Origin of the sequence: Kribbella sp. NBC_01484, assembly GCF_036227145.1 — a bacterium.
GTDB lineage: Bacteria > Actinomycetota > Actinomycetes > Propionibacteriales > Kribbellaceae > Kribbella.
Genome location: NZ_CP109437.1, coordinates 5,710,593 through 5,768,263, shown reverse-complemented (window position 1 = coordinate 5,768,263; position 57,671 = coordinate 5,710,593). Strand labels below are relative to the sequence as shown.

Annotated in this window: 52 protein-coding genes (2 of these 52 cut by a window edge); 20 read left to right on the top strand and 32 right to left on the bottom strand. The window is 68.9% G+C overall.

The genetic code is table 11. From position 1 onward, the window contains the following. The 4 genes from OG555_RS28290 to OG555_RS28275 form a co-directional block, all read right to left on the bottom strand. Positions 1–2,120, bottom strand: the 5' portion of a protein-coding gene (locus OG555_RS28290) for an MMPL family transporter (protein WP_329475581.1). 34 nt of this gene lie to the left of the window's left edge; the window shows 2,120 of its 2,154 coding nt (coding positions 1–2,120); it begins with the start codon at positions 2,118–2,120; its stop codon lies off the left edge, out of view. 473 nt (positions 2,121–2,593) lie between these two features. Next, complete coding sequence (locus tag OG555_RS28285; protein WP_329475580.1) at positions 2,594–4,183, bottom strand: DUF6297 family protein; 1,590 nt, start codon at positions 4,181–4,183, stop codon at positions 2,594–2,596. Further along, positions 4,180–4,833 carry an ABC transporter ATP-binding protein gene (locus OG555_RS28280; RefSeq protein WP_405065666.1) on the bottom strand — a complete coding sequence of 218 codons (654 nt, stop codon included), beginning with the start codon at positions 4,831–4,833 and terminating at the stop codon, positions 4,180–4,182. Before OG555_RS28280 ends, OG555_RS28285 begins: the two co-directional genes overlap by 4 nt. Continuing rightward, positions 4,830–5,447 (bottom strand): O-methyltransferase, encoded by a 618-nt coding sequence (locus tag OG555_RS28275; RefSeq protein ID WP_329475578.1) that lies wholly within the window; start codon positions 5,445–5,447, stop codon positions 4,830–4,832. The genes OG555_RS28280 and OG555_RS28275 overlap by 4 nt, the downstream gene beginning before the upstream one ends. 111 nt (positions 5,448–5,558) lie before the next feature. Between OG555_RS28275 and OG555_RS28270 the strand changes: the two genes are divergently transcribed. Further along, positions 5,559–6,536: a carbohydrate kinase family protein gene (locus OG555_RS28270; RefSeq protein ID WP_329475577.1), complete on the top strand. Its 978-nt coding sequence runs from the start codon at positions 5,559–5,561 to the stop codon at positions 6,534–6,536. Here OG555_RS28270 and OG555_RS28265 read toward each other — a convergent pair. Next, on the bottom strand, positions 6,526–6,981 hold the full coding sequence (locus OG555_RS28265) for an ester cyclase (protein WP_329475576.1): 456 nt from the start codon (positions 6,979–6,981) through the stop codon (positions 6,526–6,528). The genes OG555_RS28270 and OG555_RS28265 overlap by 11 nt on opposite strands. Positions 6,982–7,060: 79 nt before the next feature. On the opposite strand from OG555_RS28265, the gene OG555_RS28260 reads away from it, so the two are divergent. Then, positions 7,061–7,654, top strand: coding sequence for a TetR/AcrR family transcriptional regulator (locus OG555_RS28260; RefSeq protein ID WP_329475575.1), 594 nt, complete (start codon positions 7,061–7,063; stop codon positions 7,652–7,654). Here OG555_RS28260 and OG555_RS28255 read toward each other — a convergent pair. From OG555_RS28255 to OG555_RS28210, 10 genes are all read right to left on the bottom strand, one after another. Then, positions 7,642–8,358, bottom strand: coding sequence for a GntR family transcriptional regulator (locus OG555_RS28255; protein ID WP_329475574.1), 717 nt, complete (start codon positions 8,356–8,358; stop codon positions 7,642–7,644). The genes OG555_RS28260 and OG555_RS28255 overlap by 13 nt on opposite strands. A 52-nt stretch (positions 8,359–8,410) precedes the next feature. After that, complete coding sequence (locus OG555_RS28250) at positions 8,411–9,688, bottom strand: alpha/beta fold hydrolase (RefSeq protein ID WP_329475573.1); 1,278 nt, start codon at positions 9,686–9,688, stop codon at positions 8,411–8,413. Then, the gene (locus OG555_RS28245) at positions 9,685–10,509 is read right to left on the bottom strand and encodes an ATP-binding cassette domain-containing protein (RefSeq protein WP_329475572.1); all 825 of its coding nucleotides are present in this window, start codon (positions 10,507–10,509) and stop codon (positions 9,685–9,687) included. Before OG555_RS28245 ends, OG555_RS28250 begins: the two co-directional genes overlap by 4 nt. Further along, entirely contained in the window at positions 10,506–11,312 is an 807-nt protein-coding gene (locus OG555_RS28240) for an ABC transporter ATP-binding protein (protein ID WP_329475571.1), read from the bottom strand. Before OG555_RS28240 ends, OG555_RS28245 begins: the two co-directional genes overlap by 4 nt. Then, positions 11,309–12,292, bottom strand: a complete 984-nt coding sequence (locus OG555_RS28235) for an ABC transporter permease (protein ID WP_329475570.1) — start codon at positions 12,290–12,292, stop codon at positions 11,309–11,311. Before OG555_RS28235 ends, OG555_RS28240 begins: the two co-directional genes overlap by 4 nt. Then, positions 12,289–13,257, bottom strand: coding sequence for an ABC transporter permease (locus tag OG555_RS28230; protein WP_329475569.1), 969 nt, complete (start codon positions 13,255–13,257; stop codon positions 12,289–12,291). Before OG555_RS28230 ends, OG555_RS28235 begins: the two co-directional genes overlap by 4 nt. A 3-nt stretch (positions 13,258–13,260) precedes the next feature. Then, complete coding sequence (locus OG555_RS28225; protein ID WP_329475568.1) at positions 13,261–14,955, bottom strand: ABC transporter substrate-binding protein; 1,695 nt, start codon at positions 14,953–14,955, stop codon at positions 13,261–13,263. Positions 14,956–14,965: 10 nt separating this feature from the next. Continuing rightward, the gene (locus OG555_RS28220; protein WP_329475567.1) at positions 14,966–16,852 is read right to left on the bottom strand and encodes a glycoside hydrolase family 127 protein; all 1,887 of its coding nucleotides are present in this window, start codon (positions 16,850–16,852) and stop codon (positions 14,966–14,968) included. A gap of 157 nt (positions 16,853–17,009) precedes the next feature. Beyond that, positions 17,010–19,535, bottom strand: a complete 2,526-nt coding sequence (locus OG555_RS28215) for a polynucleotide kinase-phosphatase (protein ID WP_329475566.1) — start codon at positions 19,533–19,535, stop codon at positions 17,010–17,012. Next, complete coding sequence (locus tag OG555_RS28210) at positions 19,532–20,941, bottom strand: 3' terminal RNA ribose 2'-O-methyltransferase Hen1 (protein ID WP_329475565.1); 1,410 nt, start codon at positions 20,939–20,941, stop codon at positions 19,532–19,534. The genes OG555_RS28215 and OG555_RS28210 overlap by 4 nt, the downstream gene beginning before the upstream one ends. 305 nt (positions 20,942–21,246) lie before the next feature. On the opposite strand from OG555_RS28210, the gene OG555_RS28205 reads away from it, so the two are divergent. Further along, entirely contained in the window at positions 21,247–21,573 is a 327-nt protein-coding gene (locus OG555_RS28205; RefSeq protein WP_329475564.1) for a hypothetical protein, read from the top strand. Positions 21,574–21,604: 31 nt separating this feature from the next. Here the strand turns inward: OG555_RS28205 and folE are convergent, their stop codons facing one another. Further along, the gene (gene folE / locus OG555_RS28200; protein ID WP_329475563.1) at positions 21,605–22,216 is read right to left on the bottom strand and encodes a GTP cyclohydrolase I FolE; all 612 of its coding nucleotides are present in this window, start codon (positions 22,214–22,216) and stop codon (positions 21,605–21,607) included. A gap of 76 nt (positions 22,217–22,292) precedes the next feature. Here folE and OG555_RS28195 point away from each other — a divergent pair, with 76 nt between their 5' ends. Both OG555_RS28195 and ybaK read left to right on the top strand, forming a co-directional pair. Further along, entirely contained in the window at positions 22,293–22,973 is a 681-nt protein-coding gene (locus OG555_RS28195; RefSeq protein ID WP_329475562.1) for a helix-turn-helix transcriptional regulator, read from the top strand. Continuing rightward, complete coding sequence (ybaK, locus tag OG555_RS28190; protein ID WP_329475561.1) at positions 22,966–23,454, top strand: Cys-tRNA(Pro) deacylase; 489 nt, start codon at positions 22,966–22,968, stop codon at positions 23,452–23,454. Before OG555_RS28195 ends, ybaK begins: the two co-directional genes overlap by 8 nt. A 65-nt stretch (positions 23,455–23,519) precedes the next feature. On the opposite strand, the gene OG555_RS28185 is transcribed toward ybaK, so the two are convergent. Both OG555_RS28185 and OG555_RS28180 read right to left on the bottom strand, forming a co-directional pair. Continuing rightward, positions 23,520–25,595, bottom strand: a complete 2,076-nt coding sequence (locus tag OG555_RS28185) for a phosphocholine-specific phospholipase C (protein ID WP_329475560.1) — start codon at positions 25,593–25,595, stop codon at positions 23,520–23,522. Between the two features lie 53 nt (positions 25,596–25,648). Beyond that, the gene (locus OG555_RS28180) at positions 25,649–26,728 is read right to left on the bottom strand and encodes a 3-deoxy-7-phosphoheptulonate synthase (RefSeq protein WP_329475559.1); all 1,080 of its coding nucleotides are present in this window, start codon (positions 26,726–26,728) and stop codon (positions 25,649–25,651) included. A gap of 253 nt (positions 26,729–26,981) precedes the next feature. Here OG555_RS28180 and OG555_RS28175 point away from each other — a divergent pair, with 253 nt between their 5' ends. From OG555_RS28175 to OG555_RS28160, 4 genes are all read left to right on the top strand, one after another. Then, positions 26,982–27,497, top strand: a complete 516-nt coding sequence (locus tag OG555_RS28175) for a GNAT family N-acetyltransferase (RefSeq protein WP_329475558.1) — start codon at positions 26,982–26,984, stop codon at positions 27,495–27,497. Positions 27,498–27,563: 66 nt separating this feature from the next. Beyond that, positions 27,564–27,905, top strand: coding sequence for a hypothetical protein (locus tag OG555_RS28170; protein WP_442914540.1), 342 nt, complete (start codon positions 27,564–27,566; stop codon positions 27,903–27,905). A gap of 9 nt (positions 27,906–27,914) precedes the next feature. Continuing rightward, the gene (locus tag OG555_RS28165; RefSeq protein ID WP_329475556.1) at positions 27,915–28,469 is read left to right on the top strand and encodes a histidine phosphatase family protein; all 555 of its coding nucleotides are present in this window, start codon (positions 27,915–27,917) and stop codon (positions 28,467–28,469) included. A gap of 221 nt (positions 28,470–28,690) precedes the next feature. Continuing rightward, complete coding sequence (locus OG555_RS28160; protein WP_131350551.1) at positions 28,691–28,984, top strand: WhiB family transcriptional regulator; 294 nt, start codon at positions 28,691–28,693, stop codon at positions 28,982–28,984. A 70-nt stretch (positions 28,985–29,054) separates the two neighbouring features. On the opposite strand, the gene OG555_RS28155 is transcribed toward OG555_RS28160, so the two are convergent. The 5 genes from OG555_RS28155 to OG555_RS42975 all read right to left on the bottom strand — a co-directional run bounded on the left by OG555_RS28155 (position 29,055) and on the right by OG555_RS42975 (position 32,526). Continuing rightward, a complete protein-coding gene (locus tag OG555_RS28155; RefSeq protein WP_329475555.1) occupies positions 29,055–29,486 on the bottom strand; it encodes a PLD nuclease N-terminal domain-containing protein in 432 nt (143 codons plus the stop codon). An 83-nt stretch (positions 29,487–29,569) separates the two neighbouring features. Beyond that, on the bottom strand, positions 29,570–30,448 hold the full coding sequence (locus OG555_RS28150; protein ID WP_329475554.1) for an ABC transporter permease: 879 nt from the start codon (positions 30,446–30,448) through the stop codon (positions 29,570–29,572). After that, on the bottom strand, positions 30,435–31,232 hold the full coding sequence (locus OG555_RS28145; protein ID WP_329475553.1) for an ABC transporter ATP-binding protein: 798 nt from the start codon (positions 31,230–31,232) through the stop codon (positions 30,435–30,437). The genes OG555_RS28150 and OG555_RS28145 overlap by 14 nt, the downstream gene beginning before the upstream one ends. Positions 31,233–31,258: 26 nt before the next feature. Beyond that, a complete protein-coding gene (locus OG555_RS28140; protein ID WP_329475552.1) occupies positions 31,259–32,341 on the bottom strand; it encodes an ABC transporter substrate-binding protein in 1,083 nt (360 codons plus the stop codon). A 98-nt stretch (positions 32,342–32,439) separates the two neighbouring features. Continuing rightward, positions 32,440–32,526, bottom strand: coding sequence for a putative leader peptide (locus tag OG555_RS42975; RefSeq protein ID WP_363818422.1), 87 nt, complete (start codon positions 32,524–32,526; stop codon positions 32,440–32,442). 186 nt (positions 32,527–32,712) lie between these two features. Here OG555_RS42975 and OG555_RS28135 point away from each other — a divergent pair, with 186 nt between their 5' ends. After that, positions 32,713–35,343, top strand: coding sequence for a family 78 glycoside hydrolase catalytic domain (locus tag OG555_RS28135; protein WP_329475551.1), 2,631 nt, complete (start codon positions 32,713–32,715; stop codon positions 35,341–35,343). On the opposite strand, the gene trmB is transcribed toward OG555_RS28135, so the two are convergent. Continuing rightward, on the bottom strand, positions 35,324–36,034 hold the full coding sequence (gene trmB / locus OG555_RS28130; protein ID WP_329475550.1) for a tRNA (guanosine(46)-N7)-methyltransferase TrmB: 711 nt from the start codon (positions 36,032–36,034) through the stop codon (positions 35,324–35,326). The two genes, OG555_RS28135 and trmB, sit on opposite strands and share 20 nt — an antisense overlap. A 131-nt stretch (positions 36,035–36,165) precedes the next feature. Beyond that, positions 36,166–39,165, bottom strand: a complete 3,000-nt coding sequence (locus tag OG555_RS28125; RefSeq protein ID WP_329475549.1) for a bifunctional [glutamine synthetase] adenylyltransferase/[glutamine synthetase]-adenylyl-L-tyrosine phosphorylase — start codon at positions 39,163–39,165, stop codon at positions 36,166–36,168. A gap of 190 nt (positions 39,166–39,355) precedes the next feature. On the opposite strand from OG555_RS28125, the gene OG555_RS28120 reads away from it, so the two are divergent. Further along, positions 39,356–39,850: a hypothetical protein gene (locus OG555_RS28120; protein ID WP_329475548.1), complete on the top strand. Its 495-nt coding sequence runs from the start codon at positions 39,356–39,358 to the stop codon at positions 39,848–39,850. A gap of 354 nt (positions 39,851–40,204) precedes the next feature. Here OG555_RS28120 and glnA read toward each other — a convergent pair whose 3' ends face one another. Then, complete coding sequence (gene glnA / locus OG555_RS28115) at positions 40,205–41,545, bottom strand: type I glutamate--ammonia ligase (protein ID WP_328522078.1); 1,341 nt, start codon at positions 41,543–41,545, stop codon at positions 40,205–40,207. A gap of 109 nt (positions 41,546–41,654) precedes the next feature. Between glnA and OG555_RS28110 the strand changes: the two genes are divergently transcribed. Next, on the top strand, positions 41,655–42,068 hold the full coding sequence (locus tag OG555_RS28110; RefSeq protein ID WP_329475547.1) for a hypothetical protein: 414 nt from the start codon (positions 41,655–41,657) through the stop codon (positions 42,066–42,068). Here the strand turns inward: OG555_RS28110 and OG555_RS28105 are convergent. Beyond that, positions 42,000–42,941 (bottom strand): HTTM domain-containing protein, encoded by a 942-nt coding sequence (locus OG555_RS28105; protein ID WP_329475546.1) that lies wholly within the window; start codon positions 42,939–42,941, stop codon positions 42,000–42,002. The genes OG555_RS28110 and OG555_RS28105 overlap by 69 nt on opposite strands. Continuing rightward, entirely contained in the window at positions 42,938–43,408 is a 471-nt protein-coding gene (locus tag OG555_RS28100; RefSeq protein WP_405065641.1) for a hypothetical protein, read from the bottom strand. Before OG555_RS28100 ends, OG555_RS28105 begins: the two co-directional genes overlap by 4 nt. 91 nt (positions 43,409–43,499) lie before the next feature. On the opposite strand from OG555_RS28100, the gene OG555_RS28095 reads away from it, so the two are divergent. Then, on the top strand, positions 43,500–44,138 hold the full coding sequence (locus OG555_RS28095) for a peptidoglycan recognition protein family protein (protein WP_329475544.1): 639 nt from the start codon (positions 43,500–43,502) through the stop codon (positions 44,136–44,138). Here the strand turns inward: OG555_RS28095 and OG555_RS28090 are convergent. Further along, positions 44,084–45,259: a DUF418 domain-containing protein gene (locus tag OG555_RS28090; RefSeq protein ID WP_329475543.1), complete on the bottom strand. Its 1,176-nt coding sequence runs from the start codon at positions 45,257–45,259 to the stop codon at positions 44,084–44,086. The genes OG555_RS28095 and OG555_RS28090 overlap by 55 nt on opposite strands. A gap of 544 nt (positions 45,260–45,803) precedes the next feature. On the opposite strand from OG555_RS28090, the gene OG555_RS28085 reads away from it, so the two are divergent. From OG555_RS28085 to panB, 4 genes are all read left to right on the top strand, one after another. Beyond that, complete coding sequence (locus tag OG555_RS28085; protein WP_329484886.1) at positions 45,804–46,976, top strand: IS110 family transposase; 1,173 nt, start codon at positions 45,804–45,806, stop codon at positions 46,974–46,976. A 428-nt stretch (positions 46,977–47,404) separates the two neighbouring features. After that, complete coding sequence (locus OG555_RS28080; RefSeq protein WP_329475542.1) at positions 47,405–47,926, top strand: AAA family ATPase; 522 nt, start codon at positions 47,405–47,407, stop codon at positions 47,924–47,926. 70 nt (positions 47,927–47,996) lie between these two features. Beyond that, the gene (locus OG555_RS28075) at positions 47,997–49,727 is read left to right on the top strand and encodes an NAD+ synthase (RefSeq protein WP_329475541.1); all 1,731 of its coding nucleotides are present in this window, start codon (positions 47,997–47,999) and stop codon (positions 49,725–49,727) included. A 185-nt stretch (positions 49,728–49,912) separates the two neighbouring features. Further along, positions 49,913–51,961, top strand: coding sequence for a 3-methyl-2-oxobutanoate hydroxymethyltransferase (gene panB, locus OG555_RS28070; RefSeq protein ID WP_329475540.1), 2,049 nt, complete (start codon positions 49,913–49,915; stop codon positions 51,959–51,961). On the opposite strand, the gene OG555_RS28065 is transcribed toward panB, so the two are convergent. After that, entirely contained in the window at positions 51,958–52,701 is a 744-nt protein-coding gene (locus OG555_RS28065) for a class I SAM-dependent methyltransferase (protein WP_329475539.1), read from the bottom strand. The genes panB and OG555_RS28065 overlap by 4 nt on opposite strands. Before the next feature lie 10 nt (positions 52,702–52,711). After that, complete coding sequence (locus OG555_RS28060) at positions 52,712–53,296, bottom strand: TetR/AcrR family transcriptional regulator (protein WP_329475538.1); 585 nt, start codon at positions 53,294–53,296, stop codon at positions 52,712–52,714. Between the two features lie 58 nt (positions 53,297–53,354). Here OG555_RS28060 and pdhA point away from each other — a divergent pair, with 58 nt between their 5' ends. The 3 genes from pdhA to OG555_RS28045 are packed head-to-tail and all read left to right on the top strand — an operon-like array spanning position 53,355 to position 56,808. Next, positions 53,355–54,416: a pyruvate dehydrogenase (acetyl-transferring) E1 component subunit alpha gene (gene pdhA / locus OG555_RS28055; protein ID WP_329475537.1), complete on the top strand. Its 1,062-nt coding sequence runs from the start codon at positions 53,355–53,357 to the stop codon at positions 54,414–54,416. A gap of 5 nt (positions 54,417–54,421) precedes the next feature. Beyond that, positions 54,422–55,423 carry an alpha-ketoacid dehydrogenase subunit beta gene (locus OG555_RS28050; RefSeq protein ID WP_329484885.1) on the top strand — a complete coding sequence of 334 codons (1,002 nt, stop codon included), beginning with the start codon at positions 54,422–54,424 and terminating at the stop codon, positions 55,421–55,423. Beyond that, positions 55,420–56,808 carry a dihydrolipoamide acetyltransferase family protein gene (locus OG555_RS28045; RefSeq protein ID WP_329475536.1) on the top strand — a complete coding sequence of 463 codons (1,389 nt, stop codon included), beginning with the start codon at positions 55,420–55,422 and terminating at the stop codon, positions 56,806–56,808. Before OG555_RS28050 ends, OG555_RS28045 begins: the two co-directional genes overlap by 4 nt. A gap of 7 nt (positions 56,809–56,815) precedes the next feature. Here the strand turns inward: OG555_RS28045 and OG555_RS28040 are convergent, their stop codons facing one another. After that, positions 56,816–57,671, bottom strand: the 3' portion of a protein-coding gene (locus OG555_RS28040; protein ID WP_329475535.1) for an aldo/keto reductase. It continues 44 nt past the right edge of the window; 856 of the gene's 900 nt are visible here — the last part of the coding sequence; the start codon falls outside the window, past its right edge; its stop codon occupies positions 56,816–56,818.

The following is a 57,671-nucleotide window of genomic DNA, read 5'->3' as shown; positions in this document are numbered from 1 at the left end:
TCGACGGTCTCCACGTCCGGGGTCGACTTCCGGTCCTGATGGCCTGGCCACCAGGCGGCGTGGCCGATCAGTGCGGTCAGACTCGGGGTGAAGAACATCGCCATCACGAACGCGGCGACGACGATGCCGAAGGAGACGGCGAATCCCATCTCGGTCAGCAGCGAGTTGCCTGCCAACATCAAGGTGGCGAAGGTGGCCGCCAGGATGAACCCGGCCGCGGCCACGGTCGGACCGGCGTGCCGCACCGCCCTGCTGGCGGCCTCGCGCGGATCGCGGCCCTCCCGCGCCTCCTCACGCAGCCGGGAGATCATCAGGATGTTGTAGTCCGTGCCGATGGCGACCACGAACAGGTACATGATCACCGGGAGCATGAACATCAGCCCCGAGTGTCCCTGACCCTTCTGGAAGATGAGCACCGTCGCACCGAGCGTGGCGCCGAAGCCCAGCCCGACCGAGGCCATCAGGTACCAGGGCGCCACCACGCTGCGCAGCAGCAGGCCGAGGATGATCATGATCAGCAGCGCGGCGAGTGGGAACACCGTGCGGTAGTCGTGGTTCACCGCGGCGTTGATGTCCTTGTAGATCGACGACATGCCGCCGACGAGCGCCTTCGTGCCGGGCGGTGCGTCGGCGTGTGCGACGTCGCGGACGTCGCCGACCGCGCTGATCGCCTGGTCGGTGGCCGACCCGTACTTCAGCGTGACCGTGACGTTGGCGGTCCGGCCGTCCTTGCTGATCGCGGCGGGCTGGACGTCGGCGACACCCTGGACCGCGCTGAGCTTGCGCTCGTACGCGGGCAGCGCAGCCGTGTCGAGCCGGCCGTCGCCGGTCGAGGTGACCAGGACCGAGGTCGGTTCGGCGGCGCCGGCCGAATAGGCGTTCTGCATCTCGGTCTGGACGACCATCGACTCCTGGGTCTTCGGCATCGACCCGGACGCCAGGTCGAACGTCGCCTTGAAACCGAGCGTGCCCAGCGCCAGCGCGATCATCACCACGCCCGAGACGACCGCGAACAGGGCCGGGCGCCGCTGGACACCGCGGCCGAGTGCCGCGAACCGCGCGTTCGAGGGCTCCTTGAGCCACGCCTTCGACGGCCAGAACAGGGCGCGCGGCGGGATCAGCGAGCAGATCGCCGGGAACAGCGTCAGCGCGGCCAGCAGCGTCACCGCGACGGTGATGGCGAGCGCCGGGCCCATCTGCTTGAGGAAGCCGAGCGTCGACAGGAGGAGCGCGAGGAAGGAGATCATCACCGCACCGGCCGCCGAGGCGATCGCCTCACCGACCCGGCCAACCGCGTTGACCATCGCCACCTTCGGCTCGTCGCCGGCCCGCAACCGTTCGCGGTAGCGGAACATCAAGAACAGGTAGTAGTCGGTGCCGACCCCCAGCAGTACGACGATCAGCAGCGCCGAGGTCGAACTGTTCGCCTGCAGCCCGAAGAGCTTGCTTGCGTCGGCGATCAGCGCGTTGGCCGTCGAGAACACCAGCGCGATCAAGACGACCAGCGGCAACACCGCGAGGATCGGCGAGCGGAAGATGATCAGCAGCGTGATCAGGATGATCGCGAAGGTGCCGACGAACGTCAGCGCGTTGGCACGGCTGGAAGAGTCCTGCTGGTCGAGCCCCTGCGCCGCCGAACCACCGAGCTTGGCGTCGAGTTGCGTGCCCTTGGTGAGCTCTTTGGCGTCCGAACGCAACGTCTTCGCGGCGTCCAGCTGCGTCGGCTGACCAGCGTTCTTGGTGTCCATCGACACCAGCCCCAGCACATAGCGACCGTCCTTCGACGGCGGCCCGGGAACGACCTGCTGGACCTGGTCGATCTTCTTCGCACCCAACTCGCCGGTGATCCGCGCCGCGTCCTTCAGATCGTCCGGCGTCAGCTTGCCGCCGTCCGAACGCTGGTACAGCACGATCGCGGACGGCGTGAAGGCACTCGGGAACGCACTCTGCTGCAGATCCGCAGCCTGGATCGACTCATAACTCTTAGGCAAGAAGCTGCTCTGGTCGCTGTTGGACGGCAGGCTGGGTGCGGTGGCAACAATGCCGGCCGCGACGAAAATCCACGCAACAATCGTCCAGACGGGGTGACGGACGACAACGCGCCCGATCCGGTGAAACATGTCGATCTGCCTCCGGGCAGTGATGTGTAAAAGGTCAAGCCCACGCTGACCCACCCCCCTGACGCCACCCAGTCACCCCCCTGACACCACCCCTGACACGCCGCCCCGAACCACCCACCCCAGCCCGCCCCACCCACACCAACAGCCGCCCCGCAGCCGATCCCTCGAGCCACTCACCCGTCTTCCCGGACCCCACCCCGGCTACACGCCAAGCCCCACCCGCCGCCAACCACACCAGCCCGCGACACCCGTTCGCGCGCGCCGCCGCGAAGCGCCGCGCCCCCTTCGTCGAGTCGTGGAACAGGGCTGCGGACACCAAGCAGTTCACAACCACAATCCGCGACTCGAGGTTTCGCTGCGCAGCCATACACCACGACTCGATGGGCGGCTGTGGACCAGTGGGATAGCGAGGTGGGGACCCGGGAGAGGTCCTGGGCGCACCCAACCAACTGGGTGCAGTAAGCGGGTGAGGGTTACTCGGTTTTGGGGCGTACGGCGAACATGATCATGAGCACGATCGAGGGGATGATCAGGACCCAGGTGGAGCTGATTCCCAGGAGGACCGGGGCCAGGCAGACCAGCAGCAGGTCGAAGCCGCGCATCGGTTGGGAGAACAGTCCCGGCGGGATGGCGCCCATGGGCGAGGCGACCAGAGGTCCCGAGTACGACGGGGGCCGGGCAGAGGCCTGACGTACGGCGCCGGCGAGCATGCCGGCCGCAACCGCGAAAGTGGCCGGCCCATTCCCGATCGCCGGCGACGCCAGCAGCGACCACAGCGCCGCGAAGCCGGCCGGGACCACCGCCATGATGACGCGGAGATCGCGCAGGTCCATCCCCAGCGCGCGCACCAACCCGGTCGACCGGCACACCGACCGCAGCCCGTCCATCAACGGCCGTACGGCGACAAACCCGGCAAACCCCGCAGCGACAGGCACGAGTACGTCGAAGCCCGCGCCGGAAACCGCATACGGTACGACGAGCAGCGCGAAGCCGATCACGAGTCGCCGCGGCCACCTGAGGATCCGCAAGAACTCCCGATGTATCAGAGCCGACCCTCGCGACCCACGGCCGCGCCGCGAATGCACCCGCCCCTTCAACCGCCAGTGCCGACCGGACACCACGTCGGCCAGCATGCTGATATCCAGACTGCTCGCCGCTCCGGCGAGACCGGCCAGCAACTCCCCGCCCGCGATCACACTCGTTCGACTGAGCTTGTCGAGCGTCTGCGAGGTGACGACGACGAGCGCCACACACAGCACCAGCGCGACCGCACAGATCACCAGCAGCCAGGTCTGAGGCGAGCCGAGCAACAGCGCCGGCCCGGACGACGTCCAGTCGCCGCTGATCGGGGGAGAGCTGGAGCCGGTGAAGCTCGAAACGACGACGAGGTTCTCGAAGGTGTCCTGTTGGGAGCGAGGTTGCAGCGCGAGCGCCACCGCCGGAACCACCGCAGCAATCAGCAGAAGATCCGCGATCCGCAGCGCCCAGCGCGACCGCTGGGCTGTCTGCTGCGCCCAGACCGTCACCGTCCCGATGCAGACGAGCAGGGCCGCCATCAACGCCGACACCTCGGTCACGTCGGCGAACCTCGATCCTAGCAGCGCCCAGATGATCGCCGAGGCAACGAAACCGACCACCGCCACCACGCCCATCACCAGCCGGTACGTCGGCCGCAACAAGGACGCCCGATTCACCGGAGTGGCAAGCAGCCAGAAGCCGGTCGCCTGCGACGCGGAGACGGGACCCACGCTCAGCAGCACCCGGAGCGTGGTTGCCAGGAGCAACGGCACCACGATCCACGGCGTCCAGTGCGACAACTCACCACAGGTGAACGACCGGCAGCTGGCGGCGTTGGAGTTGAGGTGGTGAACCACGTTGCCGCCGGTCGCGCCGAGCATGGCCAGGGTGAAGATGACCAGGTAGGCGTCCTCGAACACCTGCCAGAACGACCGGTCCGCGTGCCGCCGCCGGGTGGTGCGCATCCATTGGCGCAGTGCGCGGGACGTCGGGATCGCCCCGAAGTCGTTCGGGTCGAAGACGACCGGGCCTTCTGCTGAGCTCATGGCAGCGGGGTGAGGGTGACGACGGAGTCGGCGACGGCCTCCACCAGGGCCGGGTCGTGGCTGGCGAACAGGATCGAGGTGCCGGACTTCTTCTCCTCGATCAGGCGGTCCGACAGCCACTGGACGCCGTTGGTGTCGAGGCGCGCCTCGGGCTCGTCGAGGACCATCAGCTTCCGGGGGCGGACCAGCGCCGTCGCCAGGGCGAGGCGGCGGCGCTGACCGGAGGACAACGAGCCGGGCAGTTGGTCGGCGGCGGGGAGCAGGCCGATGTCGTCGAGGAGCGTGTCGACCAGGTCTTCCGGCTCCGGGTTGCCGTGCGCGCGGGCGAGCAGGTCCAGGTGTTCGGCCGCGGTCAGGTCCGGGAAGAAGTCCAGGTCGTCGAGCAGTGTGGCGACATCACGCCGTACCGTCTCGGCTCGCTCGTCGATCGGCAGGCCGTCGAGCAGGATCTTGCCGGCCGCGGGCTCGGCCGAGCCGACGATGCACTTGAGCACGGTCGTCTTGCCCGCGCCGTTCGGACCGACCAGCGCGATCGCCTGGCCCGCGGACAGGGTGAACGTGAGTCCCTCGATCACCGGCCGGTCGCCGTACTTGTGCTGCAGATCCGTCACTGCCAGTCGCGCCGCGGCCCTACTCCCCGCCTTGCTCACTTCTTGCGGACCAGGGTGAGTCCGTCGCCGATGCCGAGCATGACCACGTCGACCCGGTCGTCCTTGGCGATGTGCGCGTTGAACTCCTTGCGGTCCGCCGGGCCGTCCGCGTCGGCCACCCGGCCACCGGCCAGCGTGTTGTCGAACAGCAGCAACCCGTTCGCCCGGACCCGCGGCAGCACGGCCTCGAAGTACTGGATGTACCAGTCCTTGTCGGCGTCCACGAAGGCCAGGTCGAACTCGCCGTCCAGCTTGGTGACCGACTCGTGCGCGTCACCGATGCGCAGGTCGATCTTGTCCGCCACGCCGGCCCGCTCCCAGTACTTACGGCCGATCGACGTCCAGTCCTCGTCCACGTCCAGGCAGATCAGCTCGCCGTCCGCCGGCAGACCGCGCGAGATGGCCAGCGCGGAGAAGCCGGTGAAGGTCCCGATCTCGACCGCCCGGCGGGCCGAGATCAGCCGCGTCAGCGTGGTCAGGAGCGCGGCCTGGTCGGGCGTGGTCAGCATCCGCGCGGGGCCGCCGAGCGCCTCGGTCTCGGCCACCAGCTCGGTCGCGATCTCGTCCAGCGGCATCCCGTGCGCGACCATGTAGTCGTGCAGTTCCTCGGTCACAGGTACCTGATGGCCCATGAATTCCGCCCTCCATGTATTAGATCGGTCGCCTGTAGTCTCTATGGGTTGTCCGCACGTCGCACACCCACCCCACCTGAGGGAGCACCCCGTATGCGCATCGCCGTCGCCGGATCGATCGCGACCGACATCCTGATGACGTTCCCGGGCCGGTTCAAGGACCAGTTCCTCGAGGAACAGATGCACAAGGTCTCCCTGTCGTTCCTGGTCGACGAGCTGGTCGTCCACCGCGGCGGCGTCGCGGCGAACATCTGCTACGGGATGGCCCAGCTCGGGCAGCCGTCGCTGCTGGTCGGTTCGGTCGGTGCCGACTTCGCCGGGTACGGCGCGGCGCTGACGACCGCCGGCGTGGACGTGTCGCACGTGCGCGTCTGTGAGAACGTACACACCGCCCGGTTCACCTGTACTACGGACCTCGACGCGAACCAGATCGCCTCGTTCTACACCGGCGCGATGGCGCAGGCGCGGGAGCTCGACCTGGGCGCGATCCACGCGAAGTCCGGCGGGATCGACCTGGTGCTGATCGGTGCGGACGACCCCGACGGCATGCTCAAGCACACCGAACTGGCCAAGCAGCACGGCATCGCGGTGGCGGCGGACCCGTCGCAGCAGATGGCGCGGATGGACGGCGCCGATATCCGCCGGCTCATCGACGGGGCGGCGTACCTGTTCAGCAACGAGTACGAAGCCGGCCTGATGGTGCAGAAGACCGGCTGGAGCCACGGCGAGATCCTGGAGCGCGTGGGCGTCCGGGTCACCACCCACGGCGGCGACGGCGTCGTGATCGAGGACACCAGCGGGATCCTGGCCAAGGTTCCGGCCGTCCCGGCGCCGGGTCTCGTGGACCCGACCGGCGGCGGCGACGCCTTCCGGGCCGGCTACCTGACCGGCCGCGCGGCCGGCCTCGACCACGAGGCGTCCGCCCACCTCGGCTGCACGCTGGCGACCACGGTCCTGGAGACGGTCGGCACCCAGGAGTACACGCTCGACCACCCCACCTTCCTGGACCGCCTGACCGCCACCTACGGCTCCCCCGCCGCCGCAACCGCCGCCGGAGCGCTTACGAAGTAAGCCGAGCGAGCCCACCCGTCTGGGCGAGCAGGGCAAATCGGTCCGGGCAGCCCCAGTGCTCGACGATGCGACCGTCGACGACGCGCGCCAGCTCGAAGATGGCGATGTCGATCGGCGCGTTGCTGGGCGGCCCGAAGAATCCGCCCGTCGCGGTGCCGCGTGCTCGTCCGCGCGCCCAGACCAGATCGCCGACGACGACCGAGTCCTCCAGCGTGTAGACGATGTCCGGCATCATCGAGTGCACGTCCCGGATCGCCGCCTTCACCTGCTCACGTGCTTGCTCACCGGTCCCCGACAGCCCGAACTGATGCTCCACCAGGTCCGGCGCGCACACCTCGTCCACGATGCCGTCGTCCCCGGTCGCGAACCCCTCGTGCAGGATCCGCTCCAGCACCGCGAGCGGCCCAGCGTTCGTCGTACCGGCCAGCGCCTCGGAAGTAGCCATGTCCATCCCCCTCAGATAGTGCATTAGCAGTGCACTCGATGCAGTGTCACTGCACTGAACACAGTGATAGTGTGCCCACATGCCCGAGGCTGTCAAGTCCTATCGCCAGGTCCAGGCCGAGGAGACCCGGATCCGGATCGCGCAGGCCGGCCGCCGGCTCTTCGCCGCGCAGGGGTACGGCGCGACCAGCATCGACGCGATCGCGAAGGACGCCGGCGTGGCCACCCGGACCGTCTACTCGGCCTTCGGCACCAAGCGGGAGATCCTGTCGCTGATCTGCGACCTGTGGTTGACCGAGGCCGGGGCGGTCGAGCGGGCGCAGCAGGTGCTGGCGATCGAGGACCCGGTCGAGCGGCTGCACGGCGCCGCGGCCTGGCTGACGAACCTGTACTCGGCGGGCTTCGACGTCGTGCTGATCTTCGAGGCCGCCACCGACGAAAGCGCCGAGACCAAGGCGTTGCTGCGCTCCAAGCTCCAAGGCCGCAACGAGGTGATGGACGCGATCATCGCGTCACTCGAGACCGAACTACGCATCCCACTGAAGCAGGCGCAGGCCGTCTACCGCGCGCTGGCCGCGCCCGGTGTCTACCAGGAACTGGTCGACGAGTCGGGCTGGACGCCGGCGGAGTTCGAGCAGTTCGTCGCCGACTCGCTCCAGCGTCAGCTGCTTTGAGACCCTGCCCACAGGCCCCGCACGTGGCCGATGTGGCGGCGCATCAACTGCTCGGCGCCGTCGCCGTCGCGCGCCTCGACCAGGTCCATCAGCTCGTGGTGCTCGGCCGCCGACTGTCCCAGCCGCCCGCTCTCGACCAGCGGCGTGAGCCCGAGCAGCCGCGTCTGCGACCGCAGGTCCGACACCAGGTCGACCAGCCTCTGGTTGCCGGAGTACGTGAGCAGCGTGACGTGGAAGACCCGATCCGCCTCGATGTACGCGATCAGGTCACCCGCCTCCGCCGCCACCACGATGTCCTCCGCCAGCGCACGCAGCCGCGGGAAGTCCGCGGCGGGAATCGCCGGTACGACGACCCGGATCGTCGGCGGCTCGACCAGCTGCCGCAGCGAGGCCAGGTCGTCCAGGTCCGCGTCGGACACCTCGGTGACCCGGAAGCCCTTGTTCCGCAGCGAGATCACCAGGCCCTCGCGGACCAGGTCGAGCATCGCCTCCCGCACCGGCGTCGCGGACACCCCGAACCGCGCGCCCAGCATCGGCGCGGAGTACACCTGCCCCGGCTCCAGTTCGCCGGAGATCACCGCCGCCCGCAGCGCGTTGGCCACGCTGTCGCGCAGGTTCTCCCGCTGCTTCAGCCGCCGCACGCTCGGCAGCGGCCCGGTCGAGCCGTCTACGGCGCGATGAGCCGCCGAAATCCCCTGAACCATCCGTTCACCTCCCTGGTCACCGCTCGCCGCCCATTGTGATGCACTCCACCCCTCAACTCGCGGGTACGCCACCCCCGACGGCTCGCACCAGCTCGGTCAGCCGGGCGAACACCCGCTCCACGCCGAGCCCGTCGTGCTCGTACTCGTTCGTCACCCACGCCTGGAGGTTGCCGACCCGGCTCGCGGTGTCCAGCTGCAGCCCGGAGTCGACGTACATGTCGTCGTAGTAGACCGCGGCGGCCACCGGTACGTCGTTCGCCGCGAGCCGCTCGAGGTCGTACAGCTCCGACCACCGCGGCCGGCCGGCCAGCACCTCGACGGCACCCTGGAACGGCCGCAGTCCCCGGATCTCGTCGAACATCCAGGGGTACATCATCTCGCCGGTGAACAGCAGCGGCCGCGCCTCCTCGGCGAACTCCGGCCGCAGTTTCCGCTCCGCCTCGGCCGCCCAGCCCGTGGCGCCCTCGCCGGATCCGTAGATGCTCTCCTGCAGCGCCGCGAACAACGGGTTCGAGCTGTACGACGACAACGCCATCGCCTGACCGAGGAACGTGTCCGACAACGAATCCCCGTCGAAGGCCTCGTCGAGCAGCCAGTGGATCCGCTCGTACCCGGGCTTCATCCCGAAGTCGATCCCGAGCGACTGGAACCGCCGTACCGTCAGCCGATCACCATCCGGCAGCCGTACGTCGGAATCCGCCAGCCGGTCCGCGATCCGGCCGACCCGCTCCACGTTGTGGGGATAGCGCTGGTAGAACTCACGGTTCTTCGCCGCCACCCGCGGATACGTCCGCCGATACACCTCGGCCGCTGACGGATCGATCGAGGCCAACCCGCCGGTCACGTAGCAGGCCGTCAGTCCGTCCGGAGCCTTCGACAAATAGGTGAGCGTGAGGAACCCGCCGTAGCTCTGGCCCAGCGTCGACCACTTGCGGCCGCCGAAGACCGTCGTACGGAGGTGCTCGGCATCGGCGACGATCGAGTCCGCCCGGAAGCAGGCAAGGTAGTCAGCACCTTCCTCGGCGGACATCGCGGCCATCCGCTGCCCGGAGGCCGGCGTACTGCGACCTGTCCCCCGCTGGTCGAGCAGGATCACGCGGTAGTTCTTCAGCGCCTGGTCGATCCATCCCGTCCGCCCCGGCGGCCGCGGTGCCTTCCCGCCCGGACCGCCCTGCAGGAAGAGCAGACACGGCAGGTCCTCGTCCTTGCGCACCGGGTCGACGAGTTCCCGGGCGAAGACCGTGATCGTCTCTGCGGGATTGGACCAGTCCAGCGGCACCTCGACGGTGTGCTCCCGCACATGCATTCCAGGAATCGTGTAGCTGGTCATGAAGCCTCCTTCGCCCGGCGCCGGGCATCCCACTCCGGATTGATCCGCGGCACTGCCGCCAGCAGCGCCTTCGTGTAATCGTCCTGGGGATCCCCGAACACCTGGTCGCGTGACCCCAGCTCCACGATTCTGCCCTGGTTCATCACCGCGACCCGCTGCGAGATCTGCCGGACCACGGCCAGGTCGTGCGCGATGAAGATGTAGCTGAACCCGCTCTCCCGCTGCAATCGCATCAACAGCTCCAGCACCTGCGCCTGGATCGACACGTCGAGCGCGGACACCGCCTCGTCGCAGATCACCAGCTTCGGGTTCACCGCGAGGGCCCGGGCGATGCCGATCCGCTGCGCCTGCCCACCGGAGAACTGCGCCGGATACCGCTGGCAGTGGTCCGGGTTCAGCCCGACCCGTGCCATCAGCTCCTGCGCGAACGCCCGCCGCCCACCGGCCGGCGTGATCCCCTGATAGGTCAGGGGCGCGGTGACGATCCGCTCGACCGTGTACCGCGGGTTCAGCGACGAGAACGGATCCTGGAACACCACCTGCACGTTGTTCCGGAACGACGCCAACTCGTTCCCGGTCGCCCGGGTCACGTCCTGCCCGTCGAACTCGACCGACCCGCTCGTCGGCTCCAGCAACCGCGCGGCGATCCGCGCAGTGGTCGACTTCCCGCTGCCCGACTCCCCCACGATCGCCAGCGTCTCACCCAGCTCCACCTCGAAGCTGACGTCGTCGACCGCGGTGAACGTGGACTTCCGGGCCATCGCGCCTTCGCCGCGGGTGACGAACTGCTTCGTCACCCCACGCACCTTCAGCAACGTCACGACGCCACCACCTCGTCATCGATTCGCGGTACGGCGTCCAGCAGCGTGCGCGTGTACTCGTGCCGAGGATCCGAGAACACCTGCTCGGCCGTGCCGTACTCGACCGGCTCACCCGCGCACATCACCAGCACCCGTTGAGCGATCGAGCTGATCACCGCCAGGTCATGCGTGATGAAGACCATCCCGGTCCCGGTGGTCGACTGCAGCTCAGCCATCAGCTCCAGGATCTGCGCCTGGACGGTGACATCGAGCGCGGTCGTCGGCTCGTCCGCGATCAGCAGGGCCGGCGAGCAGCACAGCGCCATCGCGATCATGACTCGTTGCCGCTGGCCACCGGAGAACTGATGCGGATAGTGGTCGAGCCGCCGGCCCGGATCGGGGATCCCGACCTGGTCCAGCGCGTCGATCGCCACCTGCCGGGCCGCGCGCCGCGACCCACCACGGTGTGCCCGGTACATCTCCTCGATCTGTAAACCCACGGTGTAGTAGGGATTCAGCGACGACAACGGATCCTGGAACACCATCGAGATCGCGTTCCCGCGCACCGACTGCAGCTCCCGCTCCGACCGCCCGAGCAACTCGGAGCCATCCAGCCGGATGCTCCCTTTCGTTTCCGCACCGCGTGGCAGCAGCCCGAGTACGGCGAGAGCCGTCATCGACTTGCCCGACCCGGACTCGCCGACGATCCCGAGCGTGTCGTCCCGGCCGACGGTGAACGACACGTTCTTCACCACATCCACCGGCCCACGACTGGTCGGCAATGTGACGGTCAGGTCTTCCACCACGAACAACTCGTCCGTCATGCCGATGTCACCCTCACTCGTGGATCCAGCGCGGTGTAGACAAGGTCCACCACGACGTTGCCGATGACAACGAAGAATGCGGCTAGCAAGGTGACCGCCATGATCACCGGCTGGTCGTTCTTCGCGATCGAGTCGGCGGCCATCTTGCCGATCCCGTTCAGCCCGAACACGGTCTCGGTGATCAGCGCGCCGCCGAGCAGGCCGGCGAAGTCCATCCCGAAGATCGTGGTGATCGGGGTCAACGCCGGTCGCAGTGCGTGCCGGCGCAGGATCAGCGGGCGACTCAGTCCCTTGGCCCGCGCGGTCCGGAAGTAGTTCTCCGACAACGTGTCGATCACGTTGCTCCGGGTCAACCGCGCGTACAGACAGGCGTAGCCGACGGCCAGCACGGTCCACGGCATCAGGTACGACTCGAACCACAGCACGGGGTCGTCCGCGAACGCCGGCGCCGACGGGAACGGCAACACCTGCAGCTTCACGACCAGGACGTACTGCAGCACGAGCGCGAGGACGTAGTTCGGCACGCTCACGCCACCGAGGGCAAGTGCCATCGCCGTACGGTCCCACCACGTTCCTTGCTTGATCGCGCTGACCAGACCGCCGATCACACCGGCGAGCAGCCACAGTACGGCGGCGCCGACCGCAACCGTCACGCTGACCGGAAGCCGGGTGGTGATCATGCTCCACACCGACTCGTTGGTCTGGAAGCTGTACCCCAGACACGGCGCCGGGCAGTGCACCGAGCCGTAGTCGCGCCCGGCGAAGATGCCCCGGAGGAACTCCCAGAACTGGGTGAAGATCGGCTGGTTCAGCCCCAGCACGTCACGGATCGAGTTGATCCGGTCCGGCGTACAGGTCTTGCCGCAGATCATCACCGCGGGATCCGGCGACAGCTTGAAGAAGATCAGATAGGTGAACAGGCAAACGGCCAGCAAGATCACGACGACCCCACCAAGCCGACCGAGCACATAGCGCGTCACGCTGCCTCCCCCTGGTCGATCACCGAGCGGATCTTGTCGCCCAGGACTGTCAGGGACAGCACGGTGAGGAACAGGAAGGCGCCCGGGATCGCGAAGAACATCGGGTCCACCGAGTACCAACTGACCGAGCTTGCGATCATCTGGCCCCAGGACGCGGTCGGCGGCGAAACGCCGACGCCGAGGAACGACAGCCCGGCCTCGGTACCGATGTAGCCCGGGATCGCCAGCGTCGTCATCACGATGATCGAGCCCCGCAGGTTCGGCAGGATCTCCCGGAACACGACCTGCACGTCCTTCGCCCCGGACGCCCGCGCCGCCTCGACGAACTCCCGGTTCGCCAGCGTCATCGTCTGACCGCGGATCACCCGGGCCAGGTACGGCCAGCCGAACGCGCTGATCACCACGACCAGCAGGACCGGGCGATTGCCGGCCGGCAGCGAGGACAGGATCGCGATCATGAAGATCAGCGCCGGGAACGCCATCAGGAAGTCCATCAACCGCGAGATCACCTGGTCGACCCAGCCGCGGTAGAACCCGGCCAGCATGCCGAGGACGACACCGAGGATCCCGGTCAGCAGCGTCGCCGACAGCGAGATCGTGATCGACACCCGCGCGCCGTACACGATCCGGGCGAACAGGTCGCGGCCGTTCTGCGGCTCGACGCCGAACCAGTGCTCCCGGCTGATCCCGCCGAGCGCGCCGTTCGGTACGCCGCCCAGCGCGGAGTTGATCGCCGCCGAGTCGAACTCGTACGGCCCCCAGCCGCTGAGCTTGGTGATCAGCGGCGCGGCCACCGCCATCAGGACCACGATCGCCAGGAACATCACGCACAGTACGGCGCCCTTGTCCCGGGCCAGCATGGTGAGGATCCGCCGGGTCGAGGTCGGGGGACCGCCGGCCGCGACCGGGGTCCCCACCACTTCCTCGACCAGTGCTGTGCTAGTCCCCCCGATGGTCGTCGTCATCGGCTACTTCCCGGCGTCCGCGAGGCCGACCGAGACCAGGTCGATCCCACCGGAGAACCCGTCGTGCAGGTACGCGCCGGCGATGTTGCTGCCGACCAGCATCAGCACCTTCTCGTACAGCAGTGGGACGACCGGCGCGAGTTCCATGATCTGCTTGTCGAGGTCGCCGTACGCCGCGTTCGCCGCGGTGACGTCGGTCAGCTTGGCGATCTCGTCGATCTTCGCGTTCACGCCCGGGTCGTTCAGCTGGGCCAGGTTCGAGTTGCCCTTGGTGGTGATGTTGCGGCCGTCGAACAGCGGCGGCAGGAAGGTCGCACCGGAGGGCCAGTCCGGGCACCAGCCGGTGATCGCGGCGTCGTGCTGCTGCGACGTCGTCCCGATCACCTCGTAGTACGTCGCGGTGTCGATGGTGTTGATCTTCACGGTGATCTTCAGCGGCTCCAGCGCCTGCTGGATCGCGACCGCCATCGCCTGCATCTTCGGTTGCGCCCGGGTGTCGAGGGTCATCGTGAAGCCGCCTGCCAGACCGGCCTCGGTGAGCAGCTTGCGGGCCGCCTCGACGTCACCCTTGTGGTCCGGGCTCGGGTACGGGTCGTAGTCCACCCGGCCGGCCACCGTCGGCGGCTGGATGCTGGTCCCGATGTCGGCGAGCGCCGACCCGCCGTCCGCGTCCCGCACGGTCTGCTTGTTCACCGCGAGGTTGATCGCCTGCCGGACCTTGACGTCGTTCAGCGGCTTCTTCGTCGTGTTCAGGCCCATGTAGGTCGTACAGCCGCCGAGGCCGGTCATCGTGCGCTGCTTGAGCTGCGGGGTCTGGATCCGGGCCACGGAGGCGGCCTGGACCGTGCCCGCGATCGCGTCGGCATCGGCGCCCTGGCCGGCGATCATCCGCTCGTCGATGGTCGCGCCGTCGAGCCCGAACGTCCATTGGAACGCGTCCGGGTTCGCCGTCCGGACCTCGTCGCTCTTCTTGTCCCACTTGTCGTTGCGGACCAGCTTGAGCGAAGCGCCGGGCTTGTACTCGGACACCTTGTACGGGCCGGACGAGATCGGTTTGCTGTCCAGCTGGTTGCCAGCGCCCTGGCCCTTCGGCACCGGGGTGAAGGTGTTCTGCGCGACGACGCTGCCGAAGTCGGCGTACGGCTTCTTCAGGTGGAACACAATCGTCTTCGCATCCGGCGTGGCGATTGTCGACAGGTCACCCGATTTGTACGGGCCCTGGTACGACGCCGGCGCCTCGATCAACTGCTTCGCGTACGGCGAGCCGATGCCGATCTCGGGATCCCAGGCCCGGGACACGCCCCACTTCACGTCCGCGCTCGTGATCGGCGCACCGGTCTCGAAGAACAGGCCGTCCTTCAGCGTGAACGTCCAGGTCTTCCCGCCGTCGGACGGCTTGCCGGTGTCGGTCGCCAGGTCGGGGACGATCTTGGTGCCCTCGGCACCCGGCGCGGCGCCCTGCGTCGTGAGCGTCCGGTAGATCAGCCGGTAGAAGTTGTTGACACCGCCGTCGAAGCCGCGGGCCGGATCGAGGTGGGAGTAAGCCGCGTTCTGGAGCACCTGCAGCGTGCCGCCCTGTGCCGCCTTGCCGCCGGGTCCGCCCGACTCGCCCTTGGCCCCGGTCGTGCCGCCGCCGCAGGCGCTCAGCGCCAGCGCACCGGACGCCACGAGCCCCACCAGCATGGTCGTTCTCTTCATTTGCCTACTTTCAGTTCGCGGCGCGCAGCCATACACGCATGGCCAGGGCCTGACGGTTCCCCCAGAGGAAGTACGGGACGAAAGTCGCCGGTACCTCGCTGATGGCGGTCTGGGTCTGTTGATCTGTGATCACCGGATACAGCTCTGCTGCCGGCGTCGGTGCGACACCCGCGGTCAGCTCGAGCACGACGCCGTCGTCCTGCCGGCGCGCTGTCGCCGCCGCAACTGCCGTTGGCGCCAGCAACAGGTCGTCCACGGACGCGTCGACATCCTGTTGCTCAACGCAATAGACAAGCGGGCCCCGAGCAACAGCAATGGCATCGCGAGTCGCGTCCAGATACGGATGCGATCCGTGCGCCCGCGGACGCATCGGCAGGTGCAGCCGAACGATGTCGCCGGCAACAAACCGCCGCCGCACCACAACCCACCCGTCGGTCGCCACGACCGGACCCTCCACCCCACCGGGTGCGGTGAGCTTGGCGTCGGCGGCCCACGACGGCATCCGCAAGGCGATCGCGCGCTCGTCCTCCGGCGCGTGGTTGACGGTGATCGTCACCTCCCCGTCCCACGGGTAGTCGGTGGTGACGGTCACGGCTAGGTCGGCGGTGGTGATGCGGGCGTCGGCGTACAGGCCGACGTAGAGGGTGTCGTCGCGGACGGCGGCGACGTGGTCCTGGAGTTCGGACATCCAGCGGATGATGTTCGGCGGGCAGCACGGGCAGCCGAACCACGGACGGCGCAGCGGATCGCCACCGGCCTCGGCGCCCGAGCGTTGCTCGTGATCCGGCCGCCGCTGCAACGGATTGTCGTAGAAGAACGCCGTTCCATCGGCCGAAAGCCCAACAGCATAAGCGTTGTAGAGCACCGTCTCGAACACATCGACGTACGACGATTTGCCGGTGGCAAGGAACATCCGCCACGCCCACTGCATCACCGCGATCGCCGCACACGTCTCGGCGTACGCGCGCTCGGACGGCAACTCGTACCGGTCGCCGATCGCCTCGTCCGAGTGTCGACTTCCCAGTCCACCGGTGAGGTAGAGCTTCGTCGCGACCATGTCGTCCCACAGCCGCTCCAACGCCTTCAGCAGCGTCGGATCGCCGGTCTCCAGGTGCACGTCCGCGGCCCCGGCCGCGAGATACGCCATCCGTACGGCGTGCCCGGTGACGGACGGCAGCTCCCGGAACGGCGCGTTGTCCTGGAAGTACTCGGCCGGGAAGATCGTGTGCTTCAGCTTCCCCTGCCCACGGCGATCGACGAACAGCCGTGCCTGCGTCAGATAGTCCGCATTCCCGGTTTCTCGATAAAGCTCGACCAGCGCCATCTCCACCTCGGGATGCCCGTCGACGACCTCCTCGCCGTCCACCCCGAACTTCCGGACGACGAGATCCGCGAAGCGGCAGGCGATTGTCAACAATCGACTGTCGTCCAGCCGGCGGTTCGCCGCGACGGCAGCCTGGATCAGGTGGCCGAGGTTGTAGAGCTCATGCCCCCAGCCGAGGTCCGACCACGGCTGTTTGGGCTGATCCGGGTCCTGGAAGTACGAGTTCAGGTAGCCGTCCCCGGCCTGCGCCTGCTCGAGCAGTCCGACGACCTCGTCGAAGAACTCCCGTGCCCTGGCCGGCGCATCCTCCCGGCCGACCTCGTACGCGAGCCCTTCGAGCGTCTTGTACAGATCCGTGTCGAGGAACGGGTACCGCCCGCGGTACGGCCCGACCGAAGGATCCGCCAGCCGGCGCAGGTTCTCCAGGTTGCCGGCCTTCGGCAGTTCGCCGATCGAGTGCGGGATCGTCGCCACCCGATTGCGCTGCTGCCAGGCACGCAACAGCCCTCCGGTCAGCTCCACCTCCCCCACCGGAACCACCGCTCCGACGCTCGTCCGCACCGCTCCACTCATCCGTGCACTCCAGTACCGTGTGACATTGCACTGACCCTAAGGTGCTCCCCCACGCCTTGCCAAGCGATTCCGAAAGACGTTTACCTACCGGAGACAACTCGCCCCTGGCCGCCGGCGCACCGCCGTCGACGCCCGCCGCCCGTGGGGACCGGCCGCGTCAGAGCCGTGGGTCGACGGGCTCCGACTCGAGTGCGAGGACCGCGAAGACGCACTCGTGGATGCGCCAGAGCGGCTCGCCGCGGGCGGCGCGCTCGAGCGACTCCAGGCCGAGGGCGTACTCGCGGAGGGCCAGCGACCGCTTGTGACCGAGGTTGCGGTCACGGAGGCGCTCGAAGTTGGCCGGCTCGGTGTAGTCGGGACCGTAGATCAGGCGCAGGTACTCCTGCCCGCGCACCTTCAGTCCCGGCTGCGCGAGTCCCTTCGCCGTCCGCGTCAGGTTGGCGGCCGGCTTGACCACCATGCCTTCGCCACCGGCACCCGTGAGCTCTTGCCACCAAGAGATCCCGGCGTCCCAGTTGTCGGCGTCGACGAACAGCCGCCGGGTCGGCGTGATCAGTTCCGCCCCTGCCGCAACCATCCGGTCCGCGATCCCGAGATGCCAGGCGTGCGGCCTTTCGTGGTACGTCGCGCCCTCTGCCGCCAGCACCTGGAACGGCGCGATCCGGACCCCGTCCAGCCCATCCGTCGGCCAGCAGTACCGCCGGTACGCCTCCGTGAACTTCGCGGCGTTCGCAGTACGGCGTTCCGTCGCGACCAGCAGCCCACCCACGTCGAGACCGGCCGCGACGGCCGACCGCAGCGCCTCAGTGGCCGCTGGCAACGACGTACGCGCGGCCGCGCCGACGGCGGCGTACTGGTTGCGCAGCAGGTCCTCGGCCTTCGCGCTCCACGGCAGCAGTTCCGCGTCGAGCAGCAGCCACGACGTGTCCAGCTCCGCGAAGACGCCGGCCTCCTCGGCGACGGCGCGAAGGCGGAGCAGCAGCTCGTCGGTCAGCGCCGCGTCGAAGAAGGACCGCCCGGTGCGGGTGTGGATCGCGCCGCGACCAGCGAGGCCGAAGCGCTTCTCGGCCACATCGTCGTCCCGGGTCAGCAGGACGACGGCGCGCGAGCCCATGTGCTTCTCCTCGCACACCAACTCGGTCACGCCCTGCGCCCGATACGTCTCGAAGGCCTGTCGCGGGTGCTCCAGCAAACCTGGTTCCGGCGAGGTCGCGACCGGGCTCATCGTCGGTGGCAGGTACAGCAGGAAGCGCGGGTCGATCGCGAACCGGCTCATCACCTCCAGCGCCGCACCGGCCTGCTCGGCCCGGATGCTGAGCCGTCCGTGGGTCGAGGTCTCGATCACCCGGCGACCGGTGACGTCGGTCAGCTCGAGTACGTCGGGCTCGCGCGCCGGTGCGGTTGCCACATGCAACGGCTTCGCGGGCGCGTAGTACTCCTGGGCGGCCTGGACCGCGACCAGCTCGCGCTCCGGGTAGCGCAGCGCGGTGAGTGCGCCGCCGAACACGCAGCCCGTGTCGAGGCAGATCGTGTTGTTGATCCACTCCGGTTCGGGGGTCGGGGTGTGGCCGTAGACGACCGTCGCGCGGCCGCGGTACTCGTTCGCCCACGGAAAGCGAACCGGGAGGCCGAACTCGTCGGTCTCGCCGGTCGTTTCGCCGTACAGGCAGAAGGATCGGACGCGGCCGGACGCGCGGCCGTGCATCCGCTCGACCAGGCCGGCGTGCGAGACCACCAGCTTGCCGCTGTCGAAGACGTAGTGCGAGATCAGGCCGTCGATGAAACGCTCCACGGCGTCGCGGAACTCGGGCGGCTCCGCGGCGAGTTGCTCCAAGGTGGTTTCGAGACCGTGGCTGATCTTCACGTTGCGGCCTCTGAGTGCCTTGAGCAACTTGTCCTCATGGTTGCCGGGGACACAGAAAGCGTGGCCGTTGGCAACCATTCCCATGACGAGGCGGAGCACGCCGGGCGTGTCCGGGCCGCGGTCGACCAGATCACCGACGAACACGGCCCGACGGTCCGGGTGTACGGCGTCGATCGGGCGGCCGGCGTCGTCGCGGGTGAGCGTGTAGCCGAGGTCGGTGAGCAGCCGCTCGAGCTCGGACCGGCAGCCGTGCACGTCGCCGACGATGTCGAACGGACCGGTCTGATCGGTCAGGTCGTTGAACAGCTTCGTGCGTTCGATGCTGACGGCATCGATCTCGTCGACGGAGGTCAGCACGTGAACGGTCCGGAAGCCTTCACGTTTGAGGCTCCGCAGCCCGCGCTTCAGCTGCGACCGCTGCCGGGCGATCACCTTCGTCCCGAACTGCCGATCGGCTCGCTGCTCGTTGCGCTCGACACACACCCGCTCCGGCGGGTCCAGCACGATCGCCACAGGCAGGACGTCGTGCTCCCGCGCGAGGTTCACCAACTCCTTCCGCGCCTCCGGCTGCACATTGGTCGCGTCGATCACCGTCAACCGTCCCGCGGCCAGGCGCTTCCCGGCGATGAAGTTCAGGACGTCGAACGCGTCTTTGGTGGCCGCCTGATCATTCTCGTCATCAGAAACCAGCCCTCGGCAGAAGTCGCTCGAAATCACCTCGGTGCCCAGAAAATGCCGCCGGGCGAACGTCGACTTCCCCGACCCACTGGCCCCCACCAGAACCACCAGACAGAGCGCTGGTACGTCGATGGTCGTCATCGAGCGCTCACCTCCTCACGCAGGCGAAAGAGGGCGAGCTGAGTCGGTGAGCCTACGTCCGAGTCGTCGGGGCCGACTGGACGGAACTCCACGGTGTAGCCGTGCACGTTCGCGACACCGGTAGCCCAGGTTTGGAACTCCGCGCGGGTCCACTCGAAGCGGTGGTCGGGGTGGCGGTAGCGGCCTGCTGGGAGGGCGGGGTAGCGGATGTTGTATTCGCTGTTGGGGGTGGTGACGATGACGGCTCCGGGGTGCGCGGTGTGGAAGACGGAGTGGGCGAGGGCGGGCAGGCGGGGCGGGTCGACGTGCTCGATGACCTCCATCAGAACAACGGCATCCAGGCCGGCCAACCGCTCGTCGGCGTACGTCACCGACGACTGCAGGAAACGGAGACGTTCGCGTTGACGGTCCGGGAGGTCGTTGTAGTGAAGGCGTCGTTCGGCGGTGGTAAGGGCACGGGCGGACACGTCCGTCGCGATCAGTTCGCCGATCATCGGGTCCTTCAGAAGTTCGCCGACGAGCGCGCCCTCACCGCAGCCCAGGTCGGCGATGCGCCGGGCCCCGAGCTCCCGCAGTACGCCGGCAACCGCCGTACGACGCTCGACCGCGAGTGAGACCGAGCCTTCGTCGGAGGCCTCTTCGACGAGTTCCACACCGTCGGCCTCGGCCAGCCGCTCCAAGGCGTCGTCGGCGAGGTAGCGGCGGTGGGCCAGGTAGCGGTGGGAGATCAGATCCTTCTCGGGGTGCGCGCCGAGCCAACCCTCGCCGGCGCGGACCAGTTTGTCGACCTCGTCCGAGCCGACCCAGTAGTGCTTGGCGTCGTCCAGCACGGGCAGCATCACGTACAGGTGATTGAGTGCGTCGGCCAGCCGCAGTACGCCGCTCAGCCGCAGGTCGACGTACCGCGACGAACCCCACGCCGGGATCTCGGGATCGAGTTGCACCGGGCGGGCGTCGACGGTCCAGCCGAGCGGGCCGAACAGGCGCTCGGCCAGCTCGGCGCCGCCGCTGCACGGGAGCGCCGGGACATGGACATCGAGTGGGATCGGGCGGGCCGCCAGTTCGGGACGGGCGTCGCAGCGGCCGTTCATCGCGGTCCGGAACAGCTTGCCGATCGCAACGGCCAGCAGGCTGGAGGCTGCGTACGGGCGGTCGTTCACGTACTGCCCGAGGGTGAATCCTTCCGCTGCCTTGCCGCGCCCGGACCGGACCAGGGCGATCGGGTCGATCTCGAGCAGGACGGCCGCCGTACAGCGTTGGTTCGTCGCCTCGGGATAGAAGACGTGCGCCGAACCGCCGGTGACCTCGATCGCCTGCGGTCGCGCCGGGTTCTTGTGCAGCAGGAACCCGAAATCGCTCGCGGGAGCGTCAATTCCGGCCAGGTCGGTGCCAAACGTCAGGAACACCGCTGTATTCGATCACGCAACGCGTCCAGAACGACATTCAATTCGCCGGGTTTGTCAGGAGTTTCAGGCGTCGAACGCGTCGAGGAACGAGACACGCTGCGGGAGCTCTGGCGCATCAGGCCATTTTGGATCTAGCTTGTCTTGAGAAGAAGAGTCGCTACAGACCGTCCTTCCCCGCTGACAGTCGGTAATGTCCCCGGTTTGTGGCGAGCGCCCAGCCACGCCGACTATGGGGAAAGGACCATGGCAGCTCTCCCAGGCCACACCGGCCACGACGACCCGATAAGACCCGGCGAGGTCCGCCGGTGAAACCCCAGACATTCGAACTCGTGCGCTACACCGACATCAGCGGAGTCTCCGGGACCGGCGTCGTCGCCGAAGGTTGTGTCTTCACCGACGGCTCGGTCGCGCTCCGCTGGCACGGCGCCAATCCGTCCACGGCCGTCTGGCCGGACCTCGACTCCATCCTCGCCGTCCACGGCCACGACGGCGCGACCGTCGTCCGCTGGCTCGACGTCTCCGAGATGGAGCCCGTCCCCGGCACCGACCTGCTCCCCGGCGAGGTGGCCCACATCCTGGCCACCGGCCGGCACACCCATCACCGCCCATCGGTGGTGGTCGCCTCGGCCTAGCCGGTCACGCTTGGCCTGTGACCGCCGTACCCTACGGGGTGAGGCCGGTCAGGGCGAAGAACTCCTGGCGGGAGCTCTGGTTGTCGCGGAGGATGCCCTGCAGCGACGACGTGACCGTCCGGGAGCCCACTGCGCGGACGCCGCGCAACGACATGCACTGGTGCTCGGCCTCGATCACCACGCCGACGCCCTTCGGGTCGAGGTGGTCCTGGAGCCAGTCTGCGACCTGCTTGGTCAGCCGCTCCTGCACCTGGAGGTCGCGGGCGAACAACTCGACCACGCGGGCCAGCTTCGACAGCCCGAGGATCCGCTGGCCCGGCAGGTACCCGACGTGGGCGACACCCTGGAACGGCAGCAGGTGGTGCTCACACAGCGACTGCACCGGGATGTCCTTGGCCAGAACGAGTTCGTCGTACCCCTCGTCGTTCGGGAACGTGGTCAGCTCGAACTCGCGGGGCGTGAGCATCTCCGCGTACGCATGCGCGACCCGGCGCGGGGTGTCCGCGAGATGTGCGCTGTGGGGGTCCCGTCCGAGCGCGGTCAGCAGATCCGCGACAGCGCGCTGGGCGGCGGGAAGATCGATCTCCGCGCGGCCGGCGACGATGTGAAGGGGGACGGACTCGAGGTCGGCCGAGATCGCCATCTGCACACTCCCTGAGAGTTCAACGAACTGCCATCATAGCTGTTACATCAACCAATGTTGTCGATAGAATCATTCCGTGGACACTTCCTGGGACGCGCGCGTGCAGGCGGTCGCCGCTCTGGAGGAACCGACCCGGCGCCGCCTCTACGAGTACGTCGTCGGCCGGCCGGAGCCGGTGAGCCGTGACGACGCGGCCAATGCGCTGGGTCTCCCGCGGACGACCGCGGCGTTCCACCTGGACAAGCTGACCGAAGAAGGCTTGCTCGCGACGTGCTACGAGCGCCGGACCGGCCGCACCGGCCCCGGCGCCGGACGGCCCGCGAAGCTCTACCACCGCTCCGACCGCGAGATCGAGATCTCCCTGCCCGAACGCCAGTACGCCGTCGCGGGTCGCCTGCTGGCCGCCGCGGTCGAAGACGCCGAGACGACCGGCAGCTCCCCGCGCGACGCGGTCAACCGCCGGGCCCGCGAGTACGGCGAGGCCCTCGGCCGCGCGGCGGGCGGCGCTCCCCTGACCGAGATCCTGGCCGCGCACGGCTTCGAGCCCCGCCCGGACAAGGACGGCATCGCGCTGGCGAACTGCCCGTTCCAGCGCATCGCCCGGGAGCAGCCTCAGCTGGTCTGCGGCATGAACCTGCATCTTCTCGCGGGCCTCGTCAGCACCCTCGACATCCCCTACGAAGCCCGCCTCGTCCCGACCCCCGGCCACTGCTGCGTCCGGCTCGTCCCGGCCGGACTAAGCTCAGCTGGTGGCTAAGGGCAAGCAGAGTCAGGGGACGCCGGCGACGGTGGCGTTGACGAAGGCGAAGGTCGCGTTCACGACGCATGCGTACGAACACGACGCGGCGGCGAAGTCCTACGGGCTGGAGGCAGCCGAGGCGTTGGGGCTCGCGCCGGAGCAGGTGTTCAAGACGTTGCTGGTCGAGGTCGACGGCAAGCTCGCGGTCGGCGTGGTACCGGTGGACAAGCAGCTCGACCTGAAGGCAATCGCGGCCGCGGCCGGTGGGAAGAAGGCGGTGATGGCCGACCCGGCCGTCGCCGAACGCACCACCGGGTACGTCGTCGGCGGCATCAGCCCGATCGGCCAGAAGCGCACCCTGCCCACAGTCGTCGACAGCACCGCCACCGACCACCCGACGGTCTACGTCTCCGGCGGCCGCCGCGGCCTCGACATCGGCCTGTCCCCCGCCGACCTGATCACCGTCACCAACGCCCGCACCGCACCCATCGCCCGCTGACCACTCCCTTACGTCCGAAGATGCGAGGGCTATCGGCCACACATCTTCGGACGCAACGAGGTGGGTCAGCCGGTGATGCTGGGGGTGCCGGTTTCTAGGTGGCCGGTTAGGCGGCGGCGGTACGACGTGTCGTCGGTCGTGGTGACCTCGACGTCGTACCAGCCGTGGTCGGTCGGCCAGGACAGCGAGCGGGTCTGCTTGCCGCGCAGCTCGATCGTCACCGTCTTGCTGCCGTACCCGAGGGCGTTCACCTTGACGGTCAGCGGCTTGCGCGAGGTGTTCACCAACTCCAGTTCCAGCGAGTCATCGTGCCGATCGGCGCGGACGTCGAGTCCGGCGGCCGCGCCGTCGACCGAGCCGGCCAGCTCGACCCAGAACCGGTTCGGCCCCTGCACGGCCACCTCGAACGGGCCGTCCACCGGGATCTTCTCGACCTGCGACCGCTTGACGTCGACATGCGCCGGCGCCGGCAGTTCACCGCCGTACGGATAGATCGCGAAGTGTGCGGGCTCGGCGCCCTCGTTGCCGAGGGCCAACATCAACTTGCCATCGGCAACCAGGCCGGAAGCCGACGGCTGGTAAGGGATCGCACGGGCCGGACGGCGGCCGGGCTCCTGCTGCGGCACCACCTGGTCGGCCGGCGGCGTCGGCTTCCAGCGCGCGATCGGCGCCGGCACCGGGCCGGGCTTGTCGACCGACGGCTGCCGATAGGAGCGGTCGAAGTCGAACGCCGTGGTGAGGTCGCCACACGCGGTCCGTCGCCAGCTGCTGATGTTCGGCTCCCGTACGCCGGTCCACAGCTCGAGGAAGCGGATCACCGAGGTGTGGTCGAACACCTGCGAGTCGACGTGCCCACCGACCGACCACGGCGACACCACCGTCATCGGTACTCGCGGGCCGAGCCCGATCGGCTGACCGGCGTACCAGTCGTCGCCCTCACCCCCGGCAGGCCGCGGCGCGACCGGCGGCGGGACGTGGTCGAAGTACCCGTCGTTCTCGTCGAAGTTGATCAGCAGCACGGTCTTCGACCAGGTCTCCGGGTCGGACGCGATCGCGTCGAGCAGGTCGTAGACGAGGTTCGCGCTGCCTACCGGCGTGGACGATCCGGGGTGCTCGGAGTCGATCGCGGATGGCACCAGCCAGCTGACCTGCGGCAGCGTCCCGGCCTTGATGTCGGCCCGGAGCCGCGGGATCAACGACTCCGGCTCGGACCGGTACAGCGCCTTGCGGAACAGCTTCTGGTCTTTGATCGGCAGCTTCTCGACCGCCGTGTCCAGCTCCTTCAACGCAGTGGCCCGCGCATCCAGCGACTTCGCGAAGAGCTTGTCGTAGAACTCCTCGGTGGTCCGGTAACCACCCGGCACTCCTGCCAGGATCCGGTGCCCGAGCTCCTTGAAAGTCTTGAAGTACTCGACCGCGTTGTCGGTGAAGTTGTCCCACTCCTGGTAGATCTGCCAGGAGACACCGGCCTTCTCCAGCCGTTCCGGGTACGACGTCCAGTCGTAGCCGGCGTGGTCGTAGGAGTACGCCGCGTTCGTGACCGCGCGCTGCGTCGTACCGGGCTCGTAGCCGGTGGTGCCGGACCACAGGTAGTTGCGGTTCGGATTCGTCGAGCCGTTGACAGAGCAGTGGTACGCGTCGCAGATCGTGAAGGTCTCGGCGAGCTCGTACTGCAACGGGATGTCGCGGCGCTCGTAGTGGGTCATCGTGGCCGACGTCTTGGCCTGGACCCAGTTGTCGTGCCAGCCGTTGGCCCAGGCCTGGGTGGCGTCGCTGTAACCGTGGGCCAGCGCGCCCAGGTACTGGATGTCGTCGGGGTTGCGGCCCGCGTCTGCGGCGGCTTTGCGGACCGAGAACGGCAGCACCTCGCCGCCACCGGTCACCGGCTGGTGGAACACGCTCTTGCCGTCGCGCAATCGCAGTGGCTGCCGGTCGCCGTACCCGCGGACTCCGCGGAGCGTCCCGTAGTAGTGGTCGAACGAGCGGTTCTCCTGCATCAGCACGATGACGTGCTCGATCGCGCGCAGACCACCGCGCCGTACAGGTTGAGCCATCGCGGTGTGCAGCGAGGGTGGGAGCAGCGAGACCGCCGCCCCACCCACCGCCGAACCGAGCACCAGGCGCCGGGAGATCTCACTCATGGTCGAGACCCTAGGGTCGCCCTGTAGCCGCTGCGAGACCTCCAGATGAACAGCTAGCCCCTCCGCGCGAGCACCGCATCCCTCAATGTCGAGAGGACTGTTTCAGTGGTTTCCCAGCCCATGCAGGCGTCGGTGATCGACTGCCCGTAGGTCAGTTCGCGGGTCGGGTCGAGGTCTTGCCGGCCCTCTTGGAGGAACGACTCCAGCATCACGCCGACGATCGCGCGGTTGCCCGCCGCGACCTGCGCGCCGATCTCCTCGGCCACCACCGGCTGCCGGCGGTGGTCCTTGCGGCTGTTGCCGTGGCTCGCGTCGATGACCACCCGCTCCGGCAGACGGGCCTTGCGGAGGAGTTCCTGCGCACCCGCGACGGAGTCCGCGTCGTAGTTCGGTCCACTGTCCGATCCGCGCAGTACCAGGTGGCAGTCCGGGTTGCCGCGGGTGTGCAGGATGGCCGGCGCGCCGTCGTGGTCGATGCCGGTGAAGACGTGCGGTACGGCGGCGGCCTTGATCGCGTCGACCGCCGTAGCGATCGAGCCGTCGGGGCGGTTCTTCATCCCGATCGGCATCGACAGGCCGGACGACAACTGGCGGTGCACCTGGCTCTCGACGGTCCGCGCGCCGATCGCACCCCATCCGACGGTGTCGGCGATGTACTGCGGCGTGATCGGGTCGAGGAACTCACAGCCGACCGGGAGGCCGAGCTCGAGCACCTGCACGAGCAGCTGACGAGCGGTCCGCAGACCACGGTTCACGTCGCCGGAGCCGTCCAGGCCCGGGTCGTTGATCAGACCCTTCCAGCCCAGGGTCGAGCGCGGCTTCTCGAAGTACACGCGCATGACCACGAGCAGACCGTCGGAGAGTCGCTCGGCGACCGGCCGGAGGCGTTCGGCGTACTCGTGGGCCGCCTTCGCGTCGTGCACCGAGCACGGACCGACGACGACCAGCAGGCGGTCGTCGACGCCGTTCAGTACGTCGGCGACCGCCTGGCGACCGTCGACCACGGTCCGGACCAGGGCGTCGCTCAGCGGCAGTTCGTCGTGCAGGGCCTGCGGCGTGATCAGCGGGACGGTCTTCTCGATCCGTCGATCGACGACCGCCGCCTGATCGGCCTGCTGCGGGAGGGTGTTCATGAGTGGGGACCTTTCCGCCGGATGACCGCGGAAGGTCGCAGGCAGCCGGCTGGGAACGAGAAAAGGCAAGGACGGATGTCCTTGCCTTCGGGCCGGCTCTGGTGTCTGCGGTTGGGCGTCAGCGATCGGCTGAGTCGCCCGGCACCAAGGCCGGCCACTCAAAAAATCGCCAATAGCTGCGCTTCACGTGACAGAGGCTACCACTGCCGGAAACTCCGTGGCGTCCGCTCCTCGGTCATGGTTGTCTCGTCCGGTGACCATCCGTGCCGCGCGCCAGGACGAGCTGGAGCTCCTGCGCACCCTGGAGTCCGCCGCCGGCGTGCTCTTCCGCAGCATCGGGATGACGGACATTGCCGAGCACCCGCCGCCACCGCTCCAGCTCTTCGAGCAGGCCCGTCAGGCCGGCCGCCTCTGGGTGACGGTCGACGCCGACGATCACCCGACCGGCTTCGTCCTCGTCACGCTGGTGGACGGCGCGGCCCACATCGAGCAGATCAGCGTCCACCCGGATCACCAGGGTCAGGGACTCGGCCGCCGGATGATCGGCCACGTCGACGCCTGGGCCGCGGAGCAGGGGCTGCCGGCCCTGACCCTCAGCACATTCCGCAGCGTGCCGTGGAACGGTCCGTACTACGCCCGCCTCGGCTTCCAGGAGCTGTCGCCGCAGAAGCTGACCTCCGGACTGACCGACCTGCTGGCGGCGGAGACGGCGTTCGGACTCGACCCCGCCGAGCGGATCTTCATGCGTCGTTCGGTCGCCGGTCAGTAACCACGAGCGGTGTGGACTCGTTGAGGGCTGCAAGACGGGTCGAGACAACGGGGAGTGCAGCAGGTGGTGAGGCCGCGGACCTTCGAGCTGGTGCGGTACCGGGATCCAAGTGGGGTGTCAGGCACGGGTGTGGTCGCCGAGGGCTGTGAGTTCACCGACGGCTCGGTGGCGCTGCGCTGGCGGGGTGACAACCCCGCGACGGCGGTCTGGCCGGACCTCGACTCGGTCCTCGCGGTGCACGGCCACCAGGGTGCGACCGAGGTCCGCTGGATCGGGTCGCCGGCCGAGCCGGCCGGCATCGACGACCTCTTCGACGAGCTCCATCAGGTTCGGCCACCGGCCGCGCTGAGCGATCCGGTCCAGCCCAGCCACGCCCGGGGATGGGCAGGCGCCCGCCATCTCAGGTAGAACATGCCCGTGACGCAGATCTACCTGGTCCGGCACGGTGAGCCGGACTACGCGCCGATCGATTCCCGGGGCTGGCCCGGGATGGCGGCCGACTCCGCCCCGCTCACCGCCCTCGGCGTCAAGCAGGCCGAGGAGCTCGCCGACCTGCTCAGCGGCATCCAGGCGACGTACCTGGTCAGCTCCCCGTTCACCCGGGCACTGCACAGCGCCGCGATCATCGGTCACCGGCTGGCTCTCGGCGTCCGGGTCGACTACGACCTGCGCGACTGGCTCCCGGACCATACCGGGTCCTGGCGCGGGGTGGCCGACGTACGGGCGGCCCACGCCGAGTTGGAGGCGTACGACGGCGAGTGGCCGGAAGGCCTCCAGCGGCCCTGGGAGCCACTCTCCCGGGTCCGGGAGCGAGCCCGGGCGGCACTGGCCCGTCACACGGCCAGCACGGACGGACCGGTGCTCGCGATCACGCACGCGATGGTGATCCGTGCGCTGACCGGCGAGACGGGTACGCCGTACGGCGGGCACGAGTACTACCGGTACGACCCGGCCGACGACGGCCCGCTCTGAACTTGCTTGAAGCAACCGAGTGACCCATGTCACACCTGGTGATGACGTGAACACCGGCTCCGCGTGAAAACCCCTGATCACGGCCCGCGACGGCGTCGCGCGGCCACTTCGCGATAACAAATGGACCGAAGTTCGAGACAACGAGGGTTGAACTCGGTGTGAGTTGAGCATAGTTTTCACCGAGCGCCCGTCCGCGCTCACGGTGAGTCAAGGAGGTTGCCATGTCGAGAGGGATGCCTCGCCTACCCCGCCCGCTCATGGATCTGTGGGACTGGCAGTCGCAGGCCGCGTGCCGCGATGTCAACCCAGAGCTGTTCTTCTCGCCCGAATCGGAGCGTGGCGTCCGCAAACGAGCCCGCGAGATGGTGGCCAAGTCGCTCTGCGGCACCTGCCCGGTCCAGCCCGAATGCCGTCAGCACGCGCTCTCCGTCGGGGAGCCGTACGGCGTCTGGGGCGGCACCACGGAGTCCGAACGCGACAACACCCTCCTGCCCGAACACCGAAAGTCCGCGTAACCCGCGGGGAGCTGCTTCTCCACCACCCACAGCCGCAGATCGTCCGGCCCGGTAAGGCCTGCGCGAAAGCTCAGGCCTTACCGTCGTCGGGCTCTGCTGTGGTCTCCTCCGGCGCGGCCGGCGGCTTCTTGTCCTTGGGTCTCTTCTTGTCCTCGGGCTTGTCCTGCTTCGGCGGCTCGGGCGGCTTGGTGTCCTCCGGCGGCTTCACCGTCGTCCGCGGGTCCCGGTAGCGATCCAGTGACTTGAGGAAGTCCGGATCGTCATCGGGCGCGACCGGGCGCAGGCCCGGCTTCGACGGCCGGACGCCGGCGTCGCGACGGCCGCTCGCGGTGCGCGACATGAGCAGCCAGACGATCGGCCCGACGAACGGGACGAACACGATCAGGACGATCCACACCAGCTTGGGCAGATGCGGCACGTCCTCATCGGGTGTCTGGATGCAGGAGAACAGCGCGTAGACGCTGAGCACCAGGCTGATCAGGAACGGCAGAAATCGGACCACGGTCCAACAGTACGGCGCTTCGGGCAACACGCCCGCGCCACGACGGCCAAGTCGCTAACCCGTAACCAGCCGGATCCCGAAGCTCAACTGGCCGAGGCGGTCAGCCCCCGCGCGCGCAGCACCGAGTTCTCCAGCGGCCGGAACACCAGCAGCTCGATGCCGACCCCGACCACGAAGATCAGCAGGATGCCGGCGAACACCGTCGAGATGTCCGACAGCGACATCCCGTTGTGCAGGAACTGCCCCAGGCCTTCGCCGAGCTCGGGCGAGGTCGCGATCAGCTCGGCCGCCATCAGCGACCGCCACGAGAACGCCCAGCCCTGCTTGAGTCCGCCGAGGAACCCGGGCAACGCGGCCGGCAGCAGGATGTACCGGATCCCGCCCCACCGACCGGCGCCGAGCGCCTTGCCGACCCGCGGCAGGATCGGCGGCACCTGGTCCAGCCCGGACACCAGCCCGTTCGCGATCGACGGCACCGCACCCAGCAGCACGACCCAGTAGATCGCCCGGTCGTTCAACCCGAACCACAGGATCGCCGCCGGCACCCAGGCCACGGACGGCAGGCTCTGCAACCCGGAGACGAGTGGCCCGATCCCCCGCCGTACGACGGTGATGTTGGCGATCGCCAGCCCGAGCGGTACCGCGATCAGCAGCGAGAGCGCGAAGCCGATCACGGCCCGGTGCACCGACACCCAGAACAACTCGACGATCTTGCCGGTCGTCACCAGCTGCCAGATCTGACTCCAGACGTCAGCCGGCGCGGGCAGCTTGAACTCGGGCCAGAACGCGGCCGCCCACAACACCTGCCACACCACGACCATCACCACGATCGCACCCACCGGCGGCAGCACCCGGGCGGCGATCCGCCGTGCGCGCGAGCCCTCGGGCGCGTTGACCGGCGTGTCCAGCGCGTCCAGACCGGCTTCGACCGATCCCGCTTCCAGAAGCTCAGGCTGCGGCATGGCTACTGATCACCTTGCGCAGCGCGGCATTGATCTCGTCGACCGAGTCAGCCTCGGGCAGCTTGCCGGCGTCCCATTCGCGGACGACGCGACCCGGCCGCGACGACAGCAGGACGACGCGCTGACCGAGCCGGACGGCCTCGCGGACGTCGTGCGTCACGAACAGGATCGCCGTACCGGTCGCACGCCAGATCCGCAGCAGCTCGCCCTGCAGGACGTCGCGCGTGATCGCGTCGAGCGCCGAGAACGGCTCGTCCATGAGCAGCAGCGACGGCTTGCCCGCGCCGCTACCGGTGTTGTCCGTCGTCGAGGCCAGAGCGCGCGCCAACGCGACGCGCTGCCGCATGCCACCTGACAGCTCATGCGGCCGCTTGTCACCCAGTCCGGCCAGCCTGACCAGCTCCAGCAGTTCGGCGGCCTTCGCGCGCCGCTGCGACTTCGGTACGCCGGCCATCCGCAGCGGGAGCTCGACGTTCCCGGCTGCCGTCAGCCAAGGCATCAGCGCGGCTTCCTGGAACACGACAGCCGGCCGCGACGAGTTGAGTTCGATCCGCCCGCTGGTCGGCTGGTCCAGGCCGGCGACCAGGTTGAGCAACGTGGTCTTCCCGCAGCCCGAGGCGCCGAGCAGGCAGACGAACTCACCCGCCCCGACCTCGAGATCGACGCCGTCCAGCGCCACGACCGCCTTCCGGCCGGTCCCGAACGCCTTGCCGACCTGGTGGAACCGCACCGGACTGATCACGCTGTCCGACACGGTCTGATCGAGCTCGACTATCGCGGTCATGGGGCCTCCCTCGGATACTGCGTGAACTACTTGCTGTCCAGGCCGGCGGCGTCGACGGCCGGCTTGCCTGCCTTGCTCAGTACGTCGTTCAGAGGGCCGAGGTCGGCGAACCCGGCGACGGCCGGTGCCGTCTTGGCGATACCCGCGGTGACCTGGTCCTTGGCCAGCTGCGGGAACGTGGAGGCGATCGGGTCCGCGGTGATCTCGATGTGCTCGAACGCCCGGTCGATGACGGCCGGCTTCAGTGCCTTGCCGGTCGCCTCCTTCAACTGGTCGTTCACCACGGTCTTGGCGGCCGCCTTGTCGGTGTTCGCGAAGTCGATCGAGGCGACCAGGCCGGTGAGCAGCGCCTTCACCGTCTCCGGGTGCTCCTGCAGGAACTGGGTCCGGACGATCAGCACGGTGGTCGGGAACTTGCCGTCCGGCCACAGCGACGCCTCGTCCAGCAGCACCTTCGCGCCGGCGTCGAGGACGAGCCGCGACGACCAGGGCTCGGGCAGCCAGGCGGCGTCGATGTCACCCTTCTTGAAGGCGTCCAGGGTCTGGGCGTTCTCCAGGTTGGTCACCTTGACCTTGCCGGTCAGGTTCTTCTCGGCCAGCCACTTCTTCAGCGAGACGTCCTGGGTGTTGCCGAGCTGCGGGGTGACGACGGTCTTGCCGACCAGGTCCTCCGGCTTGGTGATCGTCGACCGGACCACGAGCTGTGCGCCGCCGGACGTCGTACCGGCGATCAGGCGGACCGCCTCGCCGTTGGACTTCGCGTAGGCGTTGATCGCGGGACCCGAGCCGATGAAGGACGCGTCCAGCGAGCCGCCGAGCAGCGCGCCGACGGCCTCCGGGCCGGCGTTGAACTTGGTCGGCACGAGCTTGGTGCTGCCGAGCTCCTTGGTGAACAGGCCCTTGCCCACGCCGACCAGCGCGGCGGCGTGGGTGACGTTCGGGAAGTAGCCGAGCCGGAGCTCGGTGGCCGGGCCCTTGTCGGACGAGGCGGCCGGGGCGGCGTCGCGGTCGGCCCGCGAGCAACCGGCGGCGGCGACGAGCAGGGCCAGGGCAGCCGCGGAGGCGGCGAACAGGCGACGGCGGGCAGGACGAATGCTGGGAATGCTCACAGGAAGACCTTTGATTGTGCGGGCGGCGGAGAATCACCGCGGGCGGGCGTGGTTCAGAGCGGGCTGGAACGGCAGCGGGCTGAGGACGGCGCCGAAGGTCAACAGGTCGCGGAGGCGACGCGGAGCAGGTCGACGTGCCGACGGCGGGTGAGCGCGTCGGCGGGCCGGTTGGCGGTGACCTGCATGAGTCCATGAAAGCGGACAAAGTCGAGTAACATGCTCAGGTTTCGCGATGTGAGACGACAAATCGCGAAGTGAGACAAACGATCAATTTCGATCACCCACGGCCGGATCTGGTCACAGTGTTGAAAGCGAGCCGCCCGGCTGCCTACGGTCCTCGAGGTGCCTAGCCCATCCCGAGGAGCCGCCTGATGCCAGATCTGCCGGACGGTTGGACGCCTGGTGGTCCGCTGACCGCCCGATCCCTCAAGACCGAGTACGCCGTCCGGCCGCTGGGGACCGGGGTGACCAGGCCCCGGCTGAGCTGGATCGCCACGGCTCCCGGGTACGGCGCGACCCAGACGGCGTACCAGATCCTCGTCGCCACCGCGCCGGAGCTGTTGACACCGGAGGATGCTGACGTCTGGGACTCGGGCAAGGTGAGCTCGGCGCGGACCTTCGGCGTCGAGCACGAGGGCCTGGTGGCGCCGCGCACCCGCTACCACTGGACGGTGCGCCTGTGGGACGGACTCGACCGGGCCGGCGAGTGGGCCGCGCCCGAGTGGTTCGAGACCGCTCTCCTCGACGAGGGGTTCGCCGCCGCGCGCTGGATCGGTGGCGAGGTGGACAGCGCTCCGCTCCTGCGCCGGGGCTTTGCGGTCGACGGGACCGTACGCCGAGCGCGGCTGTATGCGAGCGGCCTCGGGTACGCCGACCTCCGGCTCAACGGCCAAGCAGTGAGTGACTCGGTCCTCGACCCTGGCTTCACCGCCTACGACCACACCGTCCTGTACGTGACCCACGACGTCACCGACCTCCTGCAGTCCGGTGACAACGTGGTCGGCGCGGAGCTCGGCCGTGGGTTCTTCGGTCTGACCAGCCCGAACGTCTGGCGCTGGCACCAGACACCATGGACCGCCGAGCCACGCCTGATCGCCCGTTTGGTGATCGAGTACGACGACGGCCGGACAGCCGAGGTGGTCACAGACGAGTCGTGGCGCATCACCGGCGGCCCGACCCTCTCCGACTCCCTCTACACGGGCGAGACGTACGACGCCCGCCGCGCACTGCCCGGCTGGGACGCGCCCGGCTTCGACGACTCGACCTGGTCGACCGCCACGCAGGTGGATGCACCGAAGGGACAGGTACGAGCCCAGGAGCACGAGCCGATCCGTGTCATCGAGACCGTCCCCCCGACGGACGTGACCGAGACCCGGCCCGGTGTGTGGATCGTCGACTTCGGCCGGACCACGGCCGGCTGGACCAAGCTCCGGGTCACCGCCGACGCCGGCGCCACCATCAGCCTCACCCATGGCGAGACGGTGGCCGATGGCAACGTGGTGGCGGTCAACGGGCACGTCGAGGGCGACCGCATCCAGCGTGACGAATACATTGCCGCCGGCAACGGCGTCGAGGAGTGGGAACCGCGCTTCTCCTACAAGGGCTTCCGCTACGTCCAGGTCGAGGGCGTCACCGAGCGTCCCGACGTGCTGATGCGGGTCGTCCACTCCGACGTGCGCCCGGTGACCCGGTTCACCTCGACCCAGCCGTCGTACGAGCAGTTCGACCGGGCGATGCGCCGGACGATCCTGAGCAATCTGCATGGGATCCCGACCGATACGCCGTTCTTCGAGAAGAACGGGTGGACGGGTGACGCGCAGGTGGGCGGGCCGACGATGCTGGCCACGCTCGACCTGGCGCGGTTCTTCACCAAGTGGCTCGGCGACATCCGGGACAGCCAGGCGGAGTCCGGGCAGTTGCCGGTGATCGTCCCGTCCAGCGGCTGGGGATTCACCGACCTCTCCCCCGCGACCGAGTGGCCGACGGTCTATCCGTTCCTGCTGCGCGAGCTGTACCGCTGGTACGGCGACGAGCGACTGCTGCGCGAGCACTGGGAGTCGCTCACCCGCTACCTCGCCTGGGAGCTCGACCGGGTCGAGGACGGCCTGTCCGTCAGCGTGCTCGGCGACTGGCTCCCGCCGGGCTACGGCAGCGGCCCGGCGCCGGAGGACCGGCGGCTCACGGGTACGGCGTACCTGTACCGGGCCGTGGTCGCGGCCGCCGAGATCGGCGACATCATTGGCCAGCCCAACGACTATCGCAAAGCGGCGGCCGAGCTCGCCGACGGCTTGAACCGCGCGTTCCTGGATCGTGAGGCCGGGCGCTACCGCTCGGCCGACGATCCGGACTACCGGCAGACGTCCAACGCCGTTCCATTGGCGTTCGGCATCGTGCCCGACGAACTGGTCGAGCGGGTCGCAGCCAACCTGGCCGGCGACGTCGAGGCACGCGGCTTCCATCTCAACACCGGCTGCCTCGGTGTCGGCGTACTGCTGCCGGTGCTCACCGCGCACGGGTACAGCGACGCGGCGACGAAGGTCGCGTTGCAGCGGACGTACCCGAGCTGGGGCTACTGGTTCGAGCTCGGCGCGGACACGATGTGGGAGAAGTGGGAGGACGACTCGCGGTCGCGGAACCACTACTTCCAGGGCACGGTCGTGGAGTGGATCTTCGAGAACGTGGCGGGCCTCCGCAACGTCGACGCTGGCTGGGAGCGGATCGTGGTCCGGCCGGACGCGCGCGGCGAAGTGGACTCCGCGAGCATCCGGACCGAGACGATCCGCGGCCGGGTGTCGGTGGTGTGGAAGAAGACGAGCCGGGTGCTGTCGCTGGACGTGCAGGTCCCGGTCGGTACGACGGCCGAGGTCCACGTACCGTCCGCGGCCGCGTCGGACGTCACCGCCGTACCGGCTCCGCTGGCGGGCGAGGCGTCGTACCACGACGGGTTCACGATCTACACGGTGCCGGCCGGGCAGTGGAGCTTCACGAGCCGGTCGGCGTGACCTTGGTGTAGAGAAGGTCGCGGCACGCGCGGCCCTCGGCCTGGGCGCGGGACTCGAACTTGGTGACCGGCCGCCATTCGGGTCGCGGGGCCCAGCCGTCGTACTGGTTGCGCAAGGCCGGCTCGGCCTCGCAAACGTCGCGCATCTGCTCCGCGTAGTCCGCCCAGTCGGTTGCCAGATGCAACGTCCCGCCGGGCTGCAACCGGGACGCCACCAGCCGCACGAACGGCGGCGTGACCAGCCGGCGCTTGTGGTGCCGCTTCTTCGGCCACGGGTCCGGGAAGTAGATCCGTACGCCGGCCAGCCCGCCGGGAGCCACGTGGTCGCGGAGGAAGTCGAGCGCGTCGCCGTGCAGCAGCCGGACGTTGTCGAGGTCGTACTTCTCCATCCACAGCATCAGCTGGCCGAGGCCGGCCGGATACACCTCGGCGGCCAGGTGGTTGACCTCCGGCGCCGCGACCGCGAGCTGGGCGGTCGCGTCGCCCATTCCCGTCCCGATCTCCAGCACGGTCGGCGCGTCACGCCCGAACCACTCGGCCAGATCGACCGCTCCCGGCGGCAGGTCCTCGAGCTTGTGGCCCAGCTCGGACCAGCGTGTCTCCCACACGCGCCGCTGCCCAGCCGTCATCCGCACACTCCGCCGGACGTGGCTGAACACACCTTCCTGCCTGACCTGATCCACCGCATCCACCAGCACGAGTCTAGGAAACCCGGGAAACGTACCGAAGAACGGGTAGTAGTCCCCGCCGGCAGGTCCTGCGCGAGGTGGCCAGGCGGGCTTGGGGCGGGTGGGGTCGACCACTACCCGTTCCTCGGTACCACTCAGTCGTCCCAGAAGAGGCGGGCGACGGTGTTGTGGGCGTGGCGGGTCAGGCGGAGGTAGTCGTCGGAGAAACGGCTGGATTCGCCGGGTGGGTAGCCGCAGATCTGGGCGACCGCGGCCAGGTCGCGGGGGTCGCGCGGAAGGGAGTCGCTGGGGCGCGCGCGGACCAGCATGATCGCGTTGCGGATGCGAGAGGCCATCGTCCACGCGGCCCGCAGCGTGTTCGCCTCGGCCGGTTCCACCAGGCCGGCCTCGACGGCCGCGTCCAGTGCACCGAGCGTGCGCGTCGTCCGAAGGCCGGGGATCCGGTGCGCCTCGCGGAGCTGGAGGAGCTGGACCGTCCATTCGATGTCGGCGAGACCGCCGCGACCGAGCTTGGTGTGGGTGCTCGGGTCCGCGCCGCGCGGCAGACGTTCGGCGTCCACGCGCGCCTTGATGCGGCGGATCTCCATCACGTCGCGCTCACTGACCCCGTTCGCCGGATAGCGCAGCGGGTCGATCAGCTCCCGGAACGACTGGCACAGATCGGCGTCACCACACAGCGGATCGGCGCGCAGCAACGCCTGCGCCTCCCACACCGCGGACCAGCGCGCGTAGTAGGACGCGTACGACGCCAACGTCCGGACCAACGCGCCCTGCCGGCCCTCGGGACGCAGATCGGCATCGACCGCGACGGCCGGGTCCGCGCCCGGCAAGGCCAGCAACCGGCGGAACTCCGTCGCCGCCTGGGTGGCGAAGTCGGTCGCCGCCTTCTCGTCCGCACCCGGCTTCGGGTCGTGGACGAACATCACGTCCGCGTCGCTGCCGTACCCGAGCTCGTGCCCGCCGAACCGGCCCATCGCGACGATCGCCATCCGGGTCGGCTCGGGCTCACCCTCTGCAATCATGCGCTGTGCGACAGCCCGCCGCGCGACGTCCAGGGCGGTGGTCAGCGTCCCGACCGAGATCACGGTCAGCGCCTCCCCGACCGCCTCGATGTCGAGCAGCCCGGACAGATCCGCCGCGGCCACCCGGAACAGCTCGCGCCGCCGGACCGCCCGGATCGCGGCCACCGCGGCCTCGGGCTCGTCCTGCCGGCGGGCGGCGGCGGACATCTCGCTCAGCAGGGCTTCCTGCGTCCGTGGCACGAGTTCGCGTTCGTCGGCGAGCATCGCGGTCGCTTCGGGCGCGCGCTGCAACAGGTCCACGGCATACCGGCCGCTCGCGAGCAGGTGGGCGAGCCGCTCGGCCGACGCGCCCTCGTCGCGAAGCTGGCGTAGGTACCACGGCGTGGACCCGAGCGCGTCGGAGATGGTCCGGAACGCAAGCAGCCCCGCGTCGGGATCCGGCGACTCCGCGAACCACCCGAGCATCGCGGGCAGCAACGCCTTCTGGATCGACGATCGCCTCGACACACCCTCGGACAGGGCCTCGATGTGCCGCAGCGCCGAGGCGGGGTCGGCGTACCCGAGCGCGGTCAGGCGCTGCTTGGCGGCCTCCGGGGTCAACCGCACCTCGCCGCCGGGGATCCGGGCGACGGCCGCGAGCAGGGGCCGGTAGAACAGCTTCTCGTGCAGCCGTCGTACCTCGAGCGCGTGCTTCTTCCAGGCGGCGGTCAGATCGCCGACCGGGTTCTTCGTGAAGCCGAGCGAACGGCCGAGCCGCCGCAGGTCGGCTTCGTCGTCCGGCACCTGATGTGTACGACGCAACCGGTACAGCTGGATGCGATGCTCCATCGACCGGAGGAAGCGATACGCGTCGGCGAGGACGGCGCCGTCCGTGCGGCCGACGTACCCGGTCTTGGTGAGCGCCTCCAGCGCGACGAGCGTCGTACCGCTGCGGACCGCGTCGTCGCTACGGCCGTGGACGAGCTGCAGGAGTTGTACGGCGAACTCCACGTCTCGCAGACCGCCGGGGCCGAGCTTGAGCTGGCGATCGACGTCGGCCGCGGGGAGGTGGTCGACGACCCGACGCCGCATCGCCTGGACGTCGTCGACGAACCCCTCGCGATCGGCCGCCGACCACACCAGCTTCGCGGTCTTCTCGGCGTACTGCTGACCGAGCTTGGCGTCGCCCGCGACCGGACGAGCTTTGAGCAGGGCCTGGAACTCCCAGGTCTTGGCCCAGCGCTGGTAGTACGCGAGGTGGCTGTCGAGGGTGCGAACGAGCGGGCCGGCCTTGCCTTCCGGGCGCAGCGCGGCGTCGACCGGCCAGAGCGTGCCCTCGCCGGTGTGGGCCGAGCAGATCCGCATCGCGGCGGCGGCCAACTGGGTCGCGGTCTTCAGCGCGGGCGCCTCCGGCTCACCGTCGAGCGGCTCGGCGACGAACAGGACGTCGACGTCACTGACGTAGTTGAGTTCGCGGCCGCCACACTTGCCCATGGCAATGATCGCGAGCCGGCAGTCGGCCGCGCCGGGGTGCGCGGCGAAGTACTCGTTGCGGGCGATGTGCAGGGCGGTCTCGAGCGCTCCCCCGGCCAGGTCGGCCAGTACGGCGGCCACCTCGTCGACCAGCAGACCCTCGGCGAGGTCACGTGCGGCCAACCTCAGCAGCAACCGCCGATACTCGATGCGCAAGGCATCGACCGGGTTGTCGGCGTCGACAGCGGTCGCAAGCTTGGCCGCGACGTCCTCGACCGACGGGCGCGCGCCGGCCAGCGCGGGATCGGCCAGGTCGTACCAGTGCCGCGGATGTACGCCGAGATGCCGCCCGAGAGCCTCGCTCGCGCCCAGGACGTACACCAGCCGACGCCGGAAGCCGTCGTCCATCTCGAGCGTGCGCGTGAAGGCGGCGACGTCGTACTGATGCCGCTGCAGCGCCTCGACCATGCCGCACAGCCCGTGCAGCGCGAGGTCCGGATCCGCCGACTCCGAGAGAGTGGTGATCAGCTGCTCGGTGGCCATCGGGCTACGGGTGTCCAGCGCGTCCAGTTGCTCCAGCATCACCCCGGCCCGGTGCGGATCCCCGAAGCCCAGCCGGGCCAGCCGTCCTTCCCACGAACCCCTCCGAGCCTCAGCCACCTCTGCAGGCTACCCAAGCGCACCCACCCGCCAACCCCCGGGCGTCAGCTCTACCAGGCCCCTCACATCTGCCGCGCGGGCTCCCGCGTGACACAATCTCGATGAGCGCGCGACCTGATTGCGAGGGGATTGCGATCAACACACGGAGTTGCCTGGCATATTCGGGCTGTAGTCGGCATGATGGCTTCTCATGGTCATGATGACGGGGTCGCTCGCTGTTCGGGGCACGGTGGTCTGGTTGACGCCCCAGCAGGGCGGCCGAGTGTCCGGGCCGCCTGAGCCGGATTACGACTACGACTACACAGCCACCGCGTACCTGCCACCGCGGGCGGCCGAGGACGGTCAGGCAGGGATCGCGCTGCGCCGGTTCGCGCCGGGCGCCTGGCGGACGCAAGCCGAGGGCATTCTCGTGCCGGCCAAGGGAAATCGGGCCCAGCAGGTGATTCCCGGCTGCCTGGTGGTGATCACGGAGGGAGTTCGCCCGGTCGGCCTGCTCACGGTCGAGGAAGTGCACGCCCTGGCCCCCGACGGCACGCCGATCATCCCGGCCGTGGAAGAGCCGCCGATCCAGACCCTCACACAGCCGTCTGCGGGCGAGCCGCCGTACCGGCACTCCACGGCCGCATCCCGGTGGACCTCGCAACACGCCTCGGACGACGCACCACCGCAGCCCGCCAACGTCTGACCGCCCGCCGTTGCAGGTCGTCGGCAATGGGCTACCGGATCGCGGCCTCGCCCCGGCAGCCCGTGCGGATCATCGAGATCCTGGTGGGCTGATCAGTCGGCGAACTGGTTCAGCACCGCGAACTTGCCTGTCGCGCCCACGTGGACCGGCATTTCGCTGGCGTCGTACGCGTTCAGCTGGCTTCCGCACGGGACAACATCAGGGGAGAACCTCGCAGCTGCACCCTTCACCCCACCGCATACAGGTGTGAAGGGATCAGATCAGGGGTGAACCCCGCACGTGCCGCCGGGGCCGGCTTCGGGGAGGTGGTCACTCCGGATCATCTTCCCCACCTTGCTTGACGCGGCACCAGCTCTAGAGGACAGGGAGCAGCTTGTTCAGCTCGAAGGGGGTGACCTGGCGGCGGTAGTCCTGCCATTCGGCGCGCTTGTTGCGGAGGAAGAAGTCGAAGACGTGCTCGCCGAGGGTTTCGGCGACCAGTTCGCTGTCCTCCATCGCCTGGATGGCTTCGGCGAGACTGCTCGGGAGCGGTTTGATGCCGAGGGCCTTGCGTTCGCGGGCGGTCAGCGACCAGACGTCGTCCTCGGCCTCACGCGGCAGCTCGTACCCCTCCTCGATGCCCTTGAGCCCGGCCGCCAGCATCAGCGCGAAGGCGAGGTACGGGTTCGCCGCGGAGTCGAGCGAGCGGAACTCGACCCGGCTCGACTGGCCTTTGTGCGGCTTGTACATCGGCACCCGGACCAGCGCGGACCGGTTGTTGTGCCCCCAGGAGATGAACGACGGCGCCTCGTCACCGACCGCGAGCCGCTTGTACGAGTTCACCCACTGGTTCGTCACCGCGGTGATCTCGGCCGCGTGGTGCAGCAGGCCGGCGATGAACGCACGCCCGGTCTTGGACAGCTGGTACTGCGCGCCGCCCTCGAAGAACGCATTCCGGTCACCCTCGAACAGCGACATGTGGGTGTGCATGCCGGACCCGGGCTGGTCGCTCAGCGGCTTCGGCATGAAGGACGCGTAGATGCCCTGCGACAGCGCGACCTCCTTCACCACCACCCGGAACGTCATGATGTTGTCCGCGGTCGACAGTGCGTCGGCGTACCGCAGGTCGATCTCCTGCTGACCCGGCCCGCCCTCGTGGTGACTGAACTCGACCGAGATGCCCATCGACTCGAGCATCGTGATCGCCTCACGGCGGAAGTCGTTCCCGATCCCCTGCGGCGTGTGGTCGAAGTACCCGGACGAGTCGACCGGCTCCGGCGTCGTCCCGGGCGCGCCGACGAGCGACTTGAACAGGTAGAACTCGATCTCGGGGTGCGTGTAGAAGGTGAACCCGAGGTCGGCCGCCTTCGACAACGTCCGCTTCAGCACGTGCCGCGGGTCGGCGAACGACGCGGACCCGTCCGGCATGTTGATGTCGCAGAACATCCGCGCGGTGCCCATCGTCTCGCCCCGCCAGGGCAGGATCTGGAACGTCGACGGGTCCGGCTTGGCCAGCATGTCCGCCTCGGTCACCCGGGCGAACCCTTCGATCGCGGATCCGTCGAAGCCGATCCCTTCGGCGAACGCGCCCTCCAGCTCGGCCGGCGCCACCGCCACCGACTTCAGGAACCCGAGCACGTCGGTGAACCAGAGCCGCACGAAGCGTACGTCGCGCTCCTCCAGCGCGCGCAGCACGAACTCCTGCTGCTTGTCCATCAGTCCACCTCCAGATGTGAAGCCCGCACACAGTGTGCCCCGGCTCTGTTAAGCAGACGTTACGTGCTGCGGGCGACATCCACCCCGTCAGGGCCTAGCGTGTTCCCTTGTGCAGACGATCTTCGGCGCCGGGTACCAGGTGGCGCTGATCGTGGCCGCACTGCTGTGCCTGAGTGACCTGCTGCTCAGCACGGCCCGATTCGTCCAGTCGATCCGGAAGAAGCGGCCCGCCGAGCGCGACGTCCTCGGCCGGCGCTGGCTGCCGGTCCCGGAGCTCGGGTTCGGCATGTTCGCGTTCTGCTGCCCCGGCCTGGTCACGCTCGGGCTGACCCACCACGAGGCCGACAACCTGCCGACCAAGCAGATCCTGCTCGCCGCACTGGTCTTCGGGTACGCCGGGGCCGTGCTGTCCCGGGTCGTCCGGACACCGGGTCCCGGCGGCCGCCGGTTCCGGCTACGCGCCGGCCTGCTCCTTGGCCTCCCGGCTCTCTTCGGCCTGGTCTTCGGGCTCTCCGCCTTCTGACGCCCGCCGCCGCTGGAACCACGGCACCACCCGCTCGAGCGGCGCGAACGCGAGCCAGCAGACCACGGTCGGCAGGAAGTGGATCAGCAGGATCGCCGTGTTCGCCGCGTGGAACCCGAGGAAGAACAGGGCCCCGAGCAACTGCCACCGGCCCTTCAGGAACAGGATCACCGGCGAGAGGAACTCCGCGATGATGCCGACCCACTGCATCACGTGCAGCATCCATGGGTGATGCAGCAACCACTCCCCGACCGGGTGCGGCCGCCGTACGATCGCCCAGGTCAGGATCGCGCTGTTCGGCCACGCGAGCGTCCACCCGGCACCACGGAGCTTGGCGATCGAGGACAGGAAGTAGGTCGCGATCACCGAGATCTGGACGCACTTGATCGCCCAGCCGGCGGCCTCGGATCTGGTCTGATCGCCGTACGACGCTCGGCCGCGGCGGCCGGCCTTCACGGTCGGGAGGACCCAGAGGGCGACCACCAAGGCAAGGTGGTCGTGGTCGACCTTGCCGTCGCTCATCCCGATCAACACCCACCACGTGAACGCGGGCGCCACGATCCAGCCCGCGATCCGCGGGAAGTAGTTGGTCGCGCCGACCAGGCAGGCCACGATCAGGACGACGTACAGGGCGGTCGTGTTGGCGACCGACGGCTTGGGCAGATCGAGCATGCGCGCGAGCAGCAACGGCTGGTACAGGCCGGGATGCTCGCCCTTGTCGCGGGTGTCGCGGACGAACGCGTGCATGTCGAGGATGACGAACAGATAGAAGACCGTCCGCAGCCACGCGACCCGGGCGAGGGCGATCTTCGGCGTGAACCAGTCGGCGACCCGGCCGGCCGTGGTCCGCCCGGCGGTCTCGGAGGTGCTCACTTGCGCACCTCCCAGGTGGCGAGGACCTCGGAGGTCGGCGGGCCCTCGACCCGGCCCTTGACCAACTGGGTGGTGTCCCGGATCAGTTCGAGCTTCACGTACTTCGGCTTGTCCGGATGCTTGCGCGCCCACCCGTCCGCGACCTGCTGCAGCAGCGAGGGGTCCTTGACGATCTCGCCGGTCCGGGCCTCGATCTCGGCCCGGGCGACGCCGGCGCCCTCGATGTTCAGCGGTACATCGACCGTCGTACCGGCATCGGTGAGCGCGCTGATCCGGGTGAACGTGATCGCGGCGTCGTCGGCGACCGATCCGGCGTACTGCGACATCGGGCCGAACGGCCAGGCGTCGTCGGAGGCCCGCACCGAACCGTTGATCAGCAGGCCGATCCCGGCCAGGGCGACTGCCACCCGTACGCCCTTGCCGATCCGGCCCAGCCGGACGTCCCCCGCCCGTACACCTTCTGTCACGCCCGTCATTAGACCATCCCCGGTTTCGAGGGGTCACTGGTAGGGAATTTTCTGAAGTATGACCGCCCCAGAAAATTTCCAACGTGCCCGGATGTCCCGGCGTACTCTGCTGCGCGGCGCTGCCGCCGGCGGCGTACTGATCGGCGGCGTCGCCCTCCCGACCACAGCAGCCCAGGCGGCCCCCGCGCCACGCTGCTACACGCGCACGGAATGGTCCGCGCGTCCGCCCAAGTCCGCCACCTCCGTGATCGGCGCGCCCGACCACATCGTCATCCACCACACCGCGAGCCCGAACGTCACCGACTACTCGCTGGCGGCGGCGTACAAGGTCCAGCACTGGATCCAGGACCTGCACATGGACACCAACGGCTGGATCGACATCGGCAACCAGCTGACGATCAGCCGCGGCGGGTTCCTGATGGAGGGCCGGAGCAAGTCGCTGTCCTCGATCAACAACGGGCAGAACGTGCTCGGCGCCCAGACGGCGAACAACAACAGCCACACGATCGGTATCGAGCATGAGGGCATCTATGTCACCGAGAACGTGCCGACCGCGCTGTTCGACATGTCGGTGCTGACGTGCGCCTGGCTGTGCACGAAGTACGGCCTCGATCCGCACGCGGCGATCGTCGGGCACCGGGACTACAACACGACGCAGTGCCCCGGTGACGTCTTCTACGCCAGGCTGCCCGAGCTGCGCGACCGGGTGGCTGCGGTCGTCCTCGGCTGATAAGTGATGCGACGGATCAGGAGCTCGAACGGTCCGCGATAGCCGACACGTCGCATCCGGTCGGCCATCACCACGGTCGCCAGCCAGGTCGCGACGGCGAGCAATGCCGTCGTGGTTGGGGTGAGCGTGCGCGACAGGTCGAGCAGGTACGGCGTGAAGACGACAGCCCACACCACGGACTGGGACAGATAACAGGTCAGCGAACGCTGGCCGACCGCGGCGATCGCCAGGGTGATCGGACCTTGGCGATCGTTCAGCCGCAGCGCGATCAGGACGATCAAGGCGGCGTACCCGAAACCGCCGAAGACACCGGACGCGTCGTGCAGCGGACCGAGAATACTCAGCGCGTGGTCGCTCGGCTGGTCGATCACTCCACCGACGACCAGCGACACCGGCAGGGCGCCGGCCACCGCGATGGTGAGGCCGACGACCGCGGTCGTGGTCAGCAGGGTGAGGTGCTCGGCGGGACGCTCGAGGATGCGCCGCCGGCCGGCCCAGAGCCCGATCAGGAACGGGGTGACGAACCCGATCCATCCGAGCCCGGCGATGAACGGCTGCACGACGATCCGGTCGCCGAACTGGCCGAGGAAGTCCGGCGGCAGCATCGAGGGATCCGCCGCGTCGGAGGCGGTCGCCATCGAGTCGTCAGTCGGGAGCGCGGTGAGCACGAGCACGAATGCGGCCACGATGAACAGCCAGCGGTCCTTCCAGCGCAGCGCCCAGACGCCGACGAAGAGGAGTACGCCGTACGCCGCGAGGATGTCGCCGATGTAGAGCAGCATCGCGTGCAGGAACCCGAGCACCACCAACACCAGACTCCGCCGCCACAGCAGCTTGCGGATCCCCCACCACTCGGTCCCCGCATCCCGCTGCCGCCGCACGATCTGCGCCACGCCGTACCCGAACAACACCCCGAACATCGGAAACGCCCGCCCATCCACGAACGTCGAGATCCCCATCCCCACGACCCCGGCCTCGACCGGAAACCCCCCGAACACGCGCTCGCCGTAGATGAAGTAATGCGAGTTGGCCAACGCAATGAACAACAACATGAACCCCCGAGCCAAGTCCGGCCCCAACGCCCGCTCACTCAACCCGGTCGGTCCACCCTGAACGCTCATACCAGCGAGTCAAAGCCGCGCGGCCCCGCTCTCGCATCCGCCGAAAGTCCCCGGGCGGCGAACCTTGGTCGCCAGTGCCGCGTCATTAACCGGCTCTTCTGCTGGATGTGTGGGCGAAGTGAGCGAGGTCGGCTGATGTGCAAGCTCGACAGGACGTGTCGGTCCGGGGGTGGTGGTCGGGCAAGGGATGCACGCTTGGCCCGGGCGGCCCGGGGCGGATACCTCCTAATGAGAGTTACCGGGTCGCCGTCGGGCAGACTCGGGGCTGGTAAGCCGCCGGTGGGTGAGCACTTGTACCTCCTGGACCGTTTGAGTCCTGTCGACAGATCGTGCCCCTGCCGGTGACCGGGAGATTTGATCGCTGATGGGATGTCGTGCCCGGCCCTTGGTGTGGTTGGGGGGCGTGAGCACTGCTTCATTAGGTCGCTGATGGTTCTCCCGACCGGCTTGCTGGTGGTGTGGATGGCGTCGAGAGTGTGGGAGATCGGTGTTGAGGTTCTTTGTGGGAGATGACTGGGCCGAGGCGCATCACGATGTGGAGGTGATGGACCCGGCGGGGCGGGTGCTGGCCAAGGCGCGGTTGCCCGAGGGGGTGGCGGGGATGGCGCGGTTGCATGCGCTGGTGGCCGAGCAGTTCGGTGCGGCTGATCCTGACGAGGTCGAGGTGGTGGTCGGGATCGAGACCGATCGGGGCCCGTGGGTGGCCGCGCTGGTGGCCGCGGGGTACCTGGTGTTCGCGGTGAACCCGTTGCAGGCCTCGCAGTACCGCAAACGGCACGCGGTGTCGGGTGCCAAGAGCGACGCGGCCGACGCGCATGTGCTGGCCGACATGGTCCGCACCGACTCCCACCAGCTGCGCCCGGTGGCCGGTGACAGCGCCGAGGCCGAGGCGATCAAGGTCGTCACCCGGATGCACAAGACCCTGATCTGGGAACGGACCCGGACCACGCAGCGGTTGCGGCACGCGCTGCGCGAGTACTTCCCGGCCGCGCTGGAAGCCTTCGAGGACCTGGACGCCGCCGACACCCTCGAGCTGCTGACCAAGGCCCCCGACCCGGCCGCGGCGGCCCGGCTGACCACCGCCCAGATCACCGCGGCGCTGAAACGGGCCCGTCGCCGCAGCATCGCCGACAAGGCCGCGGCGATCCAGGCGGCGCTGCGCGCCGAGCACCTCGGCCAGCCCGCCGTGGTCACCGCCGCCTACGCCGCCTCGACCCGCGCACTGGTCGCGGTCCTGGCCGTCCTCAACGAGCAGGTCACCGGCCTGCAAGGGCAGGTGGAGGCCCATTTTGGCCGGCACCCGGCCGCTGAGATCATCTTGTCCCAGCCCGGGCTGGGACCGATCCTCGGCGCCCGGGTGCTCGCAGAATTCGGCGACGACCCCGACCGCTACGCATCGGCCAAAGCCCGCAAGAACTACGCCGCGACCAGCCCGATCACCCGCGCCTCGGGCAAGAAGAAAGTCGCCCTGGCCCGCCACGTCCACAACGACCGGCTCATCGACGCCCTCATGAGCCAAGCCTTCGCCGCACTCAACGCCTCGCCCGGAGCCCGCGCCTACTACGACAAACAACGAGCCCGCGGAGCCGACCACAACCCCGCCCTACGCCAACTCGCCAACCGACTCGTCGGCATCCTCCACGGCTGCCTCAAAACCAACACCCACTACAACGAAACAACCGCCTGGACCCACCCCACCCAAACCCTCGCAGCTTGACACCCAAACTCCTGGGATGTCTGTCGACCTTGCACACCCGCCGACCCGCCCACGACCGGAACGCGTTGCGTACCTCAGGATCTGATGCCTGCCTGGACGATGTGCACTTCGCCCACGCATCCAGCAGGAGAGCCCCATAACCGTTGGGCAATCCACCGGACCGCGCCGACCACTGCACCGGCCACGCCGACATCCCGCAGCGCCGCCGCCCACACCATCGCGATCGGTCACTTTGTGCACGAGATCCGCACGGCGACTGCCTCGGCGTACGCATCTGGTGCACAAAGTCGCCCCGTGACCGGCGAGCGGAGTGGGGGAGAATTTCTGCCCGATTCGGGACCTGATTCGGGAGGGAAAGCCTCCCCGGTCCAGAGGAACCAGGGACGACGACAGAGGCGACCTTCAGGTGCGTCGCTAGATTCGTCGGCATGGGAAGCGTCATCGCGTTCACCGGGTTGCCCGGCACCGGAAAGTCGACCCTGGCCGAGGCCCTCGCTACCGAGACCGGCGTTCCCGCGTTCGCCGGCGACTGGTTGCTGGGAGCGCTCAAGCCGCACGGCGTGCTGACCGGGCTCAGCCGGCCGACCTTCCTCGCGATGTACTACGACCTCCTGGAGACGTTGATCAAACGACAACTGATGCTCGGACAGTCCGCGATCGTGGACGGTCTCATCGACGATCTGGTCGCGGAGCGCTGGCAGAAGACGGCGGCGGAGTACGACGCTCGGCTCGACGTGATCATGTGCCTTTGTACTGACGAGGTGGAGCATCGACGGCGGCTGCAGGGCCGCACGCGGGGCATCCCCGGATGGCACGAGGTCGGCTGGGATCACGTTGAGCGGATGCGCGTGGAGTTCCCGGTCCTGACCCATGAACACCTGACCGTGGACGCGCTGGATCCGGTCGACGGGAACCTGCGACTCGTCCGCAAGTACATCTCACGTGGGTAAGAGCCGGGGGAACCAGTAATGTGCTCCCGTGCCTCAGCTTCGGGTAGCTCTTGCTCAGCTCAATGTGACCGTGGGTGACATTGACGGGAACGCGGACAAGATCGTCGCGTGGACCCGTAACGCTGTCGAGCGCGGTGCCCACGTCGTGGCCTTCCCGGAGCTCGGGCTGACCGGCTACCCGGTGGAGGACCTGGCGCTGCGGGCGTCGTTCGTGGACGCGTCGCAGGCGCGGATCCACGACCTCGCCCAGCGGCTGGCCGACGAAGGGCTCGGCGACATCGTGGTGGTCTGCGGCTACCTCGACCGCGCCGGCGGTACGGCGATGGGCATCGACCGGCTCGGCCGCCCCAAGGGCTCGCCGACGAACTCGGCCGCGGTGATCCACCAGGGCCGGGTCGTGACCAGCGCGGTCAAGCACCACCTGCCGAACTACGGCGTCTTCGACGAGTTCCGGCACTTCGTCCCCGGCAACACCCTGCAGGTGATCCGGATCCACGGCATCGACGTCGCCCTGGTCATCTGCGAGGACCTCTGGCAGGACGGCGGCCCGGTCGCCGTGACCAAGGCCGCCGGCGCCGGTCTGCTGCTCGTCGTCAACAGCTCGCCGTACGAGGCGAACAAGGACGACGTCCGCGGTGACCTGGTCCGCCGCCGCGCCCGCGAGGCCGGCTGCTCGCTCGCCTATGTCAACCTGGTCGGCGGCCAGGACGAGCTGGTCTTCGACGGCGACTCGCTGATCGCCGACGCCGAGGGCAGCGTCTTCGCCCGCGCCCCGCAGTTCGAGCAGGGCAGCATGGTCGTCGACCTCGATCTCCCGGCCGCATCAGGTACGCCGTCCGGCACGCACGAAGGCATCGAGATCGTCCACACCGTCCTCCACGAGGACGCCCTCGAGCCGTACGAGCCGATGGACTCGGCCGTCGCGCCGCGGCTGTCCGACGAGGCCGAGATGTACGGCGCGATCGTCACCGGCCTGCGCGACTACGTCCAGAAGAACGGCTTCAAGTCCGTCCTGCTCGGCCTCTCGGGCGGCATCGACTCGTCGCTGGTCGCGGCGATCGCGTGTGATGCGATCGGCCCCGAGCACGTGTTCGGCATCTCCAACCCGAGCGTCTACTCCAGTGACCACTCCAAGGACGATGCCGCCGACCTCGCGGCCCGCACCGGCTTGAACTACCGCGTCGTACCGATCCAGCCGATGGTGCAGCCGTTCCTCGACACGCTGGGCCTGACCGGCCTGGCCGAGGAGAACCTGCAGGCCCGGGTCCGGGCGGTCGTCTGGATGGGCCTGTCGAACGCCGACGGCCACCTTGTGCTTGCCTGCGGCAACAAATCCGAGCTGTCCGTCGGCTACTCGACCATCTACGGCGACGCGGTCGGCGGTTACGCACCGCTCAAGGACGTCCCGAAGACGCTGGTCTGGCGGCTGGCGAAGTGGCGGAACCAAGACGCGATAGACCGCGGCCAGCAGCCGCCGATCCCGGCGAACTCGATCGCCAAGCCGCCGTCGGCCGAGTTGCGCCCGGGACAGCAGGACACCGACTCACTGCCGCCGTACGATCTGCTCGACGACATGCTGGACGACTACGTCGAGCAGGACCGTGGCAGTGCCGAGCTGGTCGCCGCCGGGTTCGACACCGAGCTGGTCACGAAGGTGATCCAGCTGGTCGACCGGGCGGAGTACAAGCGCCGGCAGTATCCACCGGGCCCGAAGATCACCCACAAGGCTTTCGGCCGGGACCGGCGACTGCCGATCACGAACGCATGGCGTGAGGACGCAAGGAAGGCAGCCGAGCACTGAGCGACTCCTGGCGGTACCGCCCATCCACCGACACCCCGTGGGGCACCCCTGAGGAGCCCACCGGCCGTTCCGGCCTGCCCGCTGACGACCGCGGCGGTCGGGCGGGGAGGGAATTCACCGATGTGAGCGATCGCTCACCCACAGGCGGTGGCGCTCACCCTCCGCAACGGTGGGACGATGAAGGCATGGTTGACAACTTCCTGTCGGCCGGTACCCCGGGTGACGACGAGGAGCTGCCGTCGCCGTACGGGACCGGACCGAAGAACCGGACAACCGAGGAGCACCGCCGCTCGGACTACGACAACGACACCTGGCGGGACCGGCCCAACGGGCTCGGCCTCGACCCGTCACCGTCCCTGCCGAACGCGCCACGGTCGTACGAGCGCGGCCCGGTGCCGCAGCAGCCGTACGTCCCCAAGCCGCCGTACCTGCCCGCCGCACCGCCACCACCGTCGCAGCAACCCCAGCAGCGGCAGTACGGCGACCACCCGCCGAGTCGGCCGTACGGCGATCAGCCGCAGAGCCGACCGCAGGCCGACCAGCCGCACCGGCCGGAGTACTACGCCGAGCGTGAGCAGTCGGCTGCTGACGAGCCGACGTACGGACAGCCGGCGTACCCGGAGCAGAACCCGTTCCGGCCGCAGCAAACGCCGGCCCAGCCGACGCCGCCGCCATCACAGGGCCGCCCGAGTCCGTTCGGACCGGGCAGCAACGGCACATCGCCGAGCCGCCAGCCGCAGCCGCCGGCCGGACCGCCGGCGCAGCAGCGCCCGCCGGCACCGCCGCAGTCGAGCAATGGCGTGACGCAGCGGCCCGCCGCACCGCACAGCTCGAACGGCAGCACCAACTGGAGCAGTCCGGCCCCGACGCCGAGTCCTGCTCCGCCACAGACCCCTGCCCAGAGCAACGGACACGCCAATGGGCCGAGCAACAACGGGGTGACCCCGCAGCAGCCGTCGAACCCGGCGCCGCAGCCGCAGACACCACCACCTGCTCCAGCTCAGAACCAAGCGCCGCAGCCGCCGCAGCCGCAGCAACCGCGACCTGCCGCGCCCGCCACTCCCCCGCCGAACTACCCGGTGGACACTCCGACGATCACGGCGTACGTGCCGGAGGCGATCGAGTCCTACCAGCAGGAGCCGGGACAGAAGCAGGACAACGGCTACCTGTCGGATCCGAGCGCGGAGTACGAGAGCAACACGCCGGTCAGCGAGGAGCCCAAGCGGCTCGGCGCTCGGCGGCGTGCGGACGTCCAGCAGGACGCTCCGAGCCAGGTCGCGAACGAGCCCGGCGCATCACACCGCGCGGCACGCCGGGCCCAGGCGACGGCGAGCAATGCGCCGTCCGAGCTCGGCGGTTCGCCCGCGCCCGGCGGTTCCCCCTCATCGGCGGAGAACAAGCCGGCCGGTGGCAATGGTCCGGGTGAGGGCAGCAAGCGGCCGCGGCGCTACCGCGTCCACCACCTGCGCGACATGAAGAACCATGGCGAGAAGTGGGCCATGTTGACGGCGTACGACCAGTACACCGCCGAGATCTTCGACCAGGCAGGCATTCCGGTGCTGCTGGTCGGTGACTCCGCCGCTAACAACGTGTTCGGGTACGACACCACTCTGCGCGTCACCGTCGATGAGCTGATCCCGCTGGCGCGGGCTGTCGCGGGTGCGGTCGAGCGGGCGCTCGTCGTCGCCGACCTGCCGTTCGGTTCGTACCAGGCGTCACCCGAGCAGGCCTTCCACACCGCCGTCCGGTTCATGAAGGAAGCCGGCGTACATGCGGTGAAGCTCGAAGGCGGCCGGAACATAGTGCCGATGGTGGAGAAGCTGACGCAGTCCGGCATCCCCGTGATGGCGCACATCGGCTTCACGCCGCAGAGCGAGCACAGCATCGGCGGCTACCGGGTCCAGGGTCGTGGCGACCAGGCGGCCGGGCTGATCGACGACGCGGTCGCGCTGGCCGAGGCGGGCGCGTTCTCCGTCGTACTGGAGATGGTGCCGGGCGACGTCGCCGCGGAGATCACCAAGCGCGTCTCGATCCCGACCATCGGCATCGGCGCCGGCCGCGACACGGACGCCCAGGTCCTGGTCTGGCAGGACATGGCCGGTCTCCGCTCAGGCACGATGCCCCGCTTCGTCAAGCGGTACGCCGACTTACGCGGCATCCTCACCTCCGCAGCCACCACCTACGCCGCCGAAGTAGCCTCCGGCACCTTCCCCGCCGACGAACACACCTTCTAGCCCAGGCGGCAGACGACGACGTCGGCGGCGTCCGAGGTCTGCAGGCTGAGCACGTCGAAGCCTGCCGATGTGAGCTCGGCGCGGAGTGCGTCGGCCGTCAGGTGTCTTCGGTGGGGGATATGCCAGCGGCCGTCGATCTCGACGACCTGATCGGCAACCGTGCCGGCTGGGACCTCGCGGTAGTACATGCCGGTAGATGCGTCGTAGCTGAAGCCAGGCTCAGCCTGGCGTCCCGGCGCATGCAGTGCCGTCGAGATGATGTAGTAGCCGCTCGGCTTCAGGCGTGCGCGGACGGCCTCGAAGACAGCGGCGCGATCTTCGTCAATGACGATGGATTGCAGGCAGAAGCTGTCGAGGACGAGGTCGTAGCGGCTTGTCACCGGTTCGGATGCGAGGGCACAGATGTCCGCCACGCTGAAGTCGACCTGCACGCCCCGCTCCTCGGCCATCCGTCGCGCGAGCGTGATCGCGTCGGGGATGAGATCCATCGCGTCCACTTGGAAGCCACGAGCGGCGAGGTAGCAGGCCGCGGGACCGGTGCCACAGCCGTACTCGAGCACACTGGTCGCAGTCGCTGCCGGAAGATCGAGGCGGGGAATGATCCGCTCGAGGAACGCGCGGTTCTGGAAGTTGTCATAGGTCCAGGCGCCGCTCTGGTCGAACAGGTCGTTCCACTGGGTGTACCCGAGCTCTTCGATCTTCCGGTAGGCGGACTCATGCTCAGCTTGGTAATAGCGCATGCCGATCTCCTTAGCGGGCCAGGTCGAGGGCTTCGAGGGCGGCGAGGGCCTGGGCCTTCGCTCGCGGGCGGGAGGGGGCGGGGTCGAGGCCGAGCAGGCGGCGGCGGTGCGGTTCGCCGAGCAGTAGACCGAAGAGGTGCTCGGCGGTGACCGCATCACCGTCGAGCAGTTCCGTGAGTACGTCGAGGTAGCGGCTCGGGCCGTTCGCGTAGAACGCCGACGCGAGTTCGGGGAACTGCCGGGCCTCCGCGATCACCAGTCGGTGCAGGTCGATCGCTTCGTCCGAGTGCAGCGTGGTCACCAGCCGGGCCGCGACCTGCTCGAGACTGTCGGGTTCCGCCGACGGCAGGACCTGGGTGTTCAACCTGGCCACGACCGCGGCGAAGACCTCCGCCTTGTCACCGACATAGGTGTAGATCGTGCGCTTGGTCACCTGGGCCTCGGTGGCCAAGCGGTCCAGCGGCACCCCGCCGTACCCGTGGGCGAGGAACAGCCGGACCGCGGCGTCGAGGATGTCCTCGCGCCGCCGCTCCCGCTCCGCACCCGTCGGCCGGCCGAGCTTGCGCCGTTCCTGCTGGCTCACGTGATCTCTCACCTCATAAGAATGATACTATTCAGTGTCATTATCCGTCGTTCCGCCTGAAGGACAGACGATGTCCCCTGACGTTGCTACATCCCGGAGTCGCTCCCGGCGCCGCACCACGCCGCCGGACGTCCTGCTGGAGTACTACCGGGAGATGTTGTTCATCCGCCGCTTCGAGGAGCGCGCCGCCCGCGCGTACACCGAGGCCGAGATCGGCGGCTACTGCCATCTCAACCTGGGCGAGGAGGCGACCGTCGTCGGGCTGATGCGCGCGCTCGCCCCGGACGACTACCTGTTCACCAACTACCGCGAGCACGGCTACGCGCTGGGCCGCGGGATCGAGCCCGGCCGGGTGATGGCCGAGCTCTACGGCCGCAGCGACGGCGTCTCCAAGGGCTGGGGCGGGTCGATGCACCTGTTCGACCTCGAGACGCGATTGCTCGGCGGCTACGGCATCGTCGGCGGCCAGTTGCCACTCGCCACCGGCGCCGCGCTCGCGATCGCCTACCGCGGCGGCCCGGAGGTGGTTATGTGCCACATGGGCGACGGTACGACGAACACCGGCGCCTTCCACGAGTCACTCAACCTCGCCGCCCTGTGGCAGCTGCCGATCGTCTACGTGGTCGTGAACAACCAGCTCGGGATGGGTACGACGGTGGAGAAGTCGTCGGGCGAACCCGAGCTGTACAAGCGCGGCTCGTCGTACCGGATCAAGGGCGAGCGGGTCGACGGCAACGACGTGGTCGCGGTCCGGGCCGCGGCCGAGCGGGCGATCGCGGCGGCCCGGAAGGGGCGGCCGATGCTGCTCGAGACGGTCAGCTCGCGCTTGCGCGGTCACTCGGTGGTGGACCCGGCTGCGTACCGGACGAAGGAGGAGACGGCTGCTCTCCGGGCGGCGGATCCACTGTTCGCGCTGGCGGACGATCTGCGGGCGTCCGGCGTACTGACGGAGGTCCTGGCCAAGGAGATCGAGGCGGACACGGTGGCGCGGGTGGCGGCTGCGGTCCGGTTCGCCGAGGCGAGCCCGCCGCCGGACATCGGGACGCTGTTCGACTACAACTACGCGACGCCGGCCGCCAACGACTCTCGCCGGCTGCCTGCTCAGCCGCTGTTCACGGCGGTGAAGGCGTGACCGAGATGACGTACCGGCAGGCATTGCGGGACACGTTGCGGGCGGAGATGCTGCGCGACGAGAACGTGTTCCTGATCGGTGAGGAGATCGGGATCTTCGAGGGTTCGTACAAGATCACCGCGGGACTGCTGGCCGAGTTCGGCGAACAGCGGGTGCGCGACACCCCGATCTCGGAGGAGGGCTTCACCGGGGCGGCTATCGGCGCGGCGATGCTCGGGCTGCGGCCGGTGGTCGAGCTGATGACGATCAACTTCTCGCTGCTGGCCCTGGACCAGATCGTCAATCACGCGGCGAAGATCCACGGCATGTTCGGGGGCCAGTGCCGGGTGCCACTGGTGATCCGCACTCCGGGTGGCGGCGGCCAGCAGCTTGGCGCCACTCACTCGCAGAACATCGAGCTGTACTACGCGTTCGTGCCCGGGCTGAAGGTCGTTGCCCCGAGCAACCCTGCAGACGCGAAGGCATTGCTGCTGGCCGCGATCCGCGACGACGACCCGGTGCTCTTCCTGGAGAACCTCGCGCTCTACAACACCCGCGGCGAGGTGCCGGACCACGACGAGCCGGCCGAGATCGGCCGCGCCGCGATCACCCGGCCAGGGACGGACATCACCGTGATCGGGTACTCGCGGATGGCCGCGGTCGGATTGCAGGTCGCCGAGGAACTCGCCCGTACCGAGGGCATCGACTGCGAGGTGATCGACCTGCGCAGCCTGCGGCCGCTCGACCGTCCGACGGTGGTGGAGTCGGTACGACGTACGCACGCGGCGGTGGTGTTGGAGGACGACTGGCTGACGTACGGCATCGGCGCCGAGATCGCGGCGACGATCTCCGACGGGGCGTTCGATCAGTTGGATGCGCCGGTCCGGCGGGTGGCGATGGCGGAGGTGCCGCTGCCCTACGCGAAGAGCCTGGAGACTGCGGCATTGCCGTCCGCGGATGACGCCGCGACGGCGATCCGGGAGACGTTGTCGGCCGTCGGCCGGTTGCGCCGAGAGGAAGCACGATGAGCGAGATCCTGATGCCGCGACTGTCGGACACGATGGAGTCCGGCGTGATCGCGACCTGGCACAAACATCCCGGCGACGAGGTCCAGCCGGGCGACATCCTGGCCGAGATCGAGACCGACAAGGCGGTGATGGAGTACGAGGTGTACGAGCCCGGCACCCTCACTTCTGTCCTGATCGAGGAGGGCGCCGAGGCCGCGATCGGTACTCCCATCGCCATCCTCACCACGGCGGAGGACGCGACAGCCGCTGTGCCCGCGGAACAGGACGACGGCGCAGGTGCCGCTGATCGGCCGCTGGCGTCGCCGTTGGCTCGGCGGGACGCGAGCGAGCACGGTGTCGATCTGCGGCGAGTGATCGGCTCCGGCCCGGGTGGCCGCATCATCCGCGCCGACGTCCTCGCAGCCGCAGCCGGCACGGCGCCAACACCGGCGCCGACCGCAACCGTGCCACCGTCCACGGCAGCTCTCGCGGCCTCCACGCCACGGCCCCCGGCAGCAAACCCTGCGGCGTCCACAGCACCCGGCCCCGCGAACAATGCGGGGTCCACAACACCCAGCCCCGCGAACAATGCGGCGTCCGCTGCACCCGGCCCGGCGGACCGCGCGACGGCCACGGCCCCGGCACCTCCGGCGGCGTCCGGTCCATCGACCCCTGCGCCCCACGCTTCCCCACTGTCTGCAGCTTCATCCCCTGTCTCCGTGGTTGAGCCGTTGGGGTTGTTGCGGCGGACGAGTGGCAGACGGTTGGCGGAGAGCGCTCGGGAGATCCCGCACTTCACGTTGACGGCGGTGGCCGACGTGGAGGATCTGGTAGCACTGCGACTCGAACTCAACCAGCGCCTGCAACAGGCCGGCCGGCAGAAGATCAGCGTCAACGATCTCATCGTCCGCGCCTGTGCGTTGACGCTTCGGGACCACCCGGACGTGAACTCGTCCCTCGTGGACGACGGACTGCTCAGGCACCCCGACATCAACATCGGCGTCGCGGTCGCCACCGCCGAAGGTCTGCTGGTCCCGGTGATCCGGAACGCGGACCGGCGAAGCGTGAGCGACATCGCCGCGGCGAGCACCGACCTCGCCGTACGGGCGCGGGAGCGACGGCTCCGGCCGGAAGAGATGACCGGCGCGACGTTCACCGTCAGCAATCTCGGCATGCTCGGGATCGAGGAATTCACCGCGATCATCAACCCGCCCGAGGCCGCGATCCTCGCCGTCGGCGCGGTCTGCCGCGACCCGGTCGTCCTCGACGACGGCACGATCGGTCCCCGGACCCGCGTCCGGTACACCCTGTCCGCCGACCACCGGATCCTCGACGGCGCGACCGGCGCCCGCTACCTCGCCGACCTCACCGAACTGCTGCAGAACCCGTGGCTCATCACCATCTGAGCACGGCCTAGATCCAAGGCAGGGCGGAGCGTTCGGTCCAGTACTCCTCGGGTTGCTGGACGAACTCGGTCAGAGGGCCGTCAGTGCGGTAGGCGAGGTTGCTCTCGAGTTGTTCGGCGGTGATGGCGCCGCTGAGCACGATGTCGGCCCACGGCTGCTGTACGGCGGCTCCGATGGCCAGCGCGTCGGGCGCGATGCCGTGCTGACGGGCGAACTCGTTGAACGGCGTCTCACCGGCCCTCGCCGTCAGACGGCCGTTGGCGACAACTTCCTTCACCACCACGAACCAGCCGGCGTCGTGCGCCTCGGCCAGCGCTTTCCCTGCTGAGGTCTCCAGCACGTTCCAGGTCGCCTGCACCGCCGTGAACGGTCCCCCGAGATCGACCGCCTTGCGCAGCGTCTCCGCCTGCTGCGGTCCGCTCGTCGACAATCCGACGCGTACGCCGTCGTCCGCGAGTTGCCGCAGTCGATCAAGCAACTGTTTGTCGCCGAGTGCGGGGCTGTCCGCCGTGAGGCTGTGCACGAGGTAGTAGTCGGGCGGTCCACCAAGCGCTCGAAGTGTCTCCGGCCACTGCCGCTCGAAGGTCGCGAGGGTGTGGTCCTTCACCTCATGGGTGTCGACGTCGTTCCGCCAGTCGGCGACGTAGGTGTAGCCCCACTTCGAGCCGATGGTCAGCTCCGGACGGCGCTCCGGCGTCAGCCACTCACCGAGGAACTTCTCCGCAAGACCGTACGAACGCGCGGCGTCGAAGTACCGAACACCTGCCTGCCAGGCCTGCTCGAGCAACTGGTGCGTGCGCTGCCGAAGATCCTCGACCGCCCGCCCCGGCGGGAGATCCTCGTCATGTCCGAGGTTGATGTAC

Excerpts from the sequence above, each read along its gene's own strand:
- OG555_RS28185 (WP_329475560.1), bottom strand. The coding sequence starts at position 25,595 with ATGAGTGAGATCTCCCGGCGCCTGGTGCTCGGTTCGGCGGTGGGTGGG.
- OG555_RS28065 (WP_329475539.1), bottom strand. The coding sequence starts at position 52,701 with ATGCGCTATTACCAAGCTGAGCATGAGTCCGCCTACCGGAAGATCGAA.
- OG555_RS28270 (WP_329475577.1), top strand. The coding sequence starts at position 5,559 with ATGCGCATCGCCGTCGCCGGATCGATCGCGACCGACATCCTGATGACG.
- OG555_RS28135 (WP_329475551.1), top strand. The coding sequence starts at position 32,713 with ATGCCAGATCTGCCGGACGGTTGGACGCCTGGTGGTCCGCTGACCGCC.
- OG555_RS28250 (WP_329475573.1), bottom strand. The coding sequence starts at position 9,688 with ATGACCAGCTACACGATTCCTGGAATGCATGTGCGGGAGCACACCGTC.
- OG555_RS28090 (WP_329475543.1), bottom strand. The coding sequence starts at position 45,259 with ATGAGCGTTCAGGGTGGACCGACCGGGTTGAGTGAGCGGGCGTTGGGG.
- OG555_RS28145 (WP_329475553.1), bottom strand. The coding sequence starts at position 31,232 with ATGACCGCGATAGTCGAGCTCGATCAGACCGTGTCGGACAGCGTGATC.
- OG555_RS42975 (WP_363818422.1), bottom strand. The coding sequence starts at position 32,526 with ATGCAGGTCACCGCCAACCGGCCCGCCGACGCGCTCACCCGCCGTCGG.
- OG555_RS28285 (WP_329475580.1), bottom strand. The coding sequence starts at position 4,183 with ATGAGCTCAGCAGAAGGCCCGGTCGTCTTCGACCCGAACGACTTCGGG.
- OG555_RS28180 (WP_329475559.1), bottom strand. The coding sequence starts at position 26,728 with ATGAACACCCTCCCGCAGCAGGCCGATCAGGCGGCGGTCGTCGATCGA.
- OG555_RS28095 (WP_329475544.1), top strand. The coding sequence starts at position 43,500 with ATGTCCCGGCGTACTCTGCTGCGCGGCGCTGCCGCCGGCGGCGTACTG.
- OG555_RS28215 (WP_329475566.1), bottom strand. The coding sequence starts at position 19,535 with ATGACGACCATCGACGTACCAGCGCTCTGTCTGGTGGTTCTGGTGGGG.
- OG555_RS28240 (WP_329475571.1), bottom strand. The coding sequence starts at position 11,312 with ATGACGGACGAGTTGTTCGTGGTGGAAGACCTGACCGTCACATTGCCG.
- OG555_RS28050 (WP_329484885.1), top strand. The coding sequence starts at position 54,422 with ATGACGTACCGGCAGGCATTGCGGGACACGTTGCGGGCGGAGATGCTG.
- OG555_RS28085 (WP_329484886.1), top strand. The coding sequence starts at position 45,804 with ATGGACCCGGCGGGGCGGGTGCTGGCCAAGGCGCGGTTGCCCGAGGGG.
- folE (WP_329475563.1), bottom strand. The coding sequence starts at position 22,216 with ATGGCGATCTCGGCCGACCTCGAGTCCGTCCCCCTTCACATCGTCGCC.
- OG555_RS28150 (WP_329475554.1), bottom strand. The coding sequence starts at position 30,448 with ATGCCGCAGCCTGAGCTTCTGGAAGCGGGATCGGTCGAAGCCGGTCTG.
- OG555_RS28265 (WP_329475576.1), bottom strand. The coding sequence starts at position 6,981 with ATGGCTACTTCCGAGGCGCTGGCCGGTACGACGAACGCTGGGCCGCTC.
- OG555_RS28225 (WP_329475568.1), bottom strand. The coding sequence starts at position 14,955 with ATGAAGAGAACGACCATGCTGGTGGGGCTCGTGGCGTCCGGTGCGCTG.
- OG555_RS28260 (WP_329475575.1), top strand. The coding sequence starts at position 7,061 with ATGCCCGAGGCTGTCAAGTCCTATCGCCAGGTCCAGGCCGAGGAGACC.
- OG555_RS28220 (WP_329475567.1), bottom strand. The coding sequence starts at position 16,852 with ATGAGTGGAGCGGTGCGGACGAGCGTCGGAGCGGTGGTTCCGGTGGGG.
- glnA (WP_328522078.1), bottom strand. The coding sequence starts at position 41,545 with ATGGACAAGCAGCAGGAGTTCGTGCTGCGCGCGCTGGAGGAGCGCGAC.
- OG555_RS28120 (WP_329475548.1), top strand. The coding sequence starts at position 39,356 with ATGGTCATGATGACGGGGTCGCTCGCTGTTCGGGGCACGGTGGTCTGG.
- OG555_RS28230 (WP_329475569.1), bottom strand. The coding sequence starts at position 13,257 with ATGACGACGACCATCGGGGGGACTAGCACAGCACTGGTCGAGGAAGTG.
- OG555_RS28160 (WP_131350551.1), top strand. The coding sequence starts at position 28,691 with ATGTCGAGAGGGATGCCTCGCCTACCCCGCCCGCTCATGGATCTGTGG.
- OG555_RS28045 (WP_329475536.1), top strand. The coding sequence starts at position 55,420 with ATGAGCGAGATCCTGATGCCGCGACTGTCGGACACGATGGAGTCCGGC.
- panB (WP_329475540.1), top strand. The coding sequence starts at position 49,913 with ATGGTTGACAACTTCCTGTCGGCCGGTACCCCGGGTGACGACGAGGAG.
- pdhA (WP_329475537.1), top strand. The coding sequence starts at position 53,355 with ATGTCCCCTGACGTTGCTACATCCCGGAGTCGCTCCCGGCGCCGCACC.
- OG555_RS28080 (WP_329475542.1), top strand. The coding sequence starts at position 47,405 with ATGGGAAGCGTCATCGCGTTCACCGGGTTGCCCGGCACCGGAAAGTCG.
- OG555_RS28255 (WP_329475574.1), bottom strand. The coding sequence starts at position 8,358 with ATGGTTCAGGGGATTTCGGCGGCTCATCGCGCCGTAGACGGCTCGACC.